Source organism: Nocardia sp. NPDC060255 (assembly GCF_042727395.1).
Classification (GTDB): Bacteria; Actinomycetota; Actinomycetes; order Mycobacteriales; family Mycobacteriaceae; genus Nocardia.
Genome location: NZ_JBHXAU010000044.1, coordinates 1 through 48,786, shown reverse-complemented (window position 1 = coordinate 48,786; position 48,786 = coordinate 1). Strand labels below are relative to the sequence as shown.

Annotated in this window: 43 protein-coding genes and 1 pseudogene; 26 read left to right on the top strand and 18 right to left on the bottom strand. The window is 66.2% G+C overall.

Annotation, left to right across the window (positions count from 1 at the left end):
* Positions 1-149: 149 nt before the first annotated feature.
* On the bottom strand, positions 150-629 hold the full coding sequence (locus ACFWF1_RS42705) for a winged helix-turn-helix transcriptional regulator (protein WP_379288773.1): 480 nt from the start codon (positions 627-629) through the stop codon (positions 150-152).
* Between the two features lie 54 nt (positions 630-683).
* On the opposite strand from ACFWF1_RS42705, the gene ACFWF1_RS42700 reads away from it, so the two are divergent.
* Together ACFWF1_RS42700 and ACFWF1_RS42695 are read left to right on the top strand one after the other, a co-directional pair.
* Entirely contained in the window at positions 684-1,490 is an 807-nt protein-coding gene (locus ACFWF1_RS42700) for an acyl-CoA thioesterase (protein WP_379288771.1), read from the top strand.
* Between the two features lie 15 nt (positions 1,491-1,505).
* Complete coding sequence (locus tag ACFWF1_RS42695; protein ID WP_379288769.1) at positions 1,506-2,966, top strand: MFS transporter; 1,461 nt, start codon at positions 1,506-1,508, stop codon at positions 2,964-2,966.
* A gap of 1,210 nt (positions 2,967-4,176) precedes the next feature.
* Here ACFWF1_RS42695 and ACFWF1_RS42690 read toward each other — a convergent pair.
* The 3 genes from ACFWF1_RS42690 to ACFWF1_RS42680 are packed head-to-tail and all read right to left on the bottom strand — an operon-like array spanning position 4,177 to position 6,640.
* Positions 4,177-5,289 carry a winged helix DNA-binding domain-containing protein gene (locus tag ACFWF1_RS42690; RefSeq protein ID WP_379288767.1) on the bottom strand — a complete coding sequence of 371 codons (1,113 nt, stop codon included), beginning with the start codon at positions 5,287-5,289 and terminating at the stop codon, positions 4,177-4,179.
* An 11-nt stretch (positions 5,290-5,300) separates the two neighbouring features.
* On the bottom strand, positions 5,301-6,248 hold the full coding sequence (locus ACFWF1_RS42685; protein ID WP_379288765.1) for a M56 family metallopeptidase: 948 nt from the start codon (positions 6,246-6,248) through the stop codon (positions 5,301-5,303).
* A complete protein-coding gene (locus ACFWF1_RS42680) occupies positions 6,245-6,640 on the bottom strand; it encodes a BlaI/MecI/CopY family transcriptional regulator (protein ID WP_379288763.1) in 396 nt (131 codons plus the stop codon). The genes ACFWF1_RS42685 and ACFWF1_RS42680 overlap by 4 nt, the downstream gene beginning before the upstream one ends.
* 142 nt (positions 6,641-6,782) lie before the next feature.
* Between ACFWF1_RS42680 and dinB the strand changes: the two genes are divergently transcribed.
* The 7 genes from dinB (at position 6,783) to ACFWF1_RS42645 (ending at position 12,921) form a co-directional block, all read left to right on the top strand.
* Positions 6,783-8,015, top strand: coding sequence for a DNA polymerase IV (gene dinB, locus ACFWF1_RS42675; RefSeq protein WP_379288790.1), 1,233 nt, complete (start codon positions 6,783-6,785; stop codon positions 8,013-8,015).
* Positions 8,016-8,163: 148 nt separating this feature from the next.
* Positions 8,164-8,955: a GNAT family N-acetyltransferase gene (locus ACFWF1_RS42670; RefSeq protein WP_379288761.1), complete on the top strand. Its 792-nt coding sequence runs from the start codon at positions 8,164-8,166 to the stop codon at positions 8,953-8,955.
* 8 nt (positions 8,956-8,963) lie between these two features.
* On the top strand, positions 8,964-9,548 hold the full coding sequence (locus ACFWF1_RS42665) for a hypothetical protein (protein ID WP_379288759.1): 585 nt from the start codon (positions 8,964-8,966) through the stop codon (positions 9,546-9,548).
* Positions 9,538-10,329: a class I SAM-dependent methyltransferase gene (locus ACFWF1_RS42660; RefSeq protein ID WP_379288757.1), complete on the top strand. Its 792-nt coding sequence runs from the start codon at positions 9,538-9,540 to the stop codon at positions 10,327-10,329. Before ACFWF1_RS42665 ends, ACFWF1_RS42660 begins: the two co-directional genes overlap by 11 nt.
* Before the next feature lie 120 nt (positions 10,330-10,449).
* The gene (locus tag ACFWF1_RS42655; protein ID WP_379288756.1) at positions 10,450-11,379 is read left to right on the top strand and encodes a hypothetical protein; all 930 of its coding nucleotides are present in this window, start codon (positions 10,450-10,452) and stop codon (positions 11,377-11,379) included.
* A gap of 19 nt (positions 11,380-11,398) precedes the next feature.
* Complete coding sequence (locus ACFWF1_RS42650; protein WP_379288754.1) at positions 11,399-12,214, top strand: methionyl-tRNA formyltransferase; 816 nt, start codon at positions 11,399-11,401, stop codon at positions 12,212-12,214.
* Complete coding sequence (locus ACFWF1_RS42645; protein WP_379288752.1) at positions 12,214-12,921, top strand: aspartyl/asparaginyl beta-hydroxylase domain-containing protein; 708 nt, start codon at positions 12,214-12,216, stop codon at positions 12,919-12,921. The genes ACFWF1_RS42650 and ACFWF1_RS42645 overlap by 1 nt, the downstream gene beginning before the upstream one ends.
* A 55-nt stretch (positions 12,922-12,976) precedes the next feature.
* Here ACFWF1_RS42645 and ACFWF1_RS42640 read toward each other — a convergent pair whose 3' ends face one another.
* The 6 genes from ACFWF1_RS42640 to ACFWF1_RS42615 all read right to left on the bottom strand — a co-directional run bounded on the left by ACFWF1_RS42640 (position 12,977) and on the right by ACFWF1_RS42615 (position 18,412).
* Entirely contained in the window at positions 12,977-13,390 is a 414-nt protein-coding gene (locus tag ACFWF1_RS42640) for a nuclear transport factor 2 family protein (RefSeq protein WP_379288750.1), read from the bottom strand.
* A gap of 122 nt (positions 13,391-13,512) precedes the next feature.
* Positions 13,513-14,391: a phosphoribulokinase gene (locus ACFWF1_RS42635; protein ID WP_379288748.1), complete on the bottom strand. Its 879-nt coding sequence runs from the start codon at positions 14,389-14,391 to the stop codon at positions 13,513-13,515.
* A gap of 30 nt (positions 14,392-14,421) precedes the next feature.
* The gene (locus tag ACFWF1_RS42630; protein WP_379288746.1) at positions 14,422-15,501 is read right to left on the bottom strand and encodes a class 1 fructose-bisphosphatase; all 1,080 of its coding nucleotides are present in this window, start codon (positions 15,499-15,501) and stop codon (positions 14,422-14,424) included.
* A 22-nt stretch (positions 15,502-15,523) separates the two neighbouring features.
* Entirely contained in the window at positions 15,524-16,537 is a 1,014-nt protein-coding gene (locus ACFWF1_RS42625; RefSeq protein ID WP_379288744.1) for an AAA family ATPase, read from the bottom strand.
* A complete protein-coding gene (locus tag ACFWF1_RS42620) occupies positions 16,527-16,949 on the bottom strand; it encodes a ribulose bisphosphate carboxylase small subunit (protein WP_357388778.1) in 423 nt (140 codons plus the stop codon). The genes ACFWF1_RS42625 and ACFWF1_RS42620 overlap by 11 nt, the downstream gene beginning before the upstream one ends.
* Before the next feature lie 20 nt (positions 16,950-16,969).
* Positions 16,970-18,412: a form I ribulose bisphosphate carboxylase large subunit gene (locus tag ACFWF1_RS42615; RefSeq protein WP_379288743.1), complete on the bottom strand. Its 1,443-nt coding sequence runs from the start codon at positions 18,410-18,412 to the stop codon at positions 16,970-16,972.
* Between the two features lie 368 nt (positions 18,413-18,780).
* On the opposite strand from ACFWF1_RS42615, the gene ACFWF1_RS42610 reads away from it, so the two are divergent.
* The gene (locus ACFWF1_RS42610; protein WP_379288741.1) at positions 18,781-19,650 is read left to right on the top strand and encodes a LysR family transcriptional regulator; all 870 of its coding nucleotides are present in this window, start codon (positions 18,781-18,783) and stop codon (positions 19,648-19,650) included.
* Positions 19,545-20,012 carry a TetR family transcriptional regulator C-terminal domain-containing protein gene (locus tag ACFWF1_RS42605; RefSeq protein WP_379288789.1) on the top strand — a complete coding sequence of 156 codons (468 nt, stop codon included), beginning with the start codon at positions 19,545-19,547 and terminating at the stop codon, positions 20,010-20,012. The genes ACFWF1_RS42610 and ACFWF1_RS42605 overlap by 106 nt, the downstream gene beginning before the upstream one ends.
* Here ACFWF1_RS42605 and ACFWF1_RS42600 read toward each other — a convergent pair.
* The 4 genes from ACFWF1_RS42600 to ACFWF1_RS42585 form a co-directional block, all read right to left on the bottom strand.
* Positions 20,009-21,193: a chitinase gene (locus ACFWF1_RS42600; protein ID WP_379322280.1), complete on the bottom strand. Its 1,185-nt coding sequence runs from the start codon at positions 21,191-21,193 to the stop codon at positions 20,009-20,011. The genes ACFWF1_RS42605 and ACFWF1_RS42600 overlap by 4 nt on opposite strands.
* Before the next feature lie 305 nt (positions 21,194-21,498).
* Positions 21,499-23,814: an FHA domain-containing protein gene (locus ACFWF1_RS42595; RefSeq protein ID WP_379288737.1), complete on the bottom strand. Its 2,316-nt coding sequence runs from the start codon at positions 23,812-23,814 to the stop codon at positions 21,499-21,501.
* A complete protein-coding gene (locus ACFWF1_RS42590) occupies positions 23,811-24,254 on the bottom strand; it encodes a hypothetical protein (RefSeq protein ID WP_379288735.1) in 444 nt (147 codons plus the stop codon). The genes ACFWF1_RS42595 and ACFWF1_RS42590 overlap by 4 nt, the downstream gene beginning before the upstream one ends.
* A gap of 4 nt (positions 24,255-24,258) precedes the next feature.
* Positions 24,259-25,800 (bottom strand): hypothetical protein, encoded by a 1,542-nt coding sequence (locus ACFWF1_RS42585; RefSeq protein ID WP_379288733.1) that lies wholly within the window; start codon positions 25,798-25,800, stop codon positions 24,259-24,261.
* A 160-nt stretch (positions 25,801-25,960) separates the two neighbouring features.
* Here ACFWF1_RS42585 and ACFWF1_RS42580 point away from each other — a divergent pair, with 160 nt between their 5' ends.
* The 15 genes and pseudogenes from ACFWF1_RS42580 (at position 25,961) to nuoN (ending at position 42,818) form a co-directional block, all read left to right on the top strand.
* On the top strand, positions 25,961-26,371 hold the full coding sequence (locus ACFWF1_RS42580; protein ID WP_357388762.1) for a hypothetical protein: 411 nt from the start codon (positions 25,961-25,963) through the stop codon (positions 26,369-26,371).
* A 539-nt stretch (positions 26,372-26,910) separates the two neighbouring features.
* A complete protein-coding gene (locus ACFWF1_RS42575; RefSeq protein WP_379288787.1) occupies positions 26,911-27,279 on the top strand; it encodes an NADH-quinone oxidoreductase subunit A in 369 nt (122 codons plus the stop codon).
* A 50-nt stretch (positions 27,280-27,329) separates the two neighbouring features.
* Positions 27,330-27,884, top strand: a complete 555-nt coding sequence (locus tag ACFWF1_RS42570) for a NuoB/complex I 20 kDa subunit family protein (RefSeq protein WP_379288731.1) — start codon at positions 27,330-27,332, stop codon at positions 27,882-27,884.
* Entirely contained in the window at positions 27,881-28,651 is a 771-nt protein-coding gene (locus ACFWF1_RS42565; RefSeq protein ID WP_379288729.1) for an NADH-quinone oxidoreductase subunit C, read from the top strand. Before ACFWF1_RS42570 ends, ACFWF1_RS42565 begins: the two co-directional genes overlap by 4 nt.
* On the top strand, positions 28,651-30,039 hold the full coding sequence (nuoD, locus tag ACFWF1_RS42560; protein ID WP_379288727.1) for an NADH dehydrogenase (quinone) subunit D: 1,389 nt from the start codon (positions 28,651-28,653) through the stop codon (positions 30,037-30,039). The genes ACFWF1_RS42565 and nuoD overlap by 1 nt, the downstream gene beginning before the upstream one ends.
* Before the next feature lie 62 nt (positions 30,040-30,101).
* Positions 30,102-30,803, top strand: a complete 702-nt coding sequence (gene nuoE, locus ACFWF1_RS42555) for an NADH-quinone oxidoreductase subunit NuoE (protein ID WP_379288785.1) — start codon at positions 30,102-30,104, stop codon at positions 30,801-30,803.
* Positions 30,804-32,159, top strand: a complete 1,356-nt coding sequence (nuoF, locus tag ACFWF1_RS42550; protein WP_379288725.1) for an NADH-quinone oxidoreductase subunit NuoF — start codon at positions 30,804-30,806, stop codon at positions 32,157-32,159.
* Positions 32,156-34,639, top strand: a complete 2,484-nt coding sequence (locus tag ACFWF1_RS42545; RefSeq protein ID WP_379288723.1) for an NADH-quinone oxidoreductase subunit G — start codon at positions 32,156-32,158, stop codon at positions 34,637-34,639. The genes nuoF and ACFWF1_RS42545 overlap by 4 nt, the downstream gene beginning before the upstream one ends.
* Positions 34,632-35,861, top strand: a pseudogene (nuoH, locus tag ACFWF1_RS42540) (NADH-quinone oxidoreductase subunit NuoH); the annotation flags it as partial. The gene ACFWF1_RS42545 and the pseudogene nuoH, both read left to right, overlap by 8 nt.
* Positions 35,844-36,467: an NADH-quinone oxidoreductase subunit NuoI gene (gene nuoI, locus ACFWF1_RS42535; protein WP_379288783.1), complete on the top strand. Its 624-nt coding sequence runs from the start codon at positions 35,844-35,846 to the stop codon at positions 36,465-36,467. The pseudogene nuoH and the gene nuoI, both read left to right, overlap by 18 nt.
* Positions 36,464-37,300 (top strand): NADH-quinone oxidoreductase subunit J, encoded by an 837-nt coding sequence (locus ACFWF1_RS42530; RefSeq protein ID WP_379288721.1) that lies wholly within the window; start codon positions 36,464-36,466, stop codon positions 37,298-37,300. The genes nuoI and ACFWF1_RS42530 overlap by 4 nt, the downstream gene beginning before the upstream one ends.
* Positions 37,297-37,596, top strand: a complete 300-nt coding sequence (nuoK, locus tag ACFWF1_RS42525) for an NADH-quinone oxidoreductase subunit NuoK (RefSeq protein ID WP_379288719.1) — start codon at positions 37,297-37,299, stop codon at positions 37,594-37,596. Before ACFWF1_RS42530 ends, nuoK begins: the two co-directional genes overlap by 4 nt.
* 1 nt (position 37,597) lies before the next feature.
* A complete protein-coding gene (gene nuoL, locus ACFWF1_RS42520; RefSeq protein WP_379288717.1) occupies positions 37,598-39,487 on the top strand; it encodes an NADH-quinone oxidoreductase subunit L in 1,890 nt (629 codons plus the stop codon).
* Positions 39,484-41,109 (top strand): NADH-quinone oxidoreductase subunit M, encoded by a 1,626-nt coding sequence (locus tag ACFWF1_RS42515; RefSeq protein ID WP_379288715.1) that lies wholly within the window; start codon positions 39,484-39,486, stop codon positions 41,107-41,109. The genes nuoL and ACFWF1_RS42515 overlap by 4 nt, the downstream gene beginning before the upstream one ends.
* An 83-nt stretch (positions 41,110-41,192) precedes the next feature.
* Positions 41,193-42,818: an NADH-quinone oxidoreductase subunit NuoN gene (gene nuoN, locus ACFWF1_RS42510; RefSeq protein ID WP_379288714.1), complete on the top strand. Its 1,626-nt coding sequence runs from the start codon at positions 41,193-41,195 to the stop codon at positions 42,816-42,818.
* A 301-nt stretch (positions 42,819-43,119) separates the two neighbouring features.
* On the opposite strand, the gene ACFWF1_RS42505 is transcribed toward nuoN, so the two are convergent.
* From ACFWF1_RS42505 to ACFWF1_RS42490, 4 genes are all read right to left on the bottom strand, one after another.
* On the bottom strand, positions 43,120-43,509 hold the full coding sequence (locus ACFWF1_RS42505) for a hypothetical protein (protein WP_379288713.1): 390 nt from the start codon (positions 43,507-43,509) through the stop codon (positions 43,120-43,122).
* Positions 43,510-43,918: 409 nt separating this feature from the next.
* Positions 43,919-44,638, bottom strand: a complete 720-nt coding sequence (locus ACFWF1_RS42500) for an SDR family NAD(P)-dependent oxidoreductase (RefSeq protein WP_379288712.1) — start codon at positions 44,636-44,638, stop codon at positions 43,919-43,921.
* Between the two features lie 1,218 nt (positions 44,639-45,856).
* Complete coding sequence (locus ACFWF1_RS42495; protein WP_379288711.1) at positions 45,857-47,293, bottom strand: alpha-amylase family protein; 1,437 nt, start codon at positions 47,291-47,293, stop codon at positions 45,857-45,859.
* A gap of 73 nt (positions 47,294-47,366) precedes the next feature.
* Entirely contained in the window at positions 47,367-48,227 is an 861-nt protein-coding gene (locus ACFWF1_RS42490; protein WP_379288710.1) for an alpha/beta fold hydrolase, read from the bottom strand.
* Positions 48,228-48,786: the final 559 nt, after the last annotated feature.

Genomic DNA, 48,786 nt, shown 5'->3' with positions numbered 1-48,786 from the left:
CCTTGAACGCCTTCGCTATCACCTTCGAAGGCCGCATCACGCCGAGTAGTAACTAACCGATGCCAGGGCAGATCCACCGTTAATCTGACACTCCCACCAGCGAGTCGTCTGCCGGATGGGTCGCCTGGGGGACGATGGCGGATCCTCGTCTAGTGCGTGGGGACCGGGAGTAGGGCTGGGGTGCGGGCGCCGGGGCCTAGGACGGCTTGGAGGTCGGGACGGGTGACGGGGTCGCCGCAGTGTGAGCAGACCGGCTCGATTACCGCGGTGTGGCCGCAGGTCTGGTGGATGAGCTCCAGGGGTGGGCCGGCTGGGGCGGCCCAGTCGTCGCCCCACTGGCGCATGGCGGTGACGACCAGCCACAGGGAGTGGCCCTTGGGGGTGAGGCGGTAGTCGTGGCGGACGGGGTTGTCCTGGTAGGGCTCTCGGGTCAGGATGTCGTGCTCGATCAGGTGCTCGAGGCGCTGGGTGAGGACGTTGCGGGCGATGCCGAGGCGGTCGCGGAAGTCGTCGAAGCGGGTTACGCCGAGTAAGGCGTCGCGCACGATCAGCAGCGTCCACCACTCGCCGACCACCTCGAGACATTGGGCCAGCGAGCAGTTCATGTCTTCGAAGCTCGTCCTGCGCATACCGCACAGCATAGTCGGTTGCTTCATAGAACTCACTACCCTATGGTTCGTTGCATGAAGCAACTCACTGGGCGGTCGGTCAGCGACGTGTTCGCGATCGCCGAGACCGATTACCAGCTCTGGCAGGCGTACGTGGACAAATCGTGGCGCGGCTGGACCGGACCGCACGGCGGGGTGATCGCCGCGATGCTCGTCGAGGTGGCCCGGCGGGCGGGCGGGAGCGAGTTGCCGGTGCGGGCGATGGATCAGCGGTTTCTCGGGCGACCGAGCGAGGGGGCGTTCACCTTTCGGGCCACGGTGCACTCGGTTGGCCGTAGCACCGCGGTTGTCGACGTACAGGCGTTTCAGGGCGCGGGAGTGATCGCCGCGGCGTCGGTGACCTTCGGTCGCACCATCGCGACCGGTGTCGCCGAGTACGCCGGGATCCTCGCACCCGAGGTGCCTGCGCCCGAGCACTGCCGCACGTTCGCGCTGCCGCCCGAAATCGTCCCGGCGGCGGCACATTTCGAGATCCGGCCGGCGGCGGGTCCGCTGCCGCTGACCGGTGCCGCCGAATCCATGATGTGTGCCTGGATCTCGATCGTGCCCGGGATGTCCATCGACGCGGCGACGCTGGCGATCCTGGCCGACGCGCTCCCGCCCGCGTTCTTCCCCACCCTTACCGTGCCCGTCGCGGTGCCGACCGTCGCGCTGTCGATGCACCTGCACACCGATCAGCTCGACACCACACCGCAACCGGTGCTGGTGCGCACCACCAATGCCTCCACCGGCGGCGGCTGGTCCGTCGACGACATCGACCTCTGGCACCGAGACGGCCGGATATTGGCCTCCGCCAGGCAAACCCGCCGTGTGCTCGGCTGAATCGGAGAGACCGTCATGACTTTCACTGCCATCCCCCGCGCGCGGGCCGATTCACGGATCGTGTTCGCCATCGTCTCGATCGGCGTGCTGCTGTCGAGCCTGGACCTGTTCATCGTCAACGTCGCGTTGCCCGACATGGCCGTCGATTTCGGCGGCGCCGACATCGCCGGATTGTCGTGGGTGCTCAACGCTTACGCCATCGTGTTCGCCGCGCTGCTGGTGCCCGCCGGACGCCTCGGTGATCGGGGCAGCAACCGGACCACCTTCCTGATCGGGCTCACCGTGTTCGTGATCGGGTCCGGGCTGTGTGCCACCGCGTGGGATGTGGGGTCGCTGGTCGGGTTCCGGGTGTTGCAGGCCATCGGCGCCGCGATGCTGATCCCCACCTCGCTGGGGTTGGTGCTCGCCGCGACCGCACCGGAACGGCGAGCTATCGCGGTGCGGTTGTGGGTGGCCTTCGGCGGGCTCGGCGCCGCGCTGGGTCCGGTGCTCGGCGGGGTGCTGGTCGAATTCGGTTGGCGCTGGGTGTTTCTGGTGAACGTTCCGCTGGGCATCATCGCCATCGTGCTCGGGCTGCGGTTGCTGCCCAACCCGGCCGGTGACGGCGGGCGGTTGCCGGACCTGTTCGGCGCGCTGCTGCTCGTCGGCACCATCGGCGCCTTCATCCTCGCACTGGTCAAAGGCGAAGACTGGGGATGGTCCTCGGCCGCAGTTCTGCTCACCTTCGCCGCCGCCGCACTGCTCGCGATCGCCTTCGTCGTCTCCTCGGCCCGCCACCACAGTCCCGTCGTCGACCCGACCCTGTTGCGCGCCCCCAATTTCGCGCTCATGGCAGGCAACTCGATCTTCTTCAACATGGCCTTCGGCGCCATGCTGCTGTCCTCGGTGCTGTGGACACAGAACGCCTGGGGCTGGTCGGCGCTGCGCACCGGCCTCGCCATCGCCCCCGGCCCCCTCGTCGTGCCGATCGTCGCGATCCTGGCAGGCAAACTCATCGCCCGCATCGGCGCGGGCCCCGTCATCGCCGCAGGCGGACTCACATTCGCCGCAGGCATGCTGTGGTGGGCCCAAGCAATCACCCTGCGCCCCGACTACGCAGGCGGACTCCTCGGCGGCATGCTCGTCAGCGGACTAGGCGTCGGCCTCAGCCTGCCCACCTCCTTCGCCGCAGGCACCAGCGCCCTTCCACCCCAACGCTTCGCCACCGGCTCCGCCGTCCTGAGCATGGCCCGCCAAATCGGCCTGGCCCTAGGCGTCGCCTTGTTCGTCGCAGTCCTCGGCACCCCCACCGACCCCCAAACAACCCTCGACGCCTTCCACCGCGGCTGGTACGTCACCGCCGCCATAGCAGTCCTCGCCGGCCTGATCGGCTTGGCCGCCAAAATGCCATCCGCCCCTACCCCCCAACCAAATTCGACCACCCCGCCATCCGCAGCCAATCCGCGCGAGCCAACCCCGACCAGAATCCCGAACTGACCCCACCCTCCACCGCCGAGCGCGGCACTGAATCTGCACTCTCTCTCGGGCCCCGCACCGACTCTAGGGCCCTATTCCGAGTGCCGATCCCGAGAGCGAGTGCAGATCCCGAGGAGGGCGCCGATCCCGATCAAACCCGCCACCGGTGGCGCCGATCGCCCCCTCCACAGCCCGCCCACACCGACCCACAGAGCGTGCCTACCCTTCACAACGACTAGACACCCTGTGAGGGGTACGCCTCCTCTGTGAAACCCCCTCCGCACCACCGGTTTCACCACGAGGGGTATGCGCCCTCTGTAGAACACCGTCCACACCAACAGGTTTCATCACACCGGAGCTCTCGGGCCGCAGCCATGGCCCGATCGCCACGTGAAAACCCATCCGTACACCCACTGCGTCAGCCGAACACCGCCTTTACCGGGTGTGGGGCTGACACAGCAGGTGTACGCCGGTAGCTCGACCACCACGGGATCCCGCGCAGGGCCCGATCACCGCCCACTCGCCCTTGTCCAAAGCGCCTGGGACGCAACCGCGGCCAGATCGCCACGCGAGAACCCATCCGTACACCCACTGTGTCAGCCGAACACCGCCTGTACTGGGTGTGAGGCTGACACAGCGGGGGCGCGACGGTAGCTTCACCACCCCGGGAGCCGAGATTCGCTGGTTTTCGAGCTCTCGAAACGCCACCACAGCCAGGTGACCACCTCGGGAACGCAACATCACGCACCTGACGCGCACCTAAAGCCGGGTACGGCACACGACGCGCCCAGCACTACTCACAAGAAAACATGGGATCAGGTCTTCAGCTCAATGAACAGGTCATCGCCTGGAATCCCTAAGAAGCACTTGCCCGGATAAGTCCACCTTTCCGAGGGTCTCTTCGTGTACTGGCCCGGGTTGGTATACGCACAGAGAACTCCGGTGGTGTGCTGTCCTCGAGGTTTTCGACTGGTTCATCAGATGACCGGAGTAGTGCTGGGCACGTCAGGTGGGGTACCCGGCCTGCTCTACCGCGGCCTGGGTAATAGAGGTGCAAGTTGGGTGCGGGAGGACTGGCTGTGGTGCTGTTCTCGAGATTTTCCCAATCGAGTCGAGTCGAATGGTTGCTGTTGGAGATCAACTGGCGACCATTCGACTCTGCTCGATTGGGACTGTGGGCGGCCGACACCGGTTTGACCGGCAGTTCGCAGGCCATTCGTACGGAACGCGGTTACACGGCGTGGAATGGCAGGGTGTCTCGACCGAGGATCGCGCTGAGGTGGTCGACTGCTGCGGCCAGACCTTTCTTCGGCAGCGGCGCACCGTCGAACATGGAGACAGCTACTGCGCTGTCGGCGAGTTCCCACGTGCCGACGATGCGGCCGGCAGCGACGACGATCGGCGAGATCCAGCCTGCGGTGCGGCTGACCTTTGCGCGGTGATCGCCGGGTAGTAGGGCGGTGTCGGCGGTGCCGGGGCCCAGGATGTACTGGTCGAAGGCGCCGAGGAGGTGGATCGAGGTGCTGGGTTTTGTGGCGGCGAGGTCGTCGAGGTGTTCGGTGAGTACGTAACCGGGGCGGCCGTCGACCTCGACCTCGGTGAGGGTGTCCCCCAGTTCCGAAAACCACCGGCGCAGGGTGGTTTTGCGTAGACTGCCGCGGCTGAGCCAGGCGTCGAACGTCTCCGGCGTCGCGGGACCGTAGGCCCCGAGATAGGCGGTAATCGCCTGCGGGGCGGCGACATCGGGTTCCGGCAGACCAGGCCAGCCCTTGATCAGCTGGGCCGGATCAGCGAACGTGATCTTGGTGCCCTGAGCCGGGCCATGACAGATCACCCCTTGCCAGGCAAGAGGTTTGAGCAGCGCGCCCCAACCAGAACGCAGTTGTTCACCGAGCCGGTGGTAGGTGGGGTCGGCGAGGAGTGCATCGACCAGTTCTTCGCGAGTGAGCACAGCACTGTCGAGCACACGGCGCACCTCTTCCGTCAAGGCCGCAACCTCGGCCGGTGACGCACCGAAGTTGCGCTCCCACGCCGGTTTCTCCCAAGTCCGGGCCGAGGCCAGCAGCGAAAGACAGGCCGCAGCGAGATCCGGAGTGAGCGCATGTAACGTGCCGCGCATCGCCCACGTCTTGATCAAGGTGCCGTCGTTGAGTTCGCCGACCAGGGCACCGCCCGCAGGAGCCGAACTACGCAGTGCCACCGCCATTTCCGCGGCCGAGGTGACCTGCGTCTGCACACCGCACAACCGGGCGACGGTCTCGGACACGCCCGCGGCGGGCTCGGCGACATACTGTCGCCGCAATCGCCACGCGAAAACCTGATCCCAGGTGAGGCGCACGGTCACTCCCTACAACATCAGCCCAACACAGCGCTGCAGAACGCTACCGTAGCGGCGACGAACGCCAATCCGGTTACCGTCGCCGCGATCACACCGAGCAGCGCCGTGCGGGTCGTCGCCCGCCGCATCCGGCTCACCGGATCCACCAGCCGCTCGGCCCGGGCCAGCACCGCCGTCCCCGCCGCAGCCATCGCCCCCTCGGGCAGCGCCTCCGACACACCGAGGATCGCCAGCAACCCACCGAGCAACGGCTCCGAGCCATGCTTGTCGGCCGCCTTGTCATCGGCACACATCTCCAGCAGCCGAGTGATCTCGGCAGTACCGGCAGTGACCAACCGCAACCCCGGCAACGTGGTGGCGATCGCGCGCAGCACCGCGGTCAACGGCGCGTGCCTGCCGGACAGGTGCGCGCGTTCGTGCGCCAGCACCGCGGCCAGCTGATCCGGCGCCAACGCATCCAGTGCGGCACTGGTCACCACGATCGTGTCGGGCCGCCCCGGCACGCAATAGGCTTGTCGCTCCGGCGAATCCAGCACCAGCGCGCCCAGCCCGGGCACCCGGCGCCCGACCAGCCGCACCGCTTTCGCATGCGCGTGGGTGCGCCTGCGCATCTCCCGCACCACCGACACTGCCCGCGCCACCACCGCCATCGTGCACGCCGCCACCAACGCGCCGACCGCGAAGGTGACCGCCTGGGTCGCGCCGCTGCCGTCGTGGATCGGGTTCCACATGATCGCGAAGCAGGCCCGCAACGCGTCGTGCGGATGTCCCCAGTAGGTGGCGAATTCGACGGTGAGCATGGTCGCCGCCGCGGCCCACGCGCCGAGCGTGCCGACGATCGCGACGACCCAGGCGATGATGCCGAGCCGTGGCGCGTTGCCCCGCCGGGTGAGCCTGCGCAGCACCGGCGGCCCGAGTGTGGCCACCGTGGCGCCGTACAACATCAACGCGATCGCCAGCGTCATGTGGCGTCACCCGGCGGTGCGTCGGGGGTTTTGCGGGCGGTGAGCCTGCGCAGCGCGGCCCGCAATCCGGCCGATTCCTCGGCGCTGATCCGGTCGACGAAATGGCTGAGCACCAGATCGGAGCGCCCGCCCGCGCCGAGTGCCTCGAGCATCAGCCGGGCACTGTGCTCCTCGCGGGTCAGGGTGGGCCAGTACTTGTAGGCCTTGCCGGAACGCTCGCGCGCCAGCCAGCCCTTGCGGTGCAGGTTGTCCATGGTGGACATGACGGTGGTGTAGGCGATGTCGCGCTGTGCGGACAGTTCGTCAAAGATTTCGCGCACCGTGGTGTCCTCTGCGTCCCGATCCCAGATGCGGTCCATGATCACCGCCTCCAGGTCTCCAAATCCGCGCACAGTACCGACTCCCTCATCCAAAAACGTGCCCTGCTGTCGGGCCAGCGTACCGGTTAGTCCGAATTGCTACGTAGCCAAGCCGTAGATTTGGATGTTTTCGGCGATGACCAGGGTTCCGCTTGTCGGTGGGCCATGCGAACATATGTTCGTGTCCGACGCACCCGCCTCCCGCCCGCGGATCGTCGCGCGGGCCGAGGCCTCGATCCTGCACGCCGATCTCGACTCCTTCTATGCCTCGGTCGAGCAGCGCGACAATCCCCGGCTGCGCGGCAAGCCCGTCATCGTGGGCGGCGGTGTGGTGCTCGCGGCCAGCTATGAGGCGAAGGCGTTCGGGGTGCGCACGCCGATGAACGGTGGGCAGGCGCGGCGACTGTGCCCGCACGCGATCGTGGTGCCGCCGCGGATGTCGGCGTATGCGGAGGCGAGCAAGGCGGTGTTCGAGGTCTTTCACGACACCACGCCGGTGGTCGAGGGTGTGTCGATCGATGAGGCGTTTCTCGATGTCGGTGGGCTGCGGCGCATCGCGGGCGAGCCGATCGGCATCGCCGAACGCTTACGCAGCCAGGTGCGTGACCGGGTCGGCCTGCCGATCTCGGTGGGCATCGCCCGCACCAAATTCCTCGCGAAGGTTGCCAGCGCCGTCGCCAAACCCGACGGCCTACGTGTCGTCCCACCCGACGCCGAGTTGGACTTCCTGCACCCGCTCCCCATCGAAAGACTGTGGGGCGTAGGCGAAGTCACCGCCCGCACGCTGCACGAACACGGCATCACCCGGGTCGGCCAACTCGCCGACCTCGGCGAAAGCCCGCTGCGCGCCCTGCTCGGCGCCGGCGCCGCCCGCCACCTCTACGCCCTGTCCTGGGCCCGCGATCCCCGCCGCGTCGAAACCGGCGTGCGCCGCCGCTCCATCGGCGCCCAACGCGCCCTCGGCCGTCAACCCCACCCGCCCGACGAAATCGAGGCCTACCTGCACGGCCTCACCGACCGCCTCGGCCGCCGCCTGCGCGCCGCCGACCGCATCTGCCGAACCCTGGTGCTGCGCATGCGCTTCGACGATTTCACCCGCGCCACCCGCTCACACACCCTGCCCGAAGCCACCGACCACACCGAGACCCTGCTGTGCGCCGCGAGATCGCTACTGGCCACCGCCATGCCGATGATCCAGGAACGCGGCCTCACCCTGATCGGCCTCGCCCTCACCAATCTCACTGACGCAGACCCGTTCCAGCTTTCACTCCCCTTCGAGGCCCGCGCCACCAACACCCTCGACGCCACCCTCGACGACCTCCGCCAGCGCTTCGGTTCCGCCGCGGTCACCCGCGCCGCCCTGCTCCATCGCGGCGAGGGCTTGTCCGTCCCCCTCCTCCCCGACTGACCGAGCGCCGAACTCGATTGCACGACAACCGAACCACTCGATTTTCAGCTCGTCGGCGACAACTCGCGGGCGTCATAAACCAGCGGTCCGGGAGCACCCGTCGGTACGATTGCCGAATCCGACATTCTCCACTTCGAGAGGGCGGTTCGTGCTGACGAACGTCGAGGACCTACCCGCGCTGTTCGCCGCGAATATGGCGCAGTACTGGGATTTTCCGATTCGGGCGATGGGGCGCCGCCGTGACCGCTGGGACGACGTCGATGTCGCGGTCACCGATGGTGAACGTCCGGGGTCCCTGATGAACAACGTGACGCTGTTACGCCCACTGACCGCGGCGGAAGCCGCCGTGACCGCCGAACGGTCGCTGAAGTTCTTCGGCTCACCGGCACCGCGACAGTTCAGCATCAACTCGTTTTTCGCCGAGGTGAATTTCGCGCCGCACGACTTCTTCCTCGACGACCGCTTGCCCGCGATGTATCGCCCGGCCGGTGGCGCCGCGCCCACGCCGCCGAGCGAGCTGAGCATCGCCGAAGTCACCGACGGCGGGTCGCTCCACGAGTTCGAGCAGGTATTCGTCGACGGCTTCCCGTTGTCCGACTTCCAGCCCTACGCCCCGGACAAACTTTTCGACGAACGGATCCTCGGCGATGATCGGCTCCGGCTGTTCGTCGGCCGGGTCGACGACCGGCCGGTCTCCTGTTCCACCGCGTTCATCGATGCCGGGCTGCTCGCGGTGTTCAATATCGCGACGCTGCCACAGGTTCGGGGGCGGGGTTACGGCACCGCTTTGGCGTGGGCGGCGACGCTCGCCGACCCGGCGCTGCCGGCCACCTTGCAGGCGACGACATCCGGTCAGGCGATTTACCACCGGATGGGCTATGAATCCGTTGCCGAACTGCTGATCTGGCGTCCTTCGAACATCGCTGACGTGCACAGATAGGCCACCCAGTGGGCATTTCCACGATCGTCGCCATCGGCGGATTCCTCACGGCATGCGTCGCCGTTCTCATCTCTGTCTACGGCGCGCTACGCGCGGTCCATGCCCACCACGAGACCCTGGCCACCGAAACGGTCGTGCAACTCTACGGCCACTTCCAAACGCTCAGCGATCTGCGAATGGCGAATTGGGAGCTGTCGCATCTGTTCGAGTTGCCGAGCAATTACGACGAGGTGTCCAGGTCGCTGGCGGTCGCGCTCGGCCCGCTCAGCGACGCACGGCGGGAGGAGTTGCTGCTCAAGGAGCGTGCCATCGCACTGCGCATCTTCGACCTTTTCGAGCAGGTGCTCTATCAGAAGACCACCGCCGACCGATATCACGATCCGGCACGCAAGGAATTCTTGCAGTCGGTGCTCGACTATTTCACCGGGCGCTGGTTGCGCAACCCGCGCCTGGTCCATCTCTGGCGGACCGCGATGTCGGAGTCATACGAAACCGCGACCATCGCCTACTACGACCACCATGTGGTCGAGGCCATCACTGCCCCCGAGGTGCTTCGTCTCGACGCTGCGGGTCCCTATGTCGATGAATCCTGAGTCCGCCGAGACCAAGTGGCTGATCGACGAGGCCGCCGCGATGTCGGCCGCGGAACGGCACCGGCACTGGCGCGAGGTCTATGCCGGCGAGCGCCGCGACCAAGTGTTCAGCATGACCGAGGACCCCGGCGTGCAGGATCGGATCCTCGATGCGCTCGCCACCCGTGGCTCGTTACGGGTTCTGGTGCCGGGCTGCGGCGCTGCCACACATTTGCCGCAGGCGCTGGCCGAGCGATTACCCGCCGACTCCGAAATCGTCTGCACCGACTTCGTCGCCGAGGCGATCGAACAGGCCGAGGCAACCTTCAGCCACCCCCGGGTCAGCTATCGCCGGCACAACACCATCGATGTTGCCGCACTCGGAAATTTCGACGCGGTCGTGATCGTCAATTCGATCCTTTCCGACAGTGATCGGGAGAATCGGGCCATGCTGCGCGCGTGCGCCGATACGTTGCGACAAGGCGGACGACTGGTCGGCTTTTTCCCGACGATCTATTGCGCATTGGAGATCGCCACCCTGGAGCGACATCCGGGAAAGCTGGCGAACATCGACCTACCGACATCGACCTGTTTCGAGGAGGAACAGGGTGTGCGGCAAGTTTTCTATACCCCGCTGCATCTGCGCCGGGTAATGCGTGAGGCCGGACTCGCTGTGCATCGCATGGAGCTGTTCTTCTGCGACTCCGACCACTTTGCCGGTCAGGGGCGCCGACTTTATCAAATTTTCGACGAAGACCTTGTGCCATATGAGTTTTTCGTTGTGGCGGACAGGGTTGTCTAGGCAATGTCAGGTCACCTACCATCGAGCTGGGTACGTCGAACCGGGAGGTCGTCAATGAAAACAGGCGTGCTATCGCTGAGCCGGGTCAATCCGACCGAAGCCAAGGCAAAGGGCAACTAGGTGGCACCGTCGGAGCCGTTGTTCATCGGCTCCGACATCACTCGACCGGATTGGGTGTCGCTGACTTCGTCGGGCGTGGTGCTGCCGTACATCGATATCGGGGTCCTGATCGAGCATCTCGACGTGCGCTTCGCCGACGGGCGGGTCCGCGTCGATCTAACGGGGTCGCTTCCAGTGTCCGCGGCCGGAATCTGGTACAGCCCAGGAAGTCTCGATGTCCTCGCGGCACACATCGTCGAGGACGACACCGAACTGCGGTTCCTGCATCGCCAAGTCGAGACGGCAATCCTGTTTCTGGAGTTCTGGATCGGCGCCGAGTACCCCGTCATCGATCGGCCGGAGCTGCAGCGCCGGTGGTCGAACAAGGCCGTTCAGCTCGCCAAGCTCGCCACTCACCTGCCCGACCACCTCATCGAAACACGGCTGGTGAGCGACCCGCAGCGTTTGCGTCCCGGCACGATAATCAAACACGCGAGTGAGAGCCGAGCTATTTCCCGGCAGGAATCCTTTTTCGCGCAATTACTCACCGAGGAGTCGCTCGGCGAGATGCGCGGTGGCGAGCGGGTGCCGATGTTGGTGCAACGCCGGATTGTCGTCGAGGCAGAACATCGCACCTTCTATTTCAGTGGCGAGACATGCACGGTCGAGTTGCCGACGGCGGCCGAAGCTGTCGTCGTGGACATTCAGTACCGGCCCGAGCAGATCGCACAGGCCGTGGTGGTGCCGGATCGGATCGACCACGACATCCTGCGGCGGATCAGTACTGCGTTCGGCCTCAACTTCTTTGCGGTGGACTATATGATCGACCGGTCTGTTCCTCGAATTCTCGAAGTCAACCCGCACTTCAGCTGGGCATGGCTGCCCCAGGACTGCGTGGTCGGCATCGTCGAGGCGTTCACCCGCTACCTGCACCGGTCGGCGGTTCATTGAAGCGAGGGGGGTACCGCGGGTGCGCGTCGTCTATGCCGGTCACGACTTCTTTTCGTCCTGCCTGGATATGCTCGTCCAGGATCCGCGAGTCGACGTGGTCCTCTGTCTGACCAGCGAGCCGACCGGCCCGGTCGGTAACGTCACCCGAATCGCGCACCGGCACGGCATCCCGGTCGTCTTCGGGCGGCCCACTGATCGAATTATCCACCAGGTCAACGACATCGGTGCGGACCTGCTCGTGGTCGCCGCCTACCTGTACCGCGTCCCGATCGAGCGGATGTCGGTGCCCTACGCCGTGAACGTCCATCCCAGCCTGCTGCCTGCGGGGCGCGGTCCGAATCCGCTGCCGTATCTGATCAACGACGCGCCCGACACGCGCGGCGTCACCGTGCACGAGCTCACCGCCGAGTTCGACAGCGGTCCGATTCTGCTGCAGGAGCGGATCTCGCTCGAGCCGGACGAGGGTTTGGACGAGCTGTATCTCAAGCAGTTCGCAGCCGCCCCGCGGCTGGTCTCCGCATTCCTCGCCGACATGGACCGAGCAAGGCGCGAGCAACGAGCGCAAGGGGCGGGCTCCTATTGGCCCGAGCACTCCGACGCCGACCGAACAGTGTTGGCGGCCAAGGCAACTGCCGCCGACGTGCGGCAGGCGCATCGAATGTTCGGTCTGATCGGGATCATTGTCGAGCTGACCGACGGCCGTACGGTGCACACCACGCACGTTTCCGCGGTGGCGTGCGCACACGAGTACGTTCCCGGCACTGCCGTCGCGACATTGCGGACCGGGATTGTCGTGGCACTCGCCGACGGTCTCGCGCTGGTGCGAGACCGGTGATGAGCGCGGCGGAGCGCGCACGAATCGACGGATATCTCGACAGTTTCTTCGACGAGCGCGACGACCCGCGGCGCCGAGTACTGCCCGGTCTGCGAGCGGAGCCTTGGCCTGATCCGGCAGTTGTTCCCGGCCTGGCGTTGCTCGAGGAGAACTTCGAAACCATCCGTGCCGAGGTTACGGCGTTGCCGGGCAACGCATTCCACCCCGAGGCCGAGGCGATCGATCGATCCGGCCGCTGGGACGTGATCTTTCTCTACGCGCGCGGGGTCCGGCGCCAGGACAACTGCGCGAAGCTGCCGGCAACGATGCGAGTGCTGGACCAATTGCCGATCGTCGACACCTTCGAAGGCCTGACCTACTGCTCTCGCCTGGCCCCCGGCACCCGGATCGGCGGCCACCGCGGACCGACCAACCTGCGGCTACGGTGTCATCTGCCGCTCCGGGTGCCCGCCGGTGATTGCGCGATCGAGGTGGGCGGGACGACGCGGCGCTGGGCGGAAGGCCGGTGCCTGCTGTTCGACGACTCCTTCGAACACCAGGCCTGGAATTACGGCGACGGCGATCGGATAGTGCTCGTCGTCGACGTGTGGCACCCCGACCTCACGCCCCTCGAGATACGCGTGCTCCGCGAGTTGCAGCGCTACGCGGGCGCGCACGCCGAGGACCTCCATCAGTTCTGGACAGACCACCCTCGAACCGGCACATAGTTACCGGGATCGGGTGCCGGGCAACCGACGTCGCCGCCGCGCCGCCCACGCCTGCTCAGGAGGCCGACTGGGCCTGGACGGCGGCCATGGCTTCCTCTTGGATGCGCGGGAACTGGGCGGCCATGGCTTCGGAGAGGGCTTGGGCGGCCGAGAGCGGGCGGATCATGACGGTGAAGCTGTCGATCTTGCCGTTGTCGTCGTAGTGCAGGAAGTCGCAGCCGTTGACGGTCTTGCCACCGACCTTCGCCTCGAAGATCAGCGCGTGGTCGCGGCCGTCGGGGTTGGCGATCTCGCGCAGGTAGTGGAAGTCCTCGAAGACGCGCAGCACGCCACGCAGGATGGCGGCGGTGAGCGCCTTGCCGGGGTAGGGCTTGAACGCGACCGGGCTGGTGAACACGACGTTGTCGGCGAGCAGCGCCTCGACCGCCTCGGTGTCTCTGGCTTCGACGGCCTCGCGGAACGTAGTCATCACGGCACCTCGCATATGCAACTCGTTGAATAGGGTCGGTTCGAGGGTAACGCAGAAACTTCCGAGTGGCATCTGCCTCGGCGCCGCGCACCGACGTCGGCGGATCCGGGCCCGGCGAGTGGTCAGCGAGAGCGCTTGGGGCGCTTGTCCATGAGACGCAGGATCAGCGGAGTGAAGATCAGTTGCATGGCCAGTTCCATCTTGCCGCCGGGCACCACGATGCAGTTGGGGCGGGACATGAACGAGTCGTGCAGCATCGACAGCAGGTAGGGGAAGTCGATGACCTTCGGGTCGGCGAAGCGGATGACGACGAAGCTCTCATCGGCGGTGGGGATGCTGCGGGCGATGAACGGGTTCGAGGTGTCCACCGTGGGCACGCGTTGAAAGTTGACGTAGGTATGCGAGAACTGCGGGCAGATGTATTTCACGTAGTCGGGCATCCGCCGCAGGATCGTATCGATCACCGCCTCGCTCGAATATCCGCGCTCGGTCTTGTCCCGGATCACCTTCTGAATCCATTCCAGATTCACGATCGGCACCACCCCGACCAGGAGGTCCGCGTACTGCGCGACATTCACGCTGTCGGTGACGGCGGCACCGTGCAAACCCTCGTAGAACAGCAGATCGCTACCGGGCGCCAGATCCGCCCACGGCGTGAACGTGCCCGCGGGCTGCCCGTGCGGCTTGGCCTCGAGCTCGTCGTGCAGATACTTGCGCACCGACCCGACCCCGGTCTCGCCGTAATCGCGGAACAACGTCTCCAGCTCTTTGAGCAGATTCGCCTCCTCCCCGAAATGCGAGAAGGTCAGATTGCGGCGCTGTTCGGCCTCGGCCATCGCCGTCTTCATCTCGTTGCGGTCATAGCGATGAAACGAATCACCCTCCACCACAACGGCATTGATGCCCTCACGACGGAATATCTCCTGAAAGGTCCGGGTGACGCTGGTCGTTCCCGCACCGGATGATCCGGTGATCGCGACGACGGGATGCTTGACCGACATGACACCTCCTCGATTGCCGGACAACAGATTTCAGTGCGGCGCCGGACGAAACAGCGACCGCGACCCGAACAATGAGCTGTCGAACACATGCCCGTCGTCGGGTTCGCTGTGATAGCGCTCGATCCGTTCGACCTCGTTGCGCGACCCGAAGATCAACGGCACCTGGTGGTGCACCTGCTCGGGCGGCACCTCCAGCACCCGCTCGCCGCCCGTGGTCGCCCACCCGCCGGCCTGCTCGACGATGAACGCGATCGGATTGGCCCCGTAGAGCAACGACACCCGGCCGGGGCGCACCGGCGGGCGATTGTCGTGCGGATACAGATACACCCCGCCCCTGGTCAGGATGTGGAAGGTGTCCGCGACCAGCGACGCCACCCAGCGCATGTTGAAATCGCGCCCGCGCGGGCCCTCCACGCCGTCGAGGCACTCGTGCACATACCGGCGCACCGGCCGCTCCCAGAACCGCTCGTTGGCGGCGTTGATCGCGAACCCGGAGGTGTCCTCGGGGATGCGCATCCGCGGATGGGTCAGCACGAACGCGCCGATCTCGCGGTCGAGGGTGAACCCGTCGACACCGCTGCCGGTGGTGATCACCAGCATGGTCGCCGGGCCGTAGAGGGTGAACCCGGCACAGACCTGACGCACACCGGGTTGCAGGAAGTCATCGGCGGTCGGCGAGCCGTGCTCTCGCTCCGCGGCCCGCAGCACACTGAAAATCGTTCCGACAGGCAGGTTTACATCGATATTGGAGGAACCGTCGAGGGGATCGAAGGCCAGCAGATACTTGCCGCGCCGGTGCGCGTCGGGCACGGGGTGGATGGTCGGCATCTGCTCCGACACCAACGCGGCCAGATGCCCCGTCCATTGGGTCTCACCCACCATGATGTCGTTGGCGATGGCGTCGAGCTTGCGATGCACCGTCGGCGGTAGGTTGTCCGGCTCGGCAGCGCCCAAAGATCCGACGATGGCACCCCGGGTCACCTGGTTGGCGATCATTTTCGTCGCGGTGGCAACGACATTCAGCAACGCGGAGAACTCACCGGACGAGCCGGGGTGCCGATGCTCCTCCTCGATCGTGTACCGGGTGAGCGTCTTCAGTCCCTCTGGCATGGGCGCCTCGATCTCGATCTCGTCACGCTGGGGCCCGCGCGCTCGGGCCGTCCTGCGGTTCGGTGCTGTCGGTGAAGACGCTGCTGCCGTAGACATCCCGGTCGGTCAGCGTGATCAGGTCGGTCTTGGTCAGCGGCCGGTGCAGCTCCACCAGCCGCTTGGCCTGCCGTAACCGGCACCGGTCCAGCGCATTACGGACGCTGCGCGCGTTGGAGAACCGGGGCCGGGTCATCCGCAGTGCCACATACTCGGCGAAGGCGGATTGCGCGGGCGCGTCGAAGTGAAAGTTCTCCCGCGCCACCATCAGTTCGGCGATCCCCATCAGCTCGGCGTGGGTGTAGTCGGCGAACTCCAGGTGATGGCCCACCCGCGAGGACAGGCCGGGATTGGCCGAGAAGAACCGTTCCATCCGGTCCGGGTAGCCGGCGAAGATCACCACCAGGCTGGCGCGTTCACTTTCCATCTCCTGCAACAGGATTTCGATGACCTCCTGACCGTAGTCCCGCTCGTTCTCCGGGCGGAACAGGTAGTACGCCTCGTCGATGAACAGCACCCCACCGGCCGCTTTGGCCAGCGCCTCCTTGGTTTTCGGGGCGGTGTGGCCGATGAACTGGCCGACCAGGTCGTCGCGGGTGACGGTGTGTACCTTGGGTTTCCGGATATAGCCCAGTGCGTGCAGCATTTCGGCCATCCGCAATGCGACGGTGGTTTTGCCGGTGCCGGGACCGCCGGTGAAGCTCATGTGCATGGTGGGCCGCGAGGAGCTCAGGCCGAAACGTTGCCGGGCCCGGTCGATCAGCAGCAGGGCCGCGATCTCGCGTACCCGGCGTTTGACGTTGGCCAGCCCGACGAGTTCGGCGTCGAGCCTGCGCAACGTGTCCTCGACGTCGTTGCCCGCGATGTCGGTCGAAAGATCCAGTACCGCATCGTCATCCAGGATCTCGGGCTCGTCCGGCTCGGCAGCCTCGGCGCGCACCGGCCTGCCGTCGCCGGTGCTGGGACGGTGTAGCCGGAAACCGTTGGCTTCAGCCGCCATACCGCTGTCCCTGGCGGTCGTCGGTGGCGTAGGAGCGCAGGCCGTACTTCTGCTGACGATCCGGTCCTTCCAGGCGGGTCAGCAGGAAGCCCGGTTCGTCGGCCGGGCGCTGCACCAGGAAGCTCAGCGCCGTGGTCTGCCTGCCGAAGCGGGCGTCGTAGGCCAGCACCCGCACATAGTGGCGCGGGAAAGTCGAACGGCAGGCATTGATCTCGGCGAGCACACCGTCGGGCTCGTCCAGATCGAACAGCGGCAGGCCCCACATCTCCCAGTACGCGTTGCGCGGATGGGGGTCGTCGGTGTATTCGATCGACACCGGCCAGCTGTTGAGCAGCGCGTAGCGCACCTGGGCGGCGATCTCCGCGTCGGTGAATTCCGGCAGATACGAAAACGTTCCGTGACGCAGGTACATGAGTTGGGCTCCCAGCGGTTTCAGCGAGTGGCCGTCGGCACCGCATCCGGTGCGTCGGTGGAGGTGTAGTCGAAGGTGACATCGCCCCAGGTCGCCAGCGCGACCTCGAGCGGACGGCAGATCTCGGCGGCCTTACGCAACACGTCCGGGCCTTCTTTGAGCAGATCGCGACCTTCGTTGCGGGCCTTCACGACTGCCTCCAGTGCCACCCGGTTGGCCTCGGCACCCGCCGCGATCCCCAGTGGATGCCCGATGGTGCCGCCACCGAACTGCAGGATCACATCATCGCCGAAAAGGTCCAGCAGCTGGTGCATCTGGCCCGCGTGGATGCCACCGGAGGCCACCGGCATCACTCCGGGCAGGCTCGCCCAGTCCTGATCGAAGAAGATGCCGTTGCCGGGGTTCGCGGGAATGTGGTTGTCCCGCAACGTGTCATAGAAGCCGCGTGTCGTCGCCGGGTCGCCCTCGAGCTTGCCGACCACCGTGCCCGCGTGCAGATGGTCGACCCCGATCAGCCTGCACCACTTGGCCAGCACCCGGAAGCTCACCCCGTGCGTCTTCTGCCTGGTGAAGGTGGAATGCCCGGCCCGGTGCAGATGCAGCAGCAGTCCGTTGCGCCGCGCCCAGTGCGACATCGACTGCATCGCCGTGTATCCCACGGTCAGGTCGATCATGATGACGACACTGCCCAGTTCCTTGGCGAACTCGGCCCGCTCGTACATGTCCTCCATCGACGCCGCGGTGACATTCAGATAGTGGCCCTTGATCTCACCGGTCTCGGCCATGGCGCGGTTGACGCCCTCCATGGCGAACAGGTAACGATCACGCCACCGCATGAACGGCTGCGAGTTGATGTTCTCGTCGTCCTTGGTGAAATCCAGCCCGCCCTTGCATGCCTCATAGATCACCCGGCCGTAATTACGCGCCGACAGACCGAGTTTCGGCTTCACCGTAGCGCCGAGCAGCGGGCGGCCGTATTTGTTCAGATATTCGCGTTCCATCACCGTGCCGTGCGGTGGGCCTTGGAACGTCTTCACGTACGCCACCGGAATCCGCATGTCCTCCAGGCGCAGCGCCAGCAGCGGCTTGAAACCGAACACGTTGCCGATCACCGAGGACGTCAGGTTGGTGATGGAGCCCTCCTCGAACAGGTCGAGATCGTAAGCGACATATGCGAAATACTCGCCGGGCCGCCCCGGCACCTCATCGACCCGGTAGCACTTGGCCTGGTACTTCGAGTGCGCTGTCAGCCGGTCGGTCCACACCACCGTCCATGTCGCCGTGGACGATTCACCCGCCACCGCCGCCGACGCCTCGATCGGATCCACGCCGGGCTGCGGGGTCACCCGGAAAACGGCGAGCACATCGGTATCCGACGGCTGATAGTCCGGCGCGTAATATCCCATCGACGCATACGATTGAACACCCGGATCCCACCGGTCCCGCTCGGTTTCCTCAGCCACAGTTCCTCCTGGCAGTCGCCCGTTACCGGTTGTGCGCCTTACGAATTCCAGGATGACGGCAGCGCCGACAACAAACAATTTGATTGTTCCTGCGAAAGCTCAACGGAATAGTCAGGTTTCACGCGAGCCCGGAAAGGGTAGGAAGAGCCGCGGGCGACGGAAAACTTCCGGAACCCGCTCCGAACACCCCGGGACGCGCACCGTCCCGGGGTGTTCGTGCGCGGCGCGGAAGGGGAGTCACGCACCGCCGTCGGGTTGACCTCGACCAGATCGATGTTTCCACAGATCACCACCCCCGCGCCCCTCCCCCGGAGCCATCAATTCCGTTGGCACCAGAGTCACCGTCGATCGTTTGCTACCGTCGGCAGATGGGAGCGGTCAGTGCGGCCAGAATGGAAACATTCCTGGTGGTCGCCCGCCTCAGCAGCATCCGCCGCGCCGCCACCCAACTACACATCACCGAGGCCGCCGTCTCCGCCGCCGTCGCGCACATCGAAAAACAGCTCGGCGCCAAGCTCATCGCCAAATCCGGCCGCGGCATCACACTCACCGAGGCGGGCCGCATCTACGCCGAATACTGCCGCAGCATCCTCGGTCTGATGAAAGAAGCGCACGCCGCCGTTCAGCAGGCCGAAACCGGCCGACTACGCATCGGCGTCGTCGCCACCGCGGGCGAATACGTCCTGCTGCGCCCCCTCGCCGCCTTCCGCAACCGCTACCCCGACATCGAACTCAGTCTGTCCGTGCACCCCCGCGACGTCCTGTTCCTCGAATTACAGCACCACGAAACAGATCTCGTCATCGCGGGCCGCCCACCCCGCAACGCCGGCCTCGTCGTACGCGCCCGCCGCCCCAGCAACCTCATCGTCGTAGGCGCCACCCACCACGACCCCCTGCACGCCACCTGGCTCCTGCGCGGCCGCGGCTCCGGCACCCGAGACGCCACCCTCGCCCTACTCGACCAACTCGACATCACCCCACCCACCCTCACCCTCGGCAGCCACGGCGCCGTCCTCGCCGCGGCCCGAGAAGGCCTGGGCGTCACCCTCATCCACAGCGACGCCGTCTCCCAAGACCTGGAATCCGGCACCCTCCACATCCTCCCCGTCACCGGCACCCCCCTAGACCGCCCCTGGCACGCCATCACCACCCGAACCCCCACCCCCACCACCCGCCTCTTCCTAACCCACATCCTCGACCCCAAAGAAGTAGGCCCCGCCGCCTTCCACCCCGCCTGAACCCCGCCCGGGCTGACAGCAATGGGTGGCGTGTTGCTTACTGGCTCACCGACCCCGCCGAGCAGCACCGCCGTCGAGTCAGCGTGCTGGTCTGGGCGGAATCGCTGGTCGACGATCGACTGCGGTCCATCGTCGGCGACGGCATCGGCCAACGCGCCCTGGCTCTCGAGGCGATCCGGAGCGGGCAGGCCGCAGGCACGGTGACTCGGCATGCCGACGCCGACGCGATCACCCGGCTCGCTCTCGCGCTCATCCAAGGCTTTGTTCTCCAGCAGGCATGGGAGCCAGGGGTCGACATCGAGGGATACCGTCGCGCCCTCGATCTGGTCATCGACGCCCTGACTCCCCGCCCAGCGGGCTAACGACCCTGCAGGGACTTGACGTTGTTGCCGAAGGTCCAGTTACGGGAGCCATCCCAGTTGATGGACCAGGTCATCAGGCCCTTCAGTGAATTGCTCGCGCCGGTGCCGTAATGGTTCCAGGCCTGGGCGACCAGGTTCGGTGCCATATAGCCACCGCCCGCACCGGACTGAGCCGGAAGGCCCGGGGCTTGCTTGTCATAGGGCACGGTTATCGTGGTGCCCTGAACGATGAGCCCCTTTGCCAGGCAGTCGGTTTGAGCAATGAAGCCCTGGACCGTGCCGGCCTGATACGAGTCGCCCGCGCAGCCGTACATGCTGCCGTTGTAGTACTGCATGTTGAGCCACCACAGGCGGCCGTTGTCGGCGTACTTCTTGATGATCGGCAGGTAGGCGCCCCAGATCGAACCGTAGGTGACGCTACCGCCGGTGACGTAGGCGGTTTCGGGTGCCATGGTCAGGCCGAAACCGGCGGGCATCTGAGCGAGAACGCCATCGATGATGCGCACCAGATTGGCCTGAGAGGTCGACAGGGTTTTGATGTTGCCGCTACCGACGAGACCGGTTTCCAGATCGATGTCGATGCCATCGAAGTTGTACTTCTTCAGGATCGGCACGATGGTCGCGATGAAGCGGTCGGCGACGGCACTGGAGTTGAGGTCGATGCCTGCCGCGGCGCCGCCGATGGACATCAAGATGGTGGAACCGGCCGCCTTGGCCTGGCACATCTCCTCGGGAGTCGCGACCTTCACCGTCGCATCCATCCCGTCCTCCCAGCGGGCGGTGCCATCCGATTCGATGACCGGGAACGCCGCGTTGATGACGTTGTGGCCGTGCGCGGCGATGCGGGAGTCGGTGATCGGGATCCAGCCCATGCCCGGGTGCACACCATTGGACGCACCGTCCCAGTTCTCCCAATACCCTTGCAGCACTTTGCCCGTCGGCTTCGGCTTGGTCGGACACGTGACGTCGCCCGGTGCGGCGGAAACACCCGGAGCGACCGCGACAACCGCGGTACCGATCGCCGCCAATAAAACCATTGCAAATCGGAGCAGTGCCGAGCGGCGGCCGACCCCACGCGAACCATTTCTGGAATTCATAACCCAAGTAGAAACACACCCAGAATGATCAACTCCAATGGCGACAACTGGGGAAACACCGCCCAGAGAATACAACCCGATCAAACCCGCTATTCGACTACCCACCAAATATCCGCACAGATTCTTGCGCACACCTTTCGCTACGGACTACCGAGCCCGAAACCCATTGCGTGTGTCACGGATTCGAGTCATTCCAAGATCATGCGGAACTGGTGCTGTTGGCCTCTCGCGCGATACCTGCACCAATTCCCCATGACCTTGATCGCACCGCGACCACAGGTTGCGCCACGCCCAGATCGGCACTCTCTCTCGGGATCCGCACTGGCAATAGGGCCCTAGAGAGAGTGCAGATCCCGAGAGAGGGTGCAGCTGTTGTCGGTGGCGGCCGGCTACAGCTGACCGTGTTGGGAGTCGAAGGTGACTACGCGGCCGCCGAGTTGGACCTGGGCGCCGGGGGTCAGTTTCATCGGGTGGCCGGGGATGGCTCGGGTCCAGTCCTGGTGGCCCGGTTGGCGGACGTGGGTGCCGTTGGTGGAGCCGCCGTCGATGACGGTGACGTCCCAGTCGATGAGGCGAATCTCGGCGTGCGCGCGCGACATTCCGCCGGAAAGGTCCTCCAGGCGGACGGGTCGCGCGCCACGCGCGACGGCCTCCGCATGTTCGGGTTCGCGACCGAGCACGCAATCGTTGTCGAGGACGAACGAGGTGCCGTCATCGAGCAGCAGCAGGCCCAGCGGCGGCCGGACACCATCGGTCAGCACACAGGTCAGCTGATCCATCCGGATCCCGCAGACCGCACAGAACGACACCCGCGGATCGTTGAGATGATCACGCGCACACTTGAACCCCTTGACCACCGCACCCTGCGCGGCCGCCTCGGGAATAGCGGCACTGTCCAGAACCCGCGCAACCAAGCTCTCCGCAGAGATCATGGTCTCTTGGAAATCCACCTCGCTGAGACGGTCCCGCACCTCCCCGTGTGCGCCGGAATCATGCCCGGGTTGCTCACCGCCGTACGCCTGCCCACGATCCTCCGTTTGCCCCGTGCTCGCGGGCTTGCTCAGATTCGGCGGCATAGCCACATGAGGCAGTGCCGGACTCATGGCAGGCGACTCTTGGCTCGGCCACTCAGGATTCGCACCGGCGGAGTCCTTCGGACGGGGCGGCACGCTCAGCGGCGACGACTCGTCGCTCGACCGCTCCGCATCCACAACGCCATACGAGTAGTGCGGACCCGGCGGAGTCGCCGGCCCGCGCAGCGGCGTCACGCGCACGGGTGCTGAACCTTCATACGGCGCGCTGGCGGACTCGACTGCGTGCCGTGGCAAGTCATCCTCGAGCTCCCCGGTCACGGGCACCGCCGCGCTCGGGAAACCTGGCACGCTTGCCGGTTCCGCTGCGAGATGTTCCGACACATCGGGGTCGACTGGCAGCTCGCTATCGTCCGGCACGGCGGGCTCGCGCGGTATCGCCGATGTGCTGTAGTTCTCTGTTGCCGCATCCAGCGATTCGTCCTGCGTCCACAGATCCGGCACGCGCTGCGGGTCGGCCACGTGCGGGGGCTCGGACGAGCGCGGGGAGTCGGCGAGGTTCGACGCTTGCTGCGGGTCGGACGCGTGTTGGGGTCCGGAGACAGCCGAGAGGTCGGACGCGGGCTGTGGGTCAGAGATGAATTGGGATCCGGATACAGCCGACGGGTCAGCTGCGTTCTGCTGGTCGGATCCGTGTCGGGGCTCGAGCACGCGCTCCCGGTTGGCGATGTCGCGCTGCCGATCGGACAGGTATTGGGGCTCGGACGCGCGCTGTAGGTGTGAGACGTCTTGGGGCCCGGACACAGTCGACGGATCAGACGGGTGTCGGAGGTCGGATGCCTGTTGGAGTCCGGGCATGCCCGACGGGTCGGACGCGCGCTGCGGGTCAGAGATGTGTTGGGGTTCGGACACCGACGACCGGTTGGGTGTGTGCTCCGGGTCGGATACGTATCGTGGGCCGGACACTCGTGACGGGTCGGACGCGCCTGACCCGTCGGACCCGCGCGACTGGCCGGACATCCGTGACGGGTCGAACACGTCGTTGGGCGCGGACTCGCGCCACGGCTCGAACGCATGCTGGGCGTCCGACACGGGCTGCGGTGAGAAAGCAGCTCGCGGAACATCCACCGCGAGAGGCTCGTGACCGGCAGCATCGAACCACAGCACCGCCCCTGCCCCCGGCGCTGTCCCTTCCGTCAATGCGAAAACCCCACGCGCGGGCAGCATCTCGACCTCGGCCCCGACCTCGTCCACGAACAACCCGGCCCCGACTCCCGGTGCGGGCGTCACCACCCGGTCAACGGTGAACCCTGCCTCCCGCCCCCGCAGGATCTCCGACCGCTCCACCCCGGCCAGCACCGCCGTCACCCCACCGTGCAAAAACACCGCGATCCCGCCGTCTCCCGGCGTGATCACCCCGAACTCGACCTCGTCTTCATCCCCGTTCTCCAGCCCCATCAACCAGTTGGTGGCCAACCGCGCCACCGTCCGCCCGCGCCGCCGCGGCTCCTGCGTCCCGGCTTGCCGCACGATCCCGAGCAGCTCCGCCAGCGCCCGCGCCGCCACCGAATCTGTGGTCACCGCGCCGGCGCCTCGATGCGCGACCACCACAACTACACCGCCGGCACCGGCCACCAGGTGGCCGCCGGGGAGAACCTCGATCTGACTACTCACAAGAACCTGCCACCTTGGAAACGCCACCGATGAAACACGACCCGCATCGGCCCATTGACGATGAGCCAGAACACAATCCAGGTGACGATGAACTGAATCAAGAACGCGGTCAGCGATGGATGTAGCGACTCGGGCAACACCACGGTCGTGTATCGGACGAGCACCCACATGAGCGCCCCCTCGTTGACCATGGTGAGGAAGCCGAACAGTGTCGGCCAATCCTTTTCCCAGCGGAACTGTTGCAAGAAATGGTAGAGCAGTTCCCACAGCACCCCGACCAGAACGGTGGCGAGCAGGATTGACAAGGTGACCCGGTAGGCCTGCCCGAGACTCAGCGATCCCGTCGGCAGGAACGGCGTGATGATCAGCGCGACGAAGAACCCGATCACGCTCAGCGCGAGTACCCGGGTCTGCATTCGCCCGTTCAAAGTTGGAAGCATCAGCTCAAATCTTCTTGTTCGTGACCCAGGACCACCACTGCCGCGTCGAGCGCAGCGGACCCATCCGACGGCAGAACCCCAGCGCCGCAAGATCGTCCGCGATCTCCTGCGCGGCGATCTGCAACCCGAGGAAGGTGTCGACGCCGACGAACGGCCCGCCGAGGGTCGCGCTACCGGATGCGTAGATGCGTCCCGTGCCACTTCGCGTGCCGATCAACTCGAACGTGGTGTCCACGTCGAGGCGCCCCACCGGATTACGCCCGGCCCCCGCATGATCCAGCAGATCCGCCAGCAACCGATGCTCACGAATATCGGCTTCGAGCCCGGTGCAGTCGATGATGTAATCGACTGTGGCGTCGAACGGTTGCGTCGGCGGCGGCGTCGGCAACTCCGCGGTCGGATCGGGAATGATCGTGGCGACCACACCCTGCCGCCCCTCGGCGGGCCGCGGCGCCCGCATGGTCCCCGCCATCACCTGATACCAGCCTTGCTTGCGCCCGCGCTTCAACTGCTCCTGCCACGAATACCGGATCGGCGTATTCGTCCCGGAGATCTCCTTGTACGCCTCGGCCCGCTGCTCCCCTTGCAGCGAACGCATCTTCTGCTTGAGCTGCCCGCCCCACACCGACTTCGGATAGTTGAACCCCTGATACGCCCAGCCGTCGGCACCCTTGCGCCGGTTGAACACACTCTTGCCGTGCGATCTGGCGACATAGGTCCGGAACAGATGCAGGATCTGCGTATTCAACTGCAACTTGTCCCGATCATCGATGAGCCGCTGCAAAACCCGGCTCGCCACGATCCCGCTACCGCGAATCAGCACCGTCCCCGGCCTGCGCTGCAACGCCTGATAGACGTGCTCGTGCGGCTCATACGCATTCACCACCCGCGTCGGGTCGCGGTGGGTCTCCCGATACTCCTGCAGATCCGGCAGCAACTTCAGCCCCGGATACCCCACCGCCACATGCACATACGTGCTGCGAAACGCCACCCGCTTGGTCGGCGTCGACCCCGCCGCCGGCGTGAGAATGGTGAAGTACCCACCACCCTGCCGCTTGCGCACCATGCGAACCTGCCCACGATGCAACGAACTCGCATAGTCGATCCGCCGGAACTCCCGCTCCATCCCGACGAACGCCTGCCCCGCACGCGGCGTGTAGTAGTTGGCGAAGATCGGCTCCACGAACACATTCCACAGCGGCCTGATCGACTTGTCCGCGATCGCCTCCCGCACCGCATACGACGGGAAGCCCCACATGTTGTCCGGCTCCGAGGCCGAGTCACTGCGCAACCGCTCGCCGCGCGGAATCTGCGACACCCGCGTCAGATACTCATAGGACGCCCACGGGTGTTCCTGCGGCCCGAGCACCGCCATCGACCGCGCGGGCACCCCGAAGATCCGCAACGTGTCGTAGGTGACGAACGAGCCGATCCCACTGCCGATCGTCACGAACGGCACATCGATCACCGGAATCCCGGTGCTGTCCAGCATTTCATCGGTCCACACGTCGGTATCGACGAGCACCTGGGTTAGATCGCCCCGCATTTCGGGGACTCTACCGGCCGATTCTTACGGATAACTTGCGATCTTCCTTCAGCGGCAAGCACTCCCGATGACGTGCGCGATCGACCGAGCCCGCGACGCGCGGAGGTCGATCTACCCCAACATGCCACGGACGAGACCCTCGCGGAAGTAGCATGCGCTGGTGGCCGACTCGACTCGTTCCACCCCTCTGCGGGTCCTCGTATACAGCAACGACGCCGATACCCGGCGCCAGGTGATCCTGGCACTGGGCAAACACCCGCACCCCGAACTACCGTCCCTCGACTACCTCGAAGTGGCCACCGGCCCCGTGGTGATCGAGCGCATGGACGCGGGCGGTTTCGACCTACTGATCCTCGACGGCGAGTCGGCGCCGACCGGCGGGCTCGGCATCGCCAAGCAACTCAAGGACGAAATCGAGCACTGCCCACCGGTACTCGTGCTCACCGGGCGTCCCGACGACGCCTGGCTGGCCAACTGGTCGCGCGCGGAAGCGGCGGTGTCGCATCCGATCGATCCGATCCGGCTCACCGAGGCGGTCGTCGGGTTGCTGCGCAACCGTTCGGCAGCCTGAAAAGTCCGGTTCCGCATACTCACTTATGCAGAGTGTGTATTAATCAATCGCTCTTGACCTGCACTCGATGCACCGCCGCCAATTCGGACAAACCCGCCGCGTTCGATCCGCAAGGAAGCGGTGAGTTAGCCGCTCGACCTCGCGACCCGATCCTGGCGAACGCCCCGATGACGCCCTGAAAACCGCTGCAATAGCCGGGTTTTCGCAGGACAGACTGACCGGTCAACCAACGTCACGTGACAAGACCCCGGATTACCCCCGTTTCAGTCATGAATCGACGTCGCGAATTCGATCAAACGCAGCGACCAAACGTGCAGCACTCAGAGCGATCAGTTGTAGGCTGTGCCCTAGCTCACACCAGCGCGGGTACCAGCCCTACTCGCGTCGAGCAGGCCATGGGGCGTGCCTGGCCGAGGCGGACAACGACGTCAGCCCGCCTCGGAAGCTGCCGTCCGGCAACGGACGACCCACCCGCAAGCTCCAGCTCGCAAGGAGGGGCTAGCGCAGAGTAAAGGGAGAGCGCAGTCGTGAATATCGAGATGCCCACTCTGGTCTTAGGCGCGATCGCCGCGGCGTTCGCGGTGTTCTCCATCGTCATGGCGGCCCTGGTCGGGCCGAAGCGGTACAACCGGGCCAAGCTCGAGGCGTACGAATGCGGCATCGAGCCGACACCGCATGCCATCGCGGGCGGCCCGGGAAACGTGACGGGCCAACGCTTTCCGGTGAAGTACTACCTCACCGCCATGCTGTTCATCATCTTCGACATCGAGATCGTGTTCCTCTACCCGTGGGCAGTCCACTTCGATGCGCTCGGTCTCTTCGGTCTTGCCGCGATGGCGTTGTTCATCTTCAACGTCTCGGTGGCATACGCCTACGAGTGGCGACGCGGTGGGCTCAGCTGGGAGTGATTGCCGCGCAACGTGTTCGGGCGACGAGTGGAAGTGAAGGTTAGTCGGATATGGGGTTAGAGGAAAAACTGCCCAGCGGATTCCTGCTGAGCACCGTCGAGGATTTCGCCGGGTTCATGCGTAAGGGCTCGTTGTGGCCCGCAACCTTCGGCCTCGCCTGCTGCGCCATCGAGATGATGGCAACGGGCGGTGGCCGTTTCGACATCGCCCGCTTCGGCATGGAGGCGTTCCGCGCCTCGCCGCGGCAGGCCGATCTGATGATCGTCGCCGGGCGGGTCAGCCAGAAGATGGCCCCGGTGCTGCGTCAGGTCTACGACCAGATGACCGAGCCGAAATGGGTACTCGCCATGGGCGTTTGCGCGTCCTCGGGCGGCATGTTCAACAACTACGCCATCGTGCAGGGCGTCGACCACGTGGTCCCGGTCGACATCTACCTGCCCGGCTGCCCGCCGCGCCCGGAGATGCTGTTGAACGCGATCCTGGCGCTGCACGCCAAGATTCAGGAGTCGCCGCTCGGCGTCAATCGCGAAGAGGCCATCAAGGCCGCCGAAGCCGCGGCGCTGGCCTCGACGCCGACCATCCGGATGGAGGGTCTGCTGCGATGACGTTCGATTCCGCCGACAACACCACCACCGCGCAGGACGACACCGACGCGGCCGCGACGGCAGGACCGGAAGGCACCCTGCCCGGCGAGGACGAGCAGCAGGCCGGCGCCGAGGTAATCGGCGTGCGGCACGGCATGTTCGGTGTCACCGGCTCCGGCGACACCTCCGGCTACGGCGGCCTGGTCCGCCCGGTCAGCCTGCCCGGCAGTACGCCGACACCGTACGGCGGCTACTTCGACGAGGTCGTCGACGCGTTGCGTACCGCGCTCGGCGCGGCAGGCACCCGGTTGGAGACCGCGCTGGAGAAGATCGTCGTGTTCCGCGGCGAACTCACCCTGCACGTGCACCGCGAGCACCTGGTGGCCGTCGCGCAGGTGTTGCGTGACCATCCCGCACTGCGTTTCGAGCTGAGCCTCGGCGTGAGCGGCGTGCATTACCCCGACGACGCGGGCCGCGAACTGCACGCGGTGTATCCGCTCATGTCGATCACGCACAACCGGCGGCTGCGCGTCGAGGTGTCCACCCCCGACACCGATCCGCACATTCCGTCGCTGTACGGGGTGTATCCGACCACCGACTGGCACGAGCGGGAAACCTACGACTTCTTCGGCATCATCTTCGACGGGCACCCCTCGCTCACTCGAATTCTGATGCCCGACGACTGGCGCGGTCACCCCCAGCGCAAGGACTACCCGCTGGGCGGGATCCCGGTCGAGTACAAGGGCGCGCGGATACCGCCGCCCGACGAGCGGAGGGCGTACAACTAATGACTGCATCGCGAAGCGATTCCGTGAGGGGTGGCGGTCGGGCGACGGGTGGGCTGAACGAAACAGACATCCGGCCCGACGTCGCAGGCGACGCTGGGCCGGAACCCACTGTTGTCACCGTCGCCGGTCAGGACTGGGAAGAAGTCTCCGACTCGCTGCGCGGCGCCGGTGAAGAACGCATCGTCGTCAACATGGGCCCGCAGCACCCGTCCACGCACGGCGTGCTGCGGCTCATCCTCGAGATCGAGGGCGAGACGGTCACCGAGGCCCGCTGCGGCATCGGCTACCTGCACACCGGCATCGAGAAGAACCTGGAGTTCCGCAACTGGACCCAGGGCGTCACGTTCGTCACCCGGATGGACTACCTGTCGCCGTTCTTCAACGAGACGGCGTACTGCCTCGGCGTGGAGAAGCTCCTCGACATCACCGAGGCGATCCCGGAGCGGGTCAGCATCATTCGGGTCATGCTGATGGAGCTCAACCGGATCTCCTCGCACCTGGTGGCGCTGGCCACCGGCGGCATGGAGCTCGGCGCGCTCACCCCGATGCTGTTCGGTTTCCGCGAACGCGAACTGATCCTCGACGTGTTCGAGACGATCACCGGCCTGCGGATGAACCACGCCTACATCCGGCCGGGCGGCCTGGCGCAGGACCTGCCCGACGACGGCGTCGCGAAAGTCCGTGAGCTGCTTGCCCTTATGCCCAAACGGCTCAAGGACATGGAACAGCTGCTCACCTCGAACCCGATCTGGAAGGCCCGCACGCAGAACATCGGCTACCTGAACCTGCAGGGCTGCATGGCCCTCGGGATCACCGGCCCGGTGCTGCGCGCCACCGGCCTGCCGCACGATCTGCGCAAGGCGCAGCCGTACTGCGGGTACGAGAACTACGAATTCGACATCCCCACCACCACGGGCTGTGACTGCTACGGCCGCTACGTGATTCGGGTGGACGAGATGAAGGAATCGCTCAAGATCGTCGAACAGTGCCTGGACAAGCTGCGTCCCGGTCCGGTGATGGTCGACGACAAGAAGATCGCCTGGCCCGCCGACCTGCAGCTCGGCCCGGACGGACTCGGCAACTCCCCCAAGCACATCGGCAAGATCATGGGCACGTCCATGGAGGGACTCATCCACCACTTCAAGCTGGTCACCGAGGGCATCCGGGTGCCGGCCGGTCAGGTGTACACCGCCGTCGAGTCACCGCGCGGCGAGCTCGGCGTGCACATGGTCAGCGACGGCGGCACCCGGCCCTACCGGGTGCACTACCGCGACCCCTCGTTCACCAATCTGCAAGCGGTAGCGGCGACTTGCGAAGGCGGCATGGTCGCCGACGTGATCGCCGCGGTCGCGAGTATCGACCCCGTCATGGGCGGAGTGGACCGATGAATGATGCATCGCGAAGCGATTCGATGAGGGGTGGTGGCCGGGTGACGGGTGGGCCCGAAATCATGCTCAAGCTCAGCACCCGGCCCGAACCGTTCCAGCCGTTCATCCGTGAGCGGCTCGAACTGGACGCCAAGGAGATCATCGGCCGTTACCCGGAACCGCGGTCGGCGCTGCTGCCGCTGCTGCACCTGGTACAGGCCGAAGAGGGCTGTGTCACCGGTACCGGCATCGACTTCTGTGCCGACCAGCTGGGATTGACCGGCGCCGAGGTCACCGCGGTGGCCACGTTCTACTCGATGTACCGGCGCACCCCGACCGGCGACTACCACGTCGGCGTGTGCACCAACACGCTATGCGCGGTGATGGGTGGCGACGCCATTCTCGCCGCGCTGGAACAGCATCTGGGCGTCGGCCACGGCGAGACCACCGCCGACGGGAAGATCACCCTCGAGCATGTCGAGTGCAACGCGGCCTGCGATTTCGCGCCGGTGATCATGGTCAACTGGGAGTTCTTCGACAACCAGACCCCGGAATCGGCGCAGGCCCTGGTGGATTCGCTGCGCGCGGGTCAGCAGGTGACGCCGACTCGTGGCGCGCCGCTGTGCACGTTCAAGGAGACCGCGCGCATCCTGGCCGGTTTCCCCGACGAGCGACCCGGCGTGCTCGATCACGCGGCAGGCGAGGCCACCCTGGCCGGTCTGCATGCCGCGCGCGAGCAGAACATGAATGCTCCTGGGCCGCAACAGGATTCGGAGGGCGCCTAAATGACGCTGACCCCTGTACTCAGCAGGTACTGGGATGACCCGCAGTCATGGACGATGGACACCTACCGTCGCCACGACGGCTACCAGGGACTGCGCAAGGCGCTGGCGATGGAGCCGGACCAGGTCATCCAGACCGTCAAGGACGCCGGACTGCGCGGCCGCGGCGGCGCGGGCTTCCCGACGGGCATGAAGTGGAGCTTCATCCCGCAGGGCGCCGGACCCGACGGCGTGATGAAACCGCACTACCTGGTCGTCAACGCCGACGAGTCCGAACCCGGTACGTGCAAAGACATTCCGTTGATGCTGTCGAGTCCGCACGCGCTGATCGAGGGCATCATCATCGGCTCCTACGCCATCCGTGCCGCGCACGCGTTCATCTACGTGCGCGGTGAAGTGGTGCCGGTGCTGCGCCGACTGCAAGCCGCGGTCGCGCAGGCCTACGAGGCGGGGTTCCTGGGGCGCAACATCCTCGGCTCCGGCTACGACCTCGAACTCATCGTGCACGCCGGAGCGGGTGCCTACATCTGCGGTGAGGAAACCGCGCTGCTCGATTCCCTGGAAGGCCGTCGCGGCCAGCCGCGACTGCGTCCGCCGTTCCCCGCCGTCGCGGGTCTCTACGCCTGCCCGACCGTGGTGAACAACGTGGAATCCATCGCCAGCGTGCCTGCGATCCTGCTCAACGGCACCGCCTGGTTCCGGTCGATGGGGAGCGAGAAGTCTCCTGGCTTCACGCTCTACTCGCTCTCGGGGCACGTGAACCGGCCCGGACAGTACGAGGCACCGCTCGGCGTCACGCTGCGCGAACTGCTCGGCTACGCCGGTGGCGTGCGCACCGGGCACACGGTGAAATTCTGGACCCCGGGTGGTTCGTCCACCCCGCTGTTCACCGACGCTCACCTCGACGTGCCGCTCGACTACGAGGGTGTCGCCACGGCCGGATCCATGTTGGGCACCAAGGCTTTACAGATCTTCGACGACACCACCTGCGTGGTGCGTGCCGTGCTGCGCTGGACCGAGTTCTACATGCACGAGTCCTGCGGCAAGTGCACCCCGTGCCGGGAAGGCACGTACTGGCTCGTCCAGCTGCTGCAACGGATCGAGTCCGGCCGGGGCACCGAATCGGATCTGGACAAGCTGCTCGACATCAGCGACACGATCAACGGCAAGTCGTTCTGCGCGCTCGGCGACGGCGCGGCGAGCCCGATCATCTCGTCGCTGAAGTACTTCCGCGACGAGTACGTCGAGCACGTCACCAGCGGCGGCTGCCCGTTCGATCCGGCGCGGACCACCGCGTGGGCGAACGGCGTTGCGGCCGTGCCGCATTCGCGTAATCAGGACACGGAAGGAGTGCGATGACCGCCACCGTGAACGCTAATACCAGCGGAGTGGTGCCCGCGGATCTGGTGTCCGTGACGATCGACGACACCACGGTCAGCGTGCCCGCAGGCACCCTGGTGATCCGGGCCGCCGAGCTGATCGGCATCCAGATCCCGCGCTTCTGCGACCACCCGCTGCTCGACCCGGTCGGCGCGTGCCGTCAGTGCATCGTCGAGGTCGAGGGCCAGCGCAAGCCGGTCGCCTCGTGCACCATGACCGTCACCGACGGCATGGTGGTGCGCACCCAGCTCACCTCCCCGGTCGCCGACAAGGCGCAGGAGGGCGTGATGGAGCTGCTGCTCATCAACCACCCGCTCGACTGCCCGGTGTGCGACAAGGGCGGTGAGTGCCCGCTGCAGAACCAGGCGATGTCCACCGGTCGCGCCGAAACCCGGTTCGAGGGCGAGAAGCGCACCTATCCGAAGCCGATTCCGCTGTCCACCGCGGTGCTGCTGGACCGGGAACGCTGCGTGCTGTGCGCGCGCTGCACCCGGTTCTCCCAGCAGGTCGCCGGTGACCCGTTCATCGAACTGCTGGAACGTGGTGCGCTGCAACAGGTCGGCACGGCGCAGGCCGAGCCGCTGGATTCCTACTTCTCCGGCAACACCGTGCAGGTGTGCCCGGTCGGCGCGCTGACCGGCACCAGCTACCGGTTCCGGGCCCGCCCGTTCGATCTGGTGTCGAGCCCGAATGTGTGTGAGCACTGCGCTTCCGGGTGCGCCCAGCGCACCGATCACCGGCGCGGCAAGGTGCTGCGCCGGCTGGCCGGGGACGACCCGCAGGTCAACGAGGAATGGAACTGCGACAAGGGCCGCTGGGCGTTCGCCTACGCGACCGAACGTGACCGGCTCACCACGCCACTGGTGCGCGGCTGGGACGGCAACCTCGCACCGGCTTCGTGGTCCGAGGCGCTCGCCGCGGCCGCGGAGGGGTTGGCTGCCGCGTTCGGCAGCGCGGGTGTCCTCGTCGGTGGCCGAGTCACCGAAGAGGACTCCTACGCCTACGCCAAGTTCGCGCGAATCGCGTTGGGCACCAACGATGTCGACTTCCGCGCCAGGGCGCACTCGGCCGAGGAGGCGGACTTCCTCGCCGCCCGCGTCGCGGGCCAGGGCATGGCGGTCAGCTACGACGACCTGGAGTCCGCGCCGATCGTGCTGCTCGTCGGCTTCGAGCCGGAGGAAGAGTCGCCGATCGTCTACCTGCGGCTGCGCAAGGCCGCACGGAAGCGCCGCCTGCCGATCTACTCGATGGCGCCGTATTCCTCGCGTGGTCTGGATCGGATGTCGGGCAGGCTGATACAGGCGATGCCCGGTGCCGAGCCGCACCTGCTCGATGCCGTGCGTACCGGCGAAACCGCCACTGCGGGAGCCGATCCCACGCAGATCGCCGATGTGGCGCGACTGCTGCGCGAACCCGGCGCGGTGATCATGGTCGGTGAGCGGATGGCCGGGATTCCCGGTGCGCTGTCCGCCGCCGTCCGGCTGGCCGACGAGACCGGCGCCGCGCTGGCGTGGGTGCCGCGTCGGGCCGGTGAGCGTGGTGCGGTCGAGGCCGGTGCGTTGCCGGGCCTGCTGCCCGGCGGTCGCCCGGTCGCCGATCCGCTTGCCCGCCAACAGGTTCGGGCCGTGTGGAATGTGCCGGACCTGCCCGTCACGGCCGGTCGCGATACCGCCGCCATCCTCGAAGCCGCGCCCGGGCTCGGTGCGCTGGTGATCGGTGGCGTCGACGTCGCCGACCTGCCGGACCCGAGCGGTGCGCTGGCCGCCATCGATGCGGCACGTTTCGTCGTCAGCCTGGAACAGCGGCACAGCGCGGTCACCGACCGTGCCGACGTCGTGTTCCCGGTCGCCACGGCCATGGAGAAGTCCGGCACCTTCCGCAACTGGGAGGGCAGGCCGCGTCCGTTCGCCGCCGCGCTGGGCGACGACATGGTGCGCCGCCAGTCCGCCCCGCTCTCGGATCAGCGTGTGCTGCAAGCGATTGCCGACGAGATGAAGGTGCGCCTCGGCCTGCCCGACACCGATGCGGCCCGCGCCGAACTCGCCGAACTCGGCGCCTGGGACGGCGCGGCCGTCGCGGCGCCCGCACACCGGCCACATCCGCTGACCCAGCCGGGACCCGGCACCGCGGTGCTGGCCAGCTGGCGGATGCTGCTCGACCTGGGCCGCCTGCAGGACGGCGAACCCAACCTGGCAGGCATCGCCCGCACTCCGGTCGTCCGGCTGTCCCCCGCGACCGCGGCCGAAATCGGTGCCGCGACAGACGATCTGGTGACCGTCGCCAGCGACCACGGCACCGTCACGCTGCCGCTGGTCATCACCGACCTGCCCGACCGGGTGGTCTGGCTGCCGCAGCACTCACCGGGCAGCTCGATCGCCGAACAGTTGGCCACCCAGCCCGGCGGCATCGTCGCGCTGCGGCGGGCCGACGAGAGGATGAAGGAGCACAGGCATGAGTGACCTCAGTTTGTTCGGCCACGATCCCCTGTGGTTGGTGATCGGGAAGTCCGTCGCCATCTTCATCTTCCTGCTGCTCATTCCGATGATCGCGGTGGTCGCGGAGCGAAAGATCGTGGCGCGCATGCAGATGCGCATCGGCCCGAACCGGATCGGCCCGTTCGGCATGCTGCAGAGCATCGCCGACGGCGTCAAGATGGCGCTCAAGGAAGACATCGTCCCGGCCATCGTGGACAAGCCGATCTTCATCATGGCGCCGATCATCTCGCTGATCCCGGCCGTGATGGCGTTCGCGGTGATCCCGTTCGGGCCCGAGGTTTCCGTCTTCGGTCACCACACCGCCCTGCAGCTCACCGACATGCCGGTGGCGGTGCTCTACATCCTCGCGATCACCTCGATCGGCGTGTACGGCATCGTGCTCGCCGGGTGGTCGTCGGGTTCCACGTATCCGCTGCTCGGCGGGCTGCGCTCGACCGCGCAGGTGATCTCCTACGAGATCGCGATGGCGCTGTGCTTCGCCACCGTGTTCCTGCTCGGCGGCACCATGTCCACCTCGGGCATCGTTGCCGCACAGCACGACACCTGGTACGTCTTCCTGCTGCTGCCCTCGTTCCTGATCTACTGCGTCTCCATGGTCGGTGAGACGAACCGGGCACCGTTCGACCTGCCCGAGGCCGAGGGCGAACTGGTCGGCGGCTTCCACACCGAGTACTCCTCGCTGAAGTTCGCCATGTTCATGATGGCCGAATACATCAACATGGCAACGGTTTCCGCGCTCGCCACCACCCTGTTCCTCGGTGGCTGGCACGCGCCGTGGCCGTTGAGCCTGTGGGCAGGCGCCAACACCGGCTGGTGGCCGGTGCTGTGGTTCACCGCCAAGGTGTGGGGCTTCCTGTTCGTGTTCATCTGGTTGCGCGGCACCTTGCCTCGCCTGCGTTACGACCAGTTCATGAACCTCGGCTGGAAACTGCTCATCCCGACCTCGCTGCTGTGGGTGATGCTGGTCGGCGGCGCACGGGTGCTGCAGGCCGAGGGCTATCACGTGCAGACTCCGGCGCTCGTCATCGGCGGCCTGGTGATCTCGGTCCTGCTGATCGGCACGTTCCTGCGGGCCGGACGCCGCGGTGGCGCGGCGCCACCGGCCGAGCCGGAACCCGCGGCGGCGACCGCGGATACCGCGGTGTTCCTCGGGTTCCCGACACCGCCGCTGCCCGAACATCCCCGCGACGTCGCCAAATCGGGGCTGTTCGATCCGCTGGCCGGGTTCCTGGTCACCGCGGCGACCATGTTCAAGAAGCCGAACACCGAGTTCTATCCGGAACAGAAGGTGCCGACCGCGCCGCGCTACCACGGCCGTCATCAGCTCAATCGGCACCCGGACGGTCTGGAGAAGTGCATCGGCTGCGAGCTGTGCGCCTGGGCCTGCCCCGCCGACGCCATCTTCGTCGAAGGCGCGGACAACACCGAGACCGCACGCTTTTCGCCCGGTGAGCGGTACGGGCAGGTCTATCAGATCAACTACCTGCGCTGTATCGGCTGCGGACTGTGCATCGAGGCCTGCCCGACCCGGGCACTGACCATGACCAACGACTACGAGATGACCGACGACAACCGCGCCGGCCTCATCTACGAGAAGGACCGGCTGCTCGCGCCGCTGCAGCCGGGCATGACCGCACCACCGCACGCCATGCAGCCGGGCGCCGACGAGGGCGACTACTACCTCGGCAACGTGCTGGGCAGCATCCAGGAAACCAACGGCAGCAACGGAAACGCCGCGCCGGACAGTCCGAAAGAGCCCGTCGTGGCGGGCGTGGAAGGAGGGTCGCGGTGAACGAATTCATCCTCGCCGCCGAGCCGCTCACCCGGACCTCCACCGGCGAGGCGGTGGACTTCTGGGTGCTCGCGCCGCTGGCCGTGGTCGGCGCGCTCGGCATGGTGTTCGCCCGCAAGGCCGTGCATTCCGCGATCTGCCTGGCCGCCACCATGATCGTGCTCGCCGTGTTCTACATGGCCCAGGACGCGCTGTTCCTCGGCGTGGTGCAGATCGTCGTCTACACCGGCGCGGTCATGATGCTGTTCCTGTTCGTGCTCATGCTGGTCGGTGTCGACTCCACCGAATCGCTGAAGGAAAACCTGCGCGGGCAACAACTCGCGGCGGCCGCGGTCGGCCTCGGGTTCGGCCTGCTGCTGATCAGCGGCATCGCCCGCGGCATCCGCGAATCCGGAATCGCTTTCCCGGCAACCGGATTCGCCGGACGCGACGTGATCGGCGAGCTCGCCGAGCTGATCTTCGTCCGCTACGTGTGGGCGTTCGAGCTCACCGGTGCGCTGCTCATCACCGCCACCATCGGCGCGATGGTGCTCGCGCACCGCGAGCAGTTCGGGCCGAAGATCGGCCAGCGGGAAATGTCGGTGCGCCGGTTCCGCGAGGCGGGCCACCGCGCCACCCCGCTGCCGACGCCCGGCGTCTACGCCAGGCACAACGCGGTCGACATTCCGGCCAGGCTGCCCGACGGGTCCTTCGAGGAACTGTCGGTCAGCACCATTCTGCGGCACCGCCGCACCCGGGCGCTGACCGAAGCGGCCGTTATCTCGGTCGCGGCGGACGATGCGGTGCCCGTCGGCGCGACCGAGAACCAGAGCGACGAGGAAGGCAACCGGTGAATCCCCAGAACTACCTGTTCCTGTCCGCCTTGCTGTTCACCATCGGCGCGGCCGGAGTGCTGTTGCGGCGCAACGCCATCGTGGTGTTCATGTGCATCGAGCTGATGCTCAACGCGGCGAACCTGGCCTTCGTCACCTTCGCCAGGCTGCACGCCAACCTGGACGGCCAGGTGTTCGCGTTCTTCACCATGGTGGTCGCCGCGGCCGAAGTCGTTGTCGGCCTTGCCATCATCATGACCATCTTCCGTGCCCGCCGCTCGACCTCGGTCGACGACGCCAACCTGTTGAAGTTCTGAGATGGAGACGGCGACGCTCTGGCTGCTGCCCGCCCTGCCCCTCGCAGGCGCTGTATTCCTTCTGCTCTCCGGTCGTTTCAGCGACAAGTGGGGCCACCTGCTCGGCACCGTGCTGGCCTTGGCGGCCTTCGTGGTCGCCGGGATCGGGTTCTTCGACATGCTCGGCCGCGACAACGCGCAACGCGGCATCCACACCGACCTGTTCAGCTGGGTGCCGGTCGCTGGCCTGCAGGCCGACTTCAGCCTCCAATTGGACCAACTGTCGATGTGTTTCGCGCTGCTGATCACCGGCGTCGGCTCGCTGATCCACATCTATTCCATCGGCTACATGAGCCACGATCCGGGACGGCGGCGATTCTTCGCCTACCTGAATCTGTTCCTCGCGGCCATGCTGCTGCTGGTGCTGGCGAACAATTACCTGGTGCTCTATCTCGGTTGGGAGGGCGTCGGTTTGGCGTCCTACCTGCTGATCGGGTTCTGGTACCACAAGCCGACCGCGGCGACCGCGGCCAAGAAAGCGTTCGTGGTCAACCGAGTTGGTGACATGGGCCTGGCGATCGCGATGTTCGTCATGTTCTCGACGTTCGGGTCGATCAACTTCACCGATGTGTTCGCGGGTGCGCCGCAAGCCGGGGAAGGGACGCTGACCGCGATCGGGCTGCTGCTGTTGCTCGCCGCGTGCGGTAAGTCCGCGCAGGTGCCGCTGCAGTCCTGGCTCGGGGACGCGATGGAAGGCCCGACTCCGGTGTCGGCGCTCATCCACGCGGCCACCATGGTCACCGCCGGTGTGTACCTGATCGCGCGGTCCGGGCCGATCTTCGACCTGGCACCCGATGCGCGACTGGGCGTTGTCCTGGTCGGTGCGGTGACACTGCTTTTCGGTGCCATCGTCGGTTGCGCGAAGGACGACATCAAGAAGGCACTCGCCGCGTCGACCATGAGCCAGATCGGTTACATGGTGCTCGCCGCGGGCCTCGGCCCGGCCGGATACGCCTTCGCCATCATGCATCTGCTCACCCACGGGTTCTTCAAGGCCGGACTGTTCCTCGGAGCCGGTTCGGTGATGCACGCGATGGACGACGAGACCGACATGCGCCGCTACGGCGGACTGCGCAAGCTGCTGCCGATCACCTACGTCACCTTCGGGCTCGGGTATCTCGCGATCATCGGCGTGCCACCGTTCGCCGGGTTCTTCTCCAAGGACAAGATCATCGAGGTGGCGTTCAACCAGGGCGGCGCAAGCGGTTTGACGTTGGGCACGGTGACGTTGCTCGGTGCGGGGCTCACCGCGTTCTACATGACGCGGGTCATGTTCCTGACGTTCTTCGGTGAACGCCGCTGGAAGCCCGACACGCATCCGCACGAGTCCCCCGCGGTGATGACCGGGCCGATGATTCTGCTGGCCATCGGATCGGTCGCGGCGGGTGCGCTGTTCGCGTTCGGTTCCTCGCTGCAGAACTGGCTCGAGCCGGTGGTCGGCGCGCATCACGGCGAAGAGACCGTGCCCGCGGGTGTCGTCACGGCGCTCGCGCTCGTGGTGGTCGCCATCGGTGTCGGGTTCGCCTACTACCAGTACGCGCAGCGCGAAATCCCGCAGACCGCACCGGAAGCCGTGTCCGCGTTGACCATCGCGGCCCGCAAGGACCTCTACGGTGACGCACTCAACGAGGCGGCCTTCATGCGCCCGGGCAGCTACCTGACTCGCGCGCTGGTGTTCCTCGACAACCGAGGCATCGACGGCATCGTCAACGGCACCGCCGCCCTCATCGGCGGCCTGTCCGGCCGAATCCGCCGAGTCCAAACCGGTTTCGTGCGCTCGTACGCCCTGTCCATGTTCACCGGCGCGGCCCTGGTGGCCGCCGCCCTGCTGGCAGTGAGGTTGTGGTCGTGACCGACTTTCCCTGGTTGACCACGTTGTGGTTGGCGCCGGCGATCGGCGCGGTCATCGTGCTGGTGCTGCCCGCTTCGCAACGAGTGCTGGCGCGGAGCTTGGCGTTGGTGGTTTCAGTGGCGGTGCTGGTGTTCGCCATTGTGCTGGCGGTGCGCTTCGAACCCGGTGGGGCGCAGTATCAGTTCGTCGAGGACCACGAGTGGATTCCAGCGTTCGGTGCCGGTTACACGGTCGGTGTCGACGGGATCGCGCTGGTGCTGGTGTTGCTCACCACGGTGCTGGTGCCGTTGCTGATTCTGGCGGGCTGGCACGACGAGCGTGAGGTCGGCAGTGGGCGGCGGGTGTCGCACACCTATGTCGCGCTGACGCTGCTGGTCGAGGCGATGGTGCTGATTTCCTTTGTCTCGCTCGACATTCTGCTGTTCTACGTGTTCTTCGAAGCCATGTTGATTCCGATGTACTTCCTCATCGGCGGGTTCGGGCCGCGGTCGGCGAATCTGGAGTTGCGGCAGCAGCGGTCGCGGGCGGCGGTGAAGTTCCTGCTGTACAACCTGTTCGGCGGACTGATCATGCTGGCCGCGGTGATCGGGCTGTATGTGGTCACCGCGCGCGACGGGCTCGGCGCGGGTTCGGCGGGCACCTTCGATTTCCGCACGGTGGTCGCCGCGGCCAACTCCGGACACCTCGGCGCGGCACCCGCGGTGCTCAACGCGCTGTTCCTCGGGTTCATGTTCGCGTTCGCGGTGAAGGCGCCGCTGTGGCCGCTGCACACCTGGCTGCCCGACGCCGCCGTCGCCGCGACACCGTCGAGTGCGGTGCTGATGATGGCGGTGGTCGACAAGGTCGGCACCTTCGGCATGCTGCGCTACTGCCTGATGCTGTTCCCGGACGCGTCGAGTACCTATGCGCCACTGGTGATCACCCTCGCGGTGATCGGCATCATCTACGGTGCGCTGCTGGCCATCGGGCAGACCGACGTGATGCGGCTGATCGCCTACACCTCGATCTCGCACTTCGGGTTCATCATCCTCGGCATCTTCGCGATGACCAGTCAGGGCCAGACCGGCGCGACGCTGTACATGGTCAACCACGGCATCTCCACCGCCGCGCTGTTCCTGATCGCCGGCTTCCTGGTGTCGCGCCGCGGCACCCGGCTCATCGCCGACTTCGGCGGCGTGCAGAAGGTGGCGCCGATCCTGGCGGGCACGTTCTTCATCTCGGGTCTGGCGACGCTGTCGCTGCCCGGGCTCGCGCCGTTCGTCAGCGAATTCCTGGTGCTGGTCGGCACCTTCGCCCGCTACCAGGTCGCGGCGGTCATCGCGACCGGTGCGCTGGTGCTCGCGGCGCTGTACGTGCTGTGGATGTACCAGCGGATGATGACCGGACCGGTCAAGGACGGCAACGAACGCATCTACGACCTGGTGCCCCGCGAACTCGCGGTGGTGGTGCCGTTGATCGCGGCGCTGCTGTTCCTCGGCGTGTATCCGAAACCGATCCTGAACTTCATCAATCCCGCGGTGAGCCAGACGTTGACCACCATCGGCAAGCACGACCCGGCACCGGCGGTGCCCGCGCTGCCCGAGGCCGGTAAGGCCGATCATCCCGGAGGTGTCCACAAATGAGTCGCACCAGTGTTCGCGTCGCCATCGCTCTCATCGTCGCGGGGCTGCTCGCCGCGGTGATCTCCTTCTCGAGGACGGCCTAAGTGACTTCCTTGGACTACGGAACAACCCTCGCCGCGGCGATTCCGGCGCCGGACATCGAATATGGGCATCTTTCGCCGATGCTCATCGTGTTCGGTGTCGCGGTGGTCAGTGTGCTGGTGGAAGCGTTCATGGGGCGGCGGTTCCGGTTCGGCGCGCAGCTGCTGCTGAGCGTCGTCGGGTTGGTCGGCGCGTTGGTCGCGGTGATACTGCTGGCCGGGACCAACGCCACCGCTATCGGCGGTGCGGTTGCCGTGGACGGCGTCACGTTGTTCCTGCAGGGCACCATCCTGGTCGTGTCGATCCTCGGTGTGCTGTTCATGGGCGAGCGCGGTGCCGAGCCGCGCGTCGAGGCGCGCAGCGGTCCCGGGACCTGGAGTGCGGCCGCGGCGACGCTCGGGCGTGGGGTGGATGCGTTTACGCCGCAGGCTTCTTCGGTGCCGGGTAGTGCGATGGAGCGGACCGCGTTGAAGGCGGGGATCGCGACGACCGAGGTGTTCCCGTTGACGTTGCTCGCGGTCGGCGGGCTGCTGCTGTTCCCGGCGTCGAATGATCTGCTCACCATGTTCGTCGCGCTCGAGGTGCTGTCGCTGCCGCTGTATCTGCTGTGCGGGCTCGCGCGGCGCAAGCGGTTGCTCTCGCAGGAAGCGGCGCTGAAGTACTTCCTGCTCGGCGCGTTCTCGTCGGCGTTCTTCCTCTACGGTGTCGCGTTGCTGTACGGGCAGGCGGGCACGGTCAAGCTGGCCGGGATCGCCGATGCCATTGCGCTGCATCCGGATAACGCGATGCTCGCGCTGCTGGGCGTGGCGCTGCTCGCGGTCGGGCTGCTGTTCAAGATCGGCACGGTGCCGTTCCAGTCCTGGGTGCCCGACGTGTATCAGGGTGCGCCGACACCGGTTACGGCGTTCATGGCCGCCGCCACCAAGATCGCGGCAGTCGGTGCGTTGTTGCGCGTGCTGCAGGTCGCGGTGCCCGGGCTGCGGGACGACTGGCGGCCGGTGCTCGCCGCCATCGCCATCGCCACCATGGCGGTCGGCGCGATCATGGCGATCACGCAGACCGACGTCAAGCGGATGCTCGCGTATTCCTCTGTCGCGCATGCCGGTTTCATCCTGACCGGCCTGGTCGCCGCCAACGACAAGGGCGTCTCCGCGATCCTGTTCTACCTCGTCGCCTACGGCGTCGGCACCGTCGGCGCGTTCGCCGTCGTCAGCCTCGTCCGCGACACCTCCGGCGAGGAAGTCAGCGCCCTGTCCCAATGGGCAGGCCTCGGCCGCCGCTCCCCCTGGCTCGCCAGCGTCTTCGCCCTGTTCCTGCTCTCCTTCGCCGGTCTCCCCCTGACCAGCGGATTCGTCAGCAAGTTCGCCGTTTTCGAAGCCGCGGCCTCCGGCGACGCCACCTTCCTGGTGATCATCGGCGTCATCTGCAGCGCCATCGCCGCTTTCTTCTACATCCGAGTCATCGTCCTGATGTTCTTCACCGACCCACCCACCGACGCCCCCCTCGTCGTCTCCCCCTTCCTCACCACCACCGTCGTAACCTTCGGTGCCGGAGCCACTCTGATCCTCGGCATCTTCCCCCAGATCCTCCTCGACCTGGCAGACCGAGCCTCAACCTTCGTCCGCTGAAGTAGTTCCCCCAGCCGCGCACCGGTTGTATAAACCGCACACCCGCAGTACAGGGTGAGCGGGTTACACAAACGGTGCGCGGCTTCAATTTGCCCACGATGGGGCCGTCGACTCGCTGCTTGCTAGTTGGTGCGGTTTCGGTATGTTGCGACGGCAAACTAACGTTTCCGGCCAGCCTGACATGAAACAAGACCCACCAGTGGATTTGATGTAATCCGTTGGTGGGTCTTCTTTTCAGAGCTACGCCAGATCCGCCCGAGAATCGGCGGATGCTGCGACTTCAGTACGGGATCGCCGAGAGCTAGCGGCAGATTTCGGTAACTATACCGTTGGCACCGGTGAAGATATTCGAGTCGGACACGAGCCCCTCCATCTTGGGGTGCGCATTGGCCGCGTCCGCTACGACATAATCCCAGATCTCAGTCATGCCGGACGCCCCGTAAACGGCTTGCCCCACCCGCTGACAGACGATATGGACCGTTGACCCCTCGGGGAGATACCCGACCGAATGACACGCAGTGGAAGGCCACTGAACAGGGTGGTAGCAGTCGCGCACAGTGGCACCACCGACCTTCACCGGCGCCAGACGCCAATCCGCCTGAGCAGTCGCCGAACTGCTGACAAAAGCCGCTCCCAGCACAAACGTGACACCGAGAATCTTCAGCACCGCCGACAATCTTTTATTAGCCATACAAGCCTCCAACGAGTGACTACCTATTCGACAGCTACCCGCAGGCTCACCTCGAATTCAGGACGTTACAGGCAGTAATCGTAGGCCGCCCACCGCTTGCTTTCTGTCCTACGAACAACCGATATCCACACCCCAACCCACCACATCGAGGACGTCGCCGCGCACGAATTGTCCCGCCGCGCAACAAATAACCAGCGGTTTCGTGCGCAGCGGGCGATAAAAGGCGCGGCAGCGGGCCGGTTGGCCTCGGCGGTGGGTGCAGTCTCGATCGTGAGCAACCGTACCCGATCAGACCGTTAGGTGACCGCTGGTCTCGCGGCGCACGAATTGTGTAGCCGCGCACGAAATTGCTAGCGATTTCGTGCGCGGCGGGCGAGAAAGTGCGCGACGGTGGGCACCGACGGTCTCGTCAGTGGAGGTAGGAGGCGCCGTTGACGTTCAGGATGGAGCCGGAGGTCCAGGTTGCTTCTGGTGAGGCGAGATAGCGGACGGCGGAGGCGATTTCCTCGGGGGCGGCGACGCGGCCGAAGGGGCTTTGGGCGCGGACGTCGTCGGTGACGCGGTGGGCGACTCGGTCGGTGGCGACGAAGCCGGGTGCGACGGAGGCGACGGCGATGCCGTGAGGTGCGAGTTCGACCGCGAGCGATTGGCCCAGTGCGTGTACTGCGGCTTTGCTTGCGCCGTAGCCCGCGTACTCGGGTTCGCCACGGAATGCGCCGCGTGAGCCGATGTTCACGATTCGTCCCGCGATACCCTTGTCGATCATGTGCCGGGCGACACAGTACGACATGTTGGCGGTCCCGAAGACGTTGACGTCCATGGTTTTTCGCCATGTCTCTTGCCAGTCGGCGTAGTCGGTGTCCGCCACCGGGTGCGCGATGTTGACTGCGGCGTTGTTGACCAGAACGTCGATCGTGCCGAGTCCTTCGATGGCCGCGTCCACGATTCCCGCAACAGCCTCCGCAGATCCGATGTCTCCGCTGACGAGCACGTGTCCCTCGCCCGGCAGCCCGCGCAACGTCTCTTCACCATCGTCGCGACTCGACGCATAATGGACCGCGACCCGATCGCCTATCTCCGCGAACGCCAAGGCGATTGCCCGCCCGATCCCCCGGGAGGCTCCCGTCACCAACACTCCTCGGCCCATTCTTTGATCACCCATGCGGCAAGCTTGCCATCGAGGCCTGGCTCGGCGGGCACTGCCCGTAGCCCGAGCACGGATTGGTTCGCCTTGGCCGTGCGTCATTCCTCCGTCACGTTGCCGGCGCCGCGCGGAGGAACTCGAGGATCTCCGCTCGGGCGACCACAGCCTGCGTTTCCAGACTGGGCAGGATGCGGAACACGTGCCGCGCTCCGGGTACTCGGCGAGCCGCCCGGTCGTCCCACCCCGCAGTAGCTCGGCGTAGCGGCGGCCGTGATCGGCGAGTGCGTCCTGGCCGACGCCCGAGCAGTGCGGGGCGAGCCCAATCAGGTCGTCTGCGTACAGCGGCGAGAATGCGCGGGCGTCGGTACCCGGTGGTGTGGTGCGCCGTTGGAGGCGTCGCAGCGGCATGGCACGAGTTGGACGGTAGACGTATTCGGCGATCGATGGGTGGTCGTACAACGTCTCGGTCACGTCGACTACGGGATGCTGCGAGAGCCACCCGCCGCCGCCGTCGCCACGCGGCATACCTAACTCCACGCGGCAATCGCCATGCGCCACACAGCATCCCGTCACCTCGCAGCATCCCGTAGCTACCCGCCGCCGCCGTCACCACCGCAGCATCCCTATCGCCACGCAACACTCCCTCCCGGGGAAAGCGGTGGGGTGCGATTTCGGGGGCCGCAGAGGTTTCGTGGACGGAGACTCTTCGTGAAGGCGGACGCGTCCCACGTATTTACCCAATAGTGCTGAGCGCGTCATGTGCCGTACCCGACTTCCCCCGTACGGTCAGGCGCGCGACGTGGACTTCCAGCCTGACTGGCCGACTATGGTGGCGTACCGAGCCCTTCGGAACCAAGTTCGGTGCGTAATGGCCCGTTCCAGCGCCGTAAGGCAGCTGCCGTTGCGCGACAGGGGCTTTCGGAGAATCGAGTCGAGTCAAAAGGTCACAACTTGATCTTCAACAACGACCATTTGACTCGACTCAACGCGACCACGACGACGTAGGTTGCAGCATGGGTCAAGAGGACACAATCTGCGTCAAGTGGCATTGCGCTGGCCCGCTCGACTCGACACCACCAACTACGCCGCACCCGTCTGGCAGCTGCCGTTGCGCGACAGGGGCTTTCGGAGAATCGAGTCGAGTCAAATGGTCGCTATCTGATCTTCAACAACGACCATTCGACTCGACTCGGTGACCCGAAGTTATTCGGCGACAGTGGCACCGGTGTGGAGTGCGAGTCCGGATTGCGGGGCGATGTCAGCGTGTAGCACGCCGGCGCTGTCGATCTCGTAGGTCGGGCCCGTGCAGGCTCCCGCCTGGACCGTGCCGTGCATGACATCGCAGTAGCGGCCCGCGGGAAGTGAGGTGTGGAAGGTGCCTTCGGTATCCGGGAAGTTCTCACCGTTGATGACGAGGTATCCCTCGTTGCCGCGGCCGAACGCGATCCGGTTGCCACCGTTGTCGGACCAGTCGACCACCGGCTGGCCTTGGACCTGCTGATGGAAAGCGACCATGCCGCCGATGCCCGGCCAGGCGTGTTCGCACAACCAGTGGCCGTCTCCGCAGGTGCTGTCCATGGCGCGGCCGAGCGGATCGGAGGGTGGCGGCTCGTCGTAGGAGTTGAAGGCGTAGCCGCTGAGTACTTTTGGGCGTCCGTAGGGCCAGGCGAGCATGAACGCGTTGGCCAGGGTGTAGCGGTCGCCGTCGGCGTAGGTCATGGTGGAACCGTTGTGTTCGGTGTCGTGGTTGGCCACGAAGACTACGGTCTTGTCCGACGGTAAGGCGGAGCTGAAGGTGCGGAGCCAGGCGAGGCGTCCCTGGCGGAAGATCTGGCTCAAGGTTCCGGCGTAGCGCAGGTCCATCACCGCGCCGGTCGCGAGGTACTCCTCGGGTTGTACCGCTTCCTGCCAGCCGTAGATGACTTCCTGGTAGACGTAAGCCGGTCGGGTGAGCCGCTGTTCGATGGCCGCGAGGTCGCCGGGCGGAATGTATTTGGCCGAGTCGACGCGGAACCCGTCGACGCCGAGGGAGAGCAAGTCGTTGAGGTAGGCGGCGATGCGGTCCCGGACGGAGTCGTCCTCGGTCGCCACGTCCGCTCCGTTGAACGACTGGCAGTTGAACACCTGGGCGCGGTCATGGAGGTCCGTGACGGCGTCGTCGGGTGTCCCGCAATGGTGGAAGTCGCGTTCGTTGTAAGGCACTGCCGGATACCAGTAGTGGCAGTACGGCGTGCCCCCACTGCCGATGCCGCACCCGGTCGTCGCGGACATGTTGTTGATCACCGCGTCGATATAGACCTGCATCCCCGCGTCATGACAGCTACGAACCATCGACGCCAGCTCATCACGCGTACCGAACCGGCTCTCCAGCTTGTGCGACACCGCAGAGTAGCTCTGCCACCACGGAAACCCCTTCTCCGGCAGGAGCGCATGCTCCTCCGGCGGCGAGGTCTGCACGGCGCCGTAACCCAGCCTGCCCAGCGTCGACTGGCATTCCCGGCCGATCGAGCGCCAATTCCAGCCGAACATCTGCGCGATCACGTCACGCCCGGCAGGCTCCTCCGCCAACACCTCGGCGGGAACCGCAACCCATGTCGTCGTCACCGCGGTAACCAGCGCGAACACCCATACGCGGAACATGGGGCGACTGTATCCGAGGGCGCGATCCGGCAGACTCCTCGCAGCCCCGGCGCGCCGGGGCGACCGTCAAGGCCTACTCCCGCACGCCCGCGCCGAGGAAAGCCAGCAACAGGTCGGCAGTTCGCCGCGGGTCTTCGAGCATCGGAGTATGGCCCACGCCAGGGAGTATCTCGATCCGCACGCCCGGGATAATTCGGTATTCCTCGGCCGCGGCGGATCGCACTCGCCGATCGTCGCTGCCGAAGACCACCAGGACGGGACGGTCGAGGACAGCGAGGCGATCGGGCAGCGGCCGCGCGGTGATGCACCGGCGAGCTTGCTTGGGCGACAAGGTGAATGAGCGGAAGGTCATGCCGCGCACGCCGTCGACCACGGCGTTAGGGAGGTCGATGTCGCGGGTGAAGGCGGTGGCCAGTCCGGCGCGGATCCGCTTGTCGGTGCGCAATCGCCACAGCAGCTGGCCGAGGACGGGCACCGGAACGAGTCGGGGAATCAGCGCCTGCCGAAGGGCGGCGTCGGGGCTCGGCGCCGAATCGATGAGTGCCAACGCGGTCACCAGGTCGGGTCGCTGCTCGGCCAGCGCGGTGGCGACCATGCCGCCCATGGAGTGCGCGACGATCGTGACCCGGGCGACGCCGAGGTGGTCCAAGACCGCGCCGGATCGTCGCGCCTGTGCCGGAATGTCGTATTCATCAATGGGTTTCGCGGAACGACCGTGCCCGAGCAGATCGATGCGGATCAGGCGGTACCGGGCGGCGAGGGTCGGGACGACCCGATCCCACCACGCTGTCGAGCTGGCGTTGCCGTGGATGAGCAGCAGCGCGGGCGCATCGGGCGGTCCGTCTTCGATGACATGTAGATCACCGTCCGGCAGCCGTACGATGTGCGCACCGGTCGCGGCCGTCGTATCCCGTGACGCCAGGACGGTGTTCACCGCGAGTGCGGCAACGATCGGAACGACGATCGCCGCTGACTTCCTCCGTTGTCGGGGGGCACCACCCCCTAACCCGATGTCCCCAGACATAAAGTCCTTCTGTTCGCCCATGCCGCACAGTACTTGGCACCGAACGCGATATCAGGGAGAACTCACTCGTGATTCGCCATGTCCTTTCCGCAGATCAGTACGCGGGTGCGCCGGCGTCGATTTCCCGAATCCGCCTGTTCCGACCTGGATATCCCGCTACCGTCGCCAGGTAGCTCCGGCGAGGTGCCGGTCGAATCTCATGGGCAGCACCGATACCTCAACCGTCTGAGCCGGGTCGGCGCGCACCGGAATCAGATCGCGACGATCTTGTCGAACTGCATGAACTATCCGGCCAACTCCTGACAAATCTCCCAGTGACGTGGCCCGATATGCATGGCAACGTCACTCACCGTGAGAAATGCAGCGTTGCGTCTCGGACGGTCGGTACCACAGCGGAGGCGGCGCGTTGAGCGCCGAAATGGTTGGGCGGCAACGGTGGTGCTGACGGTGGTCGCCGCTGGCCTTGTCC

What these genes read in the sequence shown, in the direction of transcription:
- dinB (WP_379288790.1), top strand. Translation starts at nt 6,783, where the DNA reads ATGTTCGTGTCCGACGCACCCGCCTCCCGCCCGCGGATCGTCGCGCGG.
- ACFWF1_RS42505 (WP_379288713.1), bottom strand. Translation starts at nt 43,509, where the DNA reads ATGGCTAATAAAAGATTGTCGGCGGTGCTGAAGATTCTCGGTGTCACG.
- ACFWF1_RS42495 (WP_379288711.1), bottom strand. Translation starts at nt 47,293, where the DNA reads ATGTTCCGCGTATGGGTGTTCGCGCTGGTTACCGCGGTGACGACGACA.
- ACFWF1_RS42575 (WP_379288787.1), top strand. Translation starts at nt 26,911, where the DNA reads ATGCCCACTCTGGTCTTAGGCGCGATCGCCGCGGCGTTCGCGGTGTTC.
- ACFWF1_RS42645 (WP_379288752.1), top strand. Translation starts at nt 12,214, where the DNA reads ATGAGCGCGGCGGAGCGCGCACGAATCGACGGATATCTCGACAGTTTC.
- ACFWF1_RS42625 (WP_379288744.1), bottom strand. Translation starts at nt 16,537, where the DNA reads ATGGCGGCTGAAGCCAACGGTTTCCGGCTACACCGTCCCAGCACCGGC.
- ACFWF1_RS42620 (WP_357388778.1), bottom strand. Translation starts at nt 16,949, where the DNA reads ATGTACCTGCGTCACGGAACGTTTTCGTATCTGCCGGAATTCACCGAC.
- ACFWF1_RS42705 (WP_379288773.1), bottom strand. Translation starts at nt 629, where the DNA reads ATGCGCAGGACGAGCTTCGAAGACATGAACTGCTCGCTGGCCCAATGT.
- ACFWF1_RS42585 (WP_379288733.1), bottom strand. Translation starts at nt 25,800, where the DNA reads ATGCGGGGCGATCTAACCCAGGTGCTCGTCGATACCGACGTGTGGACC.
- ACFWF1_RS42685 (WP_379288765.1), bottom strand. Translation starts at nt 6,248, where the DNA reads ATGACGCTGGCGATCGCGTTGATGTTGTACGGCGCCACGGTGGCCACA.
- ACFWF1_RS42590 (WP_379288735.1), bottom strand. Translation starts at nt 24,254, where the DNA reads ATGCTTCCAACTTTGAACGGGCGAATGCAGACCCGGGTACTCGCGCTG.
- ACFWF1_RS42660 (WP_379288757.1), top strand. Translation starts at nt 9,538, where the DNA reads ATGAATCCTGAGTCCGCCGAGACCAAGTGGCTGATCGACGAGGCCGCC.
- ACFWF1_RS42700 (WP_379288771.1), top strand. Translation starts at nt 684, where the DNA reads ATGAAGCAACTCACTGGGCGGTCGGTCAGCGACGTGTTCGCGATCGCC.
- nuoF (WP_379288725.1), top strand. Translation starts at nt 30,804, where the DNA reads ATGACGCTGACCCCTGTACTCAGCAGGTACTGGGATGACCCGCAGTCA.
- ACFWF1_RS42640 (WP_379288750.1), bottom strand. Translation starts at nt 13,390, where the DNA reads ATGACTACGTTCCGCGAGGCCGTCGAAGCCAGAGACACCGAGGCGGTC.
- nuoL (WP_379288717.1), top strand. Translation starts at nt 37,598, where the DNA reads ATGGAGACGGCGACGCTCTGGCTGCTGCCCGCCCTGCCCCTCGCAGGC.
- ACFWF1_RS42565 (WP_379288729.1), top strand. Translation starts at nt 27,881, where the DNA reads ATGACGTTCGATTCCGCCGACAACACCACCACCGCGCAGGACGACACC.
- ACFWF1_RS42695 (WP_379288769.1), top strand. Translation starts at nt 1,506, where the DNA reads ATGACTTTCACTGCCATCCCCCGCGCGCGGGCCGATTCACGGATCGTG.
- ACFWF1_RS42635 (WP_379288748.1), bottom strand. Translation starts at nt 14,391, where the DNA reads ATGTCGGTCAAGCATCCCGTCGTCGCGATCACCGGATCATCCGGTGCG.
- nuoE (WP_379288785.1), top strand. Translation starts at nt 30,102, where the DNA reads ATGCTCAAGCTCAGCACCCGGCCCGAACCGTTCCAGCCGTTCATCCGT.
- nuoD (WP_379288727.1), top strand. Translation starts at nt 28,651, where the DNA reads ATGACTGCATCGCGAAGCGATTCCGTGAGGGGTGGCGGTCGGGCGACG.
- ACFWF1_RS42545 (WP_379288723.1), top strand. Translation starts at nt 32,156, where the DNA reads ATGACCGCCACCGTGAACGCTAATACCAGCGGAGTGGTGCCCGCGGAT.
- ACFWF1_RS42630 (WP_379288746.1), bottom strand. Translation starts at nt 15,501, where the DNA reads ATGCCAGAGGGACTGAAGACGCTCACCCGGTACACGATCGAGGAGGAG.
- ACFWF1_RS42610 (WP_379288741.1), top strand. Translation starts at nt 18,781, where the DNA reads ATGGGAGCGGTCAGTGCGGCCAGAATGGAAACATTCCTGGTGGTCGCC.
- ACFWF1_RS42570 (WP_379288731.1), top strand. Translation starts at nt 27,330, where the DNA reads ATGGGGTTAGAGGAAAAACTGCCCAGCGGATTCCTGCTGAGCACCGTC.